Raw genomic sequence first — 56248 nt, 5'->3', positions numbered from 1 at the left:
CAAAATCGTTGATGGCGCAACCGGCAGCTCGCATCATGAATACGCCGAGGGTAAAGACGATAAAGTTGCCAACGCTGGGGAAGCCGTCTGCGGCCAGCCAAAGTGCCCAGTAGGTTGGCCATAGGAGGAGCAGGCTGCCGATGGGGCGATCGACTCGCAGCAGTCGGGCGTATTCTGCAAGGCGGGCCTGGATGTGATCTGGCACGGCATTGGGCAGCATAGGTCTGGTCCGTCCGGGATGATGTTGCTGAGGCTGAGCGGGGATTATAGCCAGCGGTGAGGTTCGGTTAAAAGAGCCGCTGCGTCAGGGGCAGAGCGTGGGCAGGAAATACTCGCCGACCAAGAGGCTATGATGACCGCTGAAAAAACGGGAGCGGCGGGCCGCCATGGGTTGATGGCGGTTAGCCCGATGGCAAAGACCGGTCTCGAACGGCCCCCGTTGCCACTGTGGGTTGCTGAACAGATAGGCGCCGAGAGGGCGGCGCCCCAGGTTGCGCAGGCGGCGTCCACGCCCTGAGAGGGTTGCCAATGGAATGATCGTACGGGCGAGCACCCAGGGGGTGTTGTCGCCGTTCAGGCAAACCTCGCGGATCCACGCATTCTGGCGCACCGGAATACCCAGGGTATGGGCCTCCTCCACAGTGGGGCGGGCAAAACCTTCCTGGAGGATATCCACGTGAAAGTGCTCGCGGCATCGGAGTTGAAGCGCCCGGGTCAGTGAGCCCTCCAGCGTCAGCCAGTGGCTGAGCGGCCCGTGGATGGCCGGGTTCTTCAGCGCAGCTGCTGAAAAAGAGCGGTACCAGTCCGTAGCGGGGGTGGAGATGGCGTTTTCACCCTCAAACATGCTGGGTGCGTACCGGTCAAAGTCCCTTGACGGCATAAATTCCCGGGGCGTTGCGCCAGTAACCTTTGTAATCCATGCCGTAGCCAAACAGGAAACGGTCCTCAACTTCCAGGCCGGTAAAGTCTGCCTTCAGGTTTGGCTTTGCCTTGCGATCGTGTTGTTTGTCGACCAATACGGCCGTCAGAACCTCGCTGGCGCCATGGGCGAGGCAGTAATCTGCAATGGCGCAGAGTGTCGTACCCTCGTCAAGGATGTCGTCAACGATCAGTACCGTGCGGCCATTCATATTGGCTTCCGGCTGCAGTTTCCACTCCAGGATGCCACCGGTGGTTTCCTGGCGGTAGCGAGTGGCGTGAAGGTACTCCGCCTGCACGGGAAACGTCAGCCTTGGCAGTAGGTGGCCGGTGAGGATAAGGCCGCCATTCATCACACAGAACAACAGCGGGTTGGTGTCCTTGAGGCGCCCGGTGATCTCTTCTGCAAGAGACTGGATGGCAGCCTGTACCTGCTGTTCGCTCACCAGGCAGTCGGCTTCGGCCATTACCTGATTCAGTTCGGCGACGGTGTCGGTCATAGCACTGGGGTCCTATCGTAAAACGGCCGATTATACCGGAGGTGGCACGCTGAAGGGAGGGGCGTTTCCCGGTTCGCCTGATGGAAATTCTGGCGATTGGCAGAAAACCCGTTGAATAGCCGTCGGCGACGGCATTGGTCAATGCCGCAGCGGTGGGTATGATGGTTTCCCAGTGTGAATGGTGCCAACTCGGTGCATGAAAGACTTGCGCGCATAATTGTCTGACAATTATCATCGCGCCCCAATGAGTTTCGGAGGAATGACATGAAGAAGTGGCAGTGCGTTGTCTGTGGATTTATTTACGATGAGGCGGAAGGCTGGCCGGAAGACGGTATTGAGCCCGGAACCGCCTGGGAAGACGTACCGGAAGATTGGGAGTGCCCGGACTGCGGCGTGGGTAAGGAAGACTTCGAGATGATTGAAATCGGCTGACACGCCGGTACCGCTGAACAGGTTTGGAGAGCAGTAATGAGCGCAGACGCCCCTATCGTGATTGTGGGTACCGGAATGTCAGGCTATTCGCTGGCTAAGGAAATCCGTAAGCAGGACAAGGACACACCAATCGTCATGGTAACGGCGGACGATGGCTATAGTTACTCCAAGCCCATGCTTTCCACTGGCTTTACCAAGGGCAAAGAGGCCGATGAACTGGCGCAGGCGTCGGCGGAGGCAATGGTGGAGCAACTGAACCTTCAGCTGCGTACTTACACCACCGTGACCGGCATTGATCCGGATGCCCACGAACTTGTGCTGGGGGACGAACGGCTAGGGTACAGCAAACTGGTGTTGGCCTGGGGTGCCGATGTGATTCGCCTGTCCATTGCCGGTGACGGCCATGAGCGTGTCTTTTCCATCAACGACCTGATGGACTACCGTGCTTTTCGCAAAGCTCTGAAGGGCAAGAAGCGGGTGGCCATCATGGGTGCGGGCCTGATCGGTTGTGAGTTTGCCAACGACCTTCGCAACGGCGATGTCGACGTGGATGTGATTGCTCCTTCTGATGCCCTGATGCCGGGACTTTTACCACCGGCCGCTGCGGCAGCGGTGCGCGATGGACTGGAAGGGTTGGGCGTCCGTTTTCATCTGGAAACGGTGGTGGAGCATATTGCCAATAGCGGGGATGGTGTTCGCCTGACCCTGGCCAATGGTGAGGAACTGGAGTCCGACCTGGTTATTTCCGCGGTCGGGCTGCGTCCACGCACGGAGCTGGCTGCAGCAGCGGGCCTGGAGACCCAGCGTGGCATTGTGGTCAACCGCGCCCTGGAGACATCGGTGCCCGACGTCTACGCACTGGGTGACTGCGCTGAAGTCGACGGTCACGTGCTGCTGTATGTGCTGCCGCTGATGGCGTGCGCCCGTGCGTTGGCAAAGACGCTGGTGAGTGAACGCACGGAAGTGAAGTACGGCACCATGCCGGTCATGGTAAAGACCCCCTGTTGCCCAACGGCGGTGTGTCCGCCCCCGGCGAATGCGTCGGGCAGCTGGGAAGTGGATGCGGACGGTCAGGACGTCCGTGCCCTGTTCAAGAGTGAGTCTGGCGAGGTTCTGGGCTTTGCGGTAACCGGTGGTTATGCGATGGAAAAGCAGGCCCTGTCGAAGGAAGTGCCTCCGATTCATGATTGATGGGCGATATCAGGATTGCGAAAATCCCCGGCTTGCGGTAGAAACTCATTCGTGAGCTAACGATATTGACAGGAGCTGGCATGCTTGAAGTAACCAGAAAACTGGTGGATCTGCTGGATCTTTCCCCCATCGGTGACGACCATTTCCAGGGGGACAGTGAAGATCTCGGCTTTCCCAATGTGTTTGGCGGCCAGGTTCTGGGGCAGGCGCTGATGGCCGCCAGCCGCACGGTGGAAGGTCGCCTGCCACACTCGCTCCATGCCTACTTCCTGCGCCCCGGCAATCACAGCATGCCCATTGACTACGAGGTTCAGCGGGTTCGGGACGGGGGCAGCTTTTCTGTCCGGCGTGTGATCGCGCGCCAGGGTGGCAAGGAGATCCTGACCGGCTCCATGTCGTTTCAGGTGGCCGAGGAAGGCTTCGAGCACCAGCTCGACATGCCCTCGGCGCCTGATCCGGAAAGCCTGAAATCCGAGCAGGAGTACGGCGAACTGCTGGCGCCTCATGTTCCTGAACATCTCCGTGATACTCTGACCCGGGATCGCCCCATCGAAATCCGGCCTGTAGACCCGGTCAACCCATTGAAGCCGGAACCGCGTCCGCCATACCGGCAGAGCTGGTTGCGTACCCAGGGGCACCTGCCGGATGACCCGGTGTTGCACCGTTGCCTGCTGACTTACGCATCAGACTTTTCTTTCCTGGGGACGTCACTGAACCCCCATGGCGTGTCGTTTATGAACAGGAAGATGCAGGTCGCAAGCCTGGATCATTCCATCTGGTTTCATCGTGAGTTCCGTATGGACGAGTGGTTGCTCTACGACAAGGACAGCCCCAGCGCTTCTGGCGGCCGCGGCTTTAATCGCGGCAACTTTTTCGACCGCCAGGGCCGGCTGGTGGCATCAACCACCCAGGAAGCCCTCATCCGTGAGCGGGGATAGGTCAGCGGAGATAGTTAGCCAAGCTTGCGGTTTCTTTCATGATGCTTGTAGTCGCCCAGCCAAACGATGATGTCGTCGAACGGCAGTGGTGGCGTCAGAATATAGCCCTGGATCATGTCGCAGCCCATCCTTTCCAACAGTTCCATCGTCTCTGCGCTTTCCACGCCCTCGGCCACAACGGCGTAACCCAGGCTGTGGCACATTTCGATCGTGGTCTGAACGATGACGCGGTCACCAGCCTGGGAAGCCAGGTCTGTAATCAGTGAGCGGTCGATCTTGATCTCGCTGGCGGGCAATCGCTTGATATACGACAGCGAAGAGTAGCCGGAGCCAAAGTCGTCAATGGACAGCGGGATACCTGTGGTGTGAAGGGAGTCGAGAGCGCGCAGTGAGTTGACCGGATCCTGCATCATTGAGGTCTCGGTGACTTCCAGGATGATGGTTCCGCGATGCGTGTGATGACTGCCCATCAGGCGCTGGACGTACAGCGGGAAGTCCGGTTCCCGCAGATTGTTGGGGGAGATGTTCACCGAGATATTGAGCGGGTAGCCGTTCTCCAGCAATTGCCCTCTCAGTGCCAGTGACTGTTCCAGTACCCAGCGTGTCAATGGTTTGATCAGTCCGGTCTGCTCGGCCAGGGCAATCAGCTCGTCGGCGGGTATGGGCTTTTTCCGGCCGGGCCAGCGAATCAGCGCTTCAAGGCCGACCACCTCCCTGGTTCTCAGTGACAGCTTTGGCTGCAGGTATAGGGAGAGTTCACCGTGTTGAAGGGCCTGTTGCAGTTCGGACACCAGGGTAAGGCGGTCCGCGCTGTAGGAGTCCCGCGACGGCTGATAATAGGCCAGCCCACGGTCTCGGGCGTCGTCCGAGCCCTGCGCAATAAAGGCGCGCCGGATCAGGGTATTGGTGTCGGTGGCGTGATCCGGGTAGATCGCCGAGCCAGTGTGGGGGGCCAGCGGCAATTGCATGCCCAGATAGTCCAGCGGTGCACGGATTTCCTCAAGGGCACGAACAATGGCACGGGGTGTTTCCGAAATAACATCTGCTTCCACGATAAACCCGAAGGTGGCCGACTCCAGTGAGGCCAGGTAGAAACTCTTCCGATCATTGGTCTCGACCGCACAGATGCCGGGCAGTTCGCTGACGATGCTGTTGAAACGCCGGGCGGCGAGCTCGAGCAGCCGGTCGGTGTTGCGATGCCCCAGGGTTTTGGTGATGGCTGGAAGGTTGCTTAGGTGGATCACCGCAATGGAGAGGCGCTTTTCCGGCTCTCGGTTGATCAGTTCGTTGATGGTCATTTCCAGGCAGGCGCGATTGGGCAACCCCGTTAGCGGGTTGTGGAGGGCCTGTTCGATCAGTCGCAGCTCTGCCGAGCGCCGTGCCGCCATGGCGGTGATCTCTGCTTCGCGGGCGCGAACCTTGTCTTCGCGTTCCTGGTAGAGCCGGGCGGCCAGGGCGATGGTCAGCAGGACGGCTTCGAGCGCGGAGCCGATTTCGATGCCGTAGGCCGTCACGAAGCTGTTGGGCACGAAGCCGTATTTATTGGCTGCGGTGATGGCGCTGCCCAGGGTGAGCAGGCCCCAGGCTATGGTGTAGTAGCCGGCTTGGGGGTTGCCCCGAATCCATTGTATCGGCCCCATAACGGTCAACAGCAGGCAGCTGGGGATTGCCAGGGCAACCGTGAGCCGGCTGGCAACGCTGTAGTCGGTAACGAACGTTGCCACCGCCACCACGACGTTCACCAACACCATATACCACACCAGCTTGTCCATGCGCGGGCTGGTGACGCGCAGGTTGAGGAAGGCACGTGAGAACAACAGGGTGAATATTAATGCCACCGGCACGGTGAGAACCATGGTCTGGTTGTGCAGCCAGGGCGACTCTGGCCAGAGCAATTGGTAGGTGCTGCCATTCAGGCTGCCAATAAACATCAGATAGCTGAGGGTGGAGAGCACGTACAGCAGGTACATGCGCTCTCTCAGTGCCAGGAAGATAAACAGATTGAAAAAGATCACCATGATCAGGATGCCGTAATAGATCGCGTGCATCTGGTCTTCGATGGACGTGGCTTCGAAGTAGGTTCGAGGGTCCCACAGTCTGATGGGGATCTGCATGGCGCCCTGAGTCCGAACACGCAAAAACACCTGGTAATCGCTTAGCGGATCGGTTTCGAAGGAAAACAGAAAGTTGCGGTGTTGAATCTGGCGCTGCGCAAAGGGAAGGTGGTCGCCCGTTGAGATGCGTTGCCTGACGACGCCATTCTCTATCAGGTAGAAGGTGATATCGTCGAGCTGGGGGTAGCGTATCTCCAGTAGCTTACGGTCACTGGGTATGGCGGATACAGGAACGCGGAGCCACACGGTGTCGCGAATGTAGCCGAAGTTGGGGCTTTCGCCTTCCAGTGACTGCCATCGGTCGGAAGCAAGGGCTTCCCTGAGATCCATCTGTTCCGAAGGTGCCACCCGAATATAGTCCATATCCGGTTCTGCAAAGCCGGGCGAAGCCGCGTTTGCCTGGGTTCCGAAAGCCATCATGATCAATGCGCCCGCCAGGGCGAAAAACTGAGCAATATGGCGCACGTAGTACCGATCTTGTTGTGATTGTCTGGCTCAGTATGGCGTTATCTGCCGGGGGGCTCAAGGCTGATAATGCCGGTTTTCGAACGTCACTTGTGTCAGGTGTTACAGCTGTTCAAGCCACTCCCGTACCCAGGGAACGGCTTCCATCTCCGGCTCGGTGGTTTCCAGGGCATCAATCCTCAAGGTATCCCCCACTTTCCGGGCTGAAGTTTCGTATAAAGCCTCTTCCATCAGCTCACCGGCACCACAAAAGGTGTCACCGTAGGAGCTGTCGCCAAGCACAATTACGCCAAACGGACGCGCGGGTTGTTGGGGCAGTTGCTCGCGCAGCCGCAAATAAAACGGTAGCAGGTTGGGGGGTAGCTCTCCCTGGCCGGTGGTTGATGTACACACCAAAAGCGGTTCGTCGTTCCCGGTGATGTCCTCCAGGTCGGGCTCCTCAAGGATCGTGATCCGATGCCCTTCCGGTTCCAGGGTTTTCTTCAAGGTACGTGCTGTCAGCAGGGCGCCACCATAAACGCTGCCGACCAGAATCCGGATTGAAGCCATGAATGGTCCTGTTGATTCGTAACGACAACCGTCCTTTGACGGCTGTCTGCGTTGGGGCCCGATCATAGCCGGTGATGCGGTAACGCTCAAGATCCGGCTCCGGAAGGGCTGGTTTCCCTGGGGGAGGTTCGTACTCTGGGAGCAACGCGATTGCGCCCGTCTTCCTTGGCGCTGTATAGGTGGACGTCAGCCTGTTTCAGTAATTCATCCACTGAGCCGGTCTTGGCAATGGAGCAGATGCCGGCGCTGATGGTGACGGGCATGCGCTGGCCGGTAAAGGAGAACTCGGCACTGGCGACCTCGGAGCGTAGCCGTTCTGCGAGAGTGAGAGCCTGTAGCAGTGACGTGTCCGGCAACAGGATCAGGAACTCCTCTCCGCCCCAGCGTGCGGCCACATCCGTTTGGCGGATAACGGTTTGCATCAATTCCGAGAAGGCCCGCAGTACGTGGTCACCGGCGTCGTGTCCGTAGTCGTCGTTGATACGCTTGAAGAGATCCAGGTCGATGAGAACGATGGAGAAATGGTGGCCGGAACGCCGGTACCTTGAATACTCCTCGTTCAGCCGATGCTGCATGTCCCTGCGGTTGGACAGGCCCGTCAGTTCGTCAGTACGGGCTGCATGTTGGTGGGTGCGGGCCATATCCATCAACTCATTGCGTGCCTTCAGGCGACTGGCTTCCAGCACGAAACAGAAGATGGATTCGAACGTCAGCGTGGCGAAAAAACGGATCTTGAAGTCTGTGCTGTATTCGGCGGTCACCAACGGTAGTTCAGGGAACTGGAAAACCACAACCGCCAGCAGGCAGCAGAATAACAATACCGCTGTGCCGGTTTTCAGATCGGTCAGGTAAAACAGCAGCGGCGGGAACACGTAGAACCAGAGTGGGCCGGTGTTGCTCTCGCCACCGGTGATGATCAGGTATCCGAACAGCAGGCCGACAATGGAGATCATGCCAGCCTTCTGATGGCGGCGGTTGCGGGAACGGGCAAAGGACAGCATGTTCATTGCCACCAGTCCCGCAAAGAACCAGAGCGAGAAGGCGTGGTGAGTGTGGGTTGCAAACCACGCCTTGGCGCCAATGCCCAGCAGGAAGAGGATGGCCATGGCTGACAGACCGGTCAGCAGGCGGGAGACGCGTTCCTCCTCGCCTTCGTCGGCTACTTGTTGGCTGGTATCGGGGAGTCTGGTCATGACACTTTTTGTTGTTGTCGATTTGTTGTTGGTGCTTTGTCCAGACTGCGTGAGCCGGGATAGTGAATCAGATTAGTCGAAGCGGGAAATCTGTACAGCGACTTTGGTCAAGCAATTACCATTATGACCGTTATGTTTCAATTTCATGGCAAAAAATTTATAGTTGCCGCCGTAAGTACTGTGAAACTGTAGCTTCCCGTATCCTCCCTGTTGCGAGACCTGACGTATTATGGCCGGCAAAAACGGATTCCTCGATACTCTCCTGACCAGCCCATCGACCGAGCGTTATCGCGTTGGCTTCAGCTTCCTGTTCCTGCTCTGCATATTTATAGCCGTGGGACAGATCAGCGACGGCATGCCCAACAACATGCTGCTGATGGCAGCTGCGGTCATCGGTGGCTACATGGCCATCAATATCGGCGCGAATGACGTCGCCAACAACGTCGGCCCGGCGGTGGGGTCCGGGGCGCTGTCGCTGGGTGGCGCGGTTCTGATCGCCGCCGTGTTTGAGGCCGGCGGTGCCATCATCGCCGGTGGTGACGTGGTTTCGACCATTAAAGGGGGCATTATTGCCGCTGAAAGGCTCGATGATGTCAGCGCCTTCGTGTGGCTGATGACAGCCGCACTTCTTGCCGGCGCCCTGTGGCTGAACCTGGCCACCTGGATGGGTGCACCGGTGTCCACTACCCACTCCATTGTCGGGGGCGTTCTTGGGGCCGGAATTGCCGCCGGCGGCTGGGGCATTGCCGACTGGGCCGTCATGGCCAAAATTGTCGCCAGTTGGGTGATTTCCCCCGTAATGGGTGGCGTGCTGGCGGCGCTGTTCCTGTATGCCATCAAGAAGACCGTGCTGTATCGCAAGAACGTGGTGCCGGCGGCAAGAATCTTCGTGCCCTGGCTGGTGGCGATCATGGCCTGGGCCTTTGGCACCTATTTGATGGTGAAGGGGGTCAAGAAGGTCGTTGAAGTAGACTTCCTGGGGGCCTCTCTGGTTGGTCTGGGGCTCGCCGCAGTCATTTTCTTCCTGATGCGGGTTCTGGTCGGCCGCCGTGCCGCAACCATGGAAAACAGCTCTGCCGGAGTGAATACCCTGTTTACCTGGCCGCTTATATTTGCCGCGGCATTACTCAGTTTCGCCCATGGGGCGAACGATGTGGCCAATGCCATCGGCCCGCTGGCGGCCATTAACGATGCACTGTCGGCTGGTGCAGTGGTCACCGCAGCGTCCATTCCTTTGTGGGTAATGCTGGTTGGTGCCCTTGGTCTGGCCGTTGGTCTGATGCTGTTCGGCCCACGCCTGATCAAGACCGTGGGGACTGAGATCACTGAACTGGATAAAACCCGGGCGTTCTGTATCGCCCTGTCGGCGGCGCTTACCGTCATCATCGCCTCCCAGTTGGGGCTCCCGGTCAGTTCCACCCACATTGCCATCGGTGGTGTGTTTGGTGTTGGTTTCCTGAGGGAGTATCTGAAGTCAAACTACGCCACCCAGCTCCACAACATCATGGACAGCCATGAGGAAGAGGAGCGTGAGCGTCTGCGCCCGTTCCTGGAAGATTTCCGTAACGCCTCGGTTGAGCAGATGGAAAACCTGCTCCAACAGGCCAAGAAAAAGAAACAGGTACCGCTCTCCAAGAAGGAGCGCAAACGCCTTAAAAAGATCTACCGCGAGGAGATGGTCAAGCGTTCGCACCTGACTCGTATCGTTGCTGCCTGGATCATTACGGTGCCCGCGTCGGCCTGCATGGCGGCCGTTCTGTTCTTCACCCTGCGCGGGCTGATGCTGTAAGGGATTGTCGCGCTGGTTGTCAGGTGCCTGTTTGGCCCATACTATTCTTCAATACGGGAGGCGTTTGCCTCCCAATAAGTTGCCACTCTGTCCGGGGATTGATTCATGAGTTCAGCAGAAGAAAGCCGTCAGGCGAAGGTCATTGACGAGCTCAGGGTGTTTATCAAGAAGGTCCTCAGTGATCCGACCATTGCGGTGAAATCGGTGGAAATTGCCCGCAAATATCGCAATCAGCCCAATGCCAATGAGTTGATTGCCCGTGAGATCAGCGCCAACACAACGATCCGTATTCCGGAGAGCTGGAGTCGGGCGGATCACATGTTTCTCGATATCCTGGACGAAGTCCTGGATGACGAAGAGGCGCTTTACTGATCTTTGTCAGGCCTGCCGAACGCCGGGCTGATGCTGCTTCAACACGGCATCGGCCATCTGGTCCAGGATGGTGATTTCGTCCTGGATGCCCTCGTCCGATGACAAATCCCGCTGTTCCTTCAGTATGTCCGCGAGGATTTCTTTCGTGGTCAACGGGTTGGCCAATACCACCCGGAACACGATGCAGGGGAAGTGATAATAACGCGACGGTTCGAGCCGGGTACGGGAAACGAAGGCTTTACCCCGTTCACGTTGGGTTTTCTGAATGAACTTGGTGATGCGGTTCAGGCAGGTGTTGAGTCGTTCGGCCTGTAGCGAGTCCGCGATTGCCAGTGCCTGCTGCACTTTCTCCGGGCAATAGCGATAAGTCAGGATATTGAGCTCTGGTTTGGTGATGAGCTCGAAATCCGTTTCTGCGTTGATCATTTCCGCAAAGGTTTGTGCCTTGTCGATGCCCTGGTCGATGAGGATCTCATAGCCTTCCCGCGCCAGGATTCTCAACCCCGACTGGATCAGCATTGACATGCCCGGCCGCGAACCTTCCAGGGTGGTACTACCCAGATCCCGCGAGCCTTTACGGATAATGTACTGGGCGTGATGCTCGACAGCGCTTGCCAGGCCCGGGTCGCGGAACACCACCAGCCCAGCCCCCATGGGAACATAGAGTTGCTTGTGGGCGTCGAAGGTCACCGAGTCGGCCTTTTCGATGCCCCTGAGCAGGTGCCTGTGGGTGCGGGAAAACAGTGTCGGCCCACCCCAGGCCGCGTCCACATGAAAATGGGCGTTGAACTCCCGGGCGATGTCTGCCATGGCGTCCAGCGGGTCGACGTTGCCGGTCTCGGTGGTGCCGGCAATGCCGCAGATGGCCATGACCCGGATTTTCTGGCGGTGCAACTCCAGGCATTTCTCCCGCAGTGCATCGGTGTTGATGCGGTTGTCGTCATCGGTGTCGACAGGCACCAGGAAGTCCCGGCCCAGACCCAGTACATCGGCGGCTTTGCGCAGTGAGTAGTGGCCGCGGCGGGAGACCAGAATGGCGGCACCCTCGCAGCCGTAATAGCGTAGTGCCCGGAACAGGCCTTCCTGATGGATACCGCGGAAGCTGCCTTCGGCGGGGAACGCGTTGTTGCGTGCCACCCAGAGTGCGGTCAGGTTGGCCACGGTGCCGCCGGAGCACATGGCACCGAGGGCGTAGCGGGGATCGTGCATCCACTTGCGGTAGAAGGCACCGTCCTGCTCATACACCAGCCGGTGGATCATGCCCAGTACCTGGCGTTCCATGGGCGTGAAGGCCTTGGAGGTTTCGGTTTTAACCAGGTTCTGGTTGAGGGCAATCATGATCTTGGACAGCGGCAGCATGAAATAGGGCAGTGCCGAGGTCATGTGGCCGATAAAGCTGGGAGACGCCGTGTGTACCGAGTTGGCCACCAGCTTGTCGAGCAGGAATTGGGCCTGTTCGGAGACGAAGATGGGCTTTTCCGGAATGGCGTAGTCCGAGAAGTCTTTCTCGACTTCGGAAAGATCCCGCTCGACCGCAACGATGTGTTCCTGGAGGAATCCGGCAAGGTTGCGGGATATGTTCTGGTCAATCCTGCTCAAGGTGGATTCAGGCGCCTCGGGCACGGTGAATACACGATACATGGCCTCTACCGAGGCCTGGGCGGATTTTTTCTTTCCGGTCATAGGTGCCACACACTATCAGTGGTCATTCGCAAAGCCTGTCCCGGGCGTTCCGTTCTCCCTGAGGGGGCGTAGTATACGGTGTCGTGAAACCATACGCTACAGCATGGGCCCTGCATGGCGGGAGGGTCAAAGTATCTCTCGGTGTACGTCCAGTATGGCAGCGTCGATGCGTTCCTGTATGGCTTTTTCGATCTGGTCGAGGCGCTGGGCGATCTGTTGCGATGAGCCTCCGAGGGCGGCGATGGTCCAGGTGGCGCAGTCGAGGGCGTCCTGGTCGGCGGTTTCGGCGACGGCCAGGTCGGGTTCTTTGCCCCAGACGGCTTTCAGGGCGGTGAAGACTTTGCGTTTGGCTTTGAGGTCTTCGCAGCCGTAGAGCTGGAAGTGCAGGGTCAGGATGCCCACGTGGGGCGTGATGACTGTTTGCTGGGGCGTATTGCCCTCTTTTAGCAGCCTTCTTAGAGCTTCAGACATAGGTGTTCCGATTTTGGTGCTGGAACTGGAGGCGATGGGCTTTCCAAAACACGCTCCTGCGGCACGTCCATGTGACGCTTGGGCTTCGCCATCCATGGCTCCGCACAGTTTTGGAAAGCCCATCGCCTCCAGTCCGCGAACCTTTCAGGTGGAGTCCGCTTCGCCAGACAGTATGTATTGTCCAGCAGTCTGTTTTCTAGCCTACTACAGGCGTCGCCCGTTTGATAATGGCGGCCGGGTCGGTGCCGGAGGGCAGGTTGCCGTAGTTCAGGCCGCCATTGTGTTCCAGGCGGGAGGCGCAGAAGGCGTCGGCGACCGCAGGGTCGGAGTTTCTCAGCAGCAGTGACGACTGCATCAACAGGGCCAGGCGATCCACCAGGTTGCGGGCGCGGTATTCGAAGTCGCTGATGTCGGCGAAGTCGTTCTGCAACTGGGCGAGGAAGCGGTCGAAGCGGGCGTCGGCGCCGCGGGCTTCGGCGGCTTCGCTGAAGAAGGCGTCGAGGGTGTCTGGTTCTTTCTGCAGTGCGCGCAGGGTGTCCAGGCACTGGACGTTGCCGCTGCCTTCCCAGATGGCGTTGACTGGGGATTCCCGCAGCAGTCGGGGCATGATGCAGTCTTCCATCACGCCGCTGCCGCCGATGCATTCCATGGCTTCGTAGGCGTGGTTGGGGGTGCGTTTGCAGATCCAGTACTTGCCAACCGGAGTGGCCAGTCGTGCCAGCAGGCGCTCGTGCTCCAGATGTTGGCTGTCCAGGGATTTGGCGATTCGCATGGTGTAGGCCAGGGCGGCTTCGCTTTCCAGTGCAAGATCGGCGAGGACGTTCTGCATCAGCGGCTGTTCGCTGAGTCGCCCACCGAAGGCGCTGCGGTGGCGGCAATGGTGGGACGCCTGGGCCAGTGCCTGGCGCATGCCGGCGGAGCTGCCGATCATGCAGTCGAAGCGGGTCATGGCGACCATTTCAATGATCGTCGGTACACCTCTGCCTTCCTCGCCCACCATCCACGCCAGGGCGCCGCGCAGTTCCGCTTCGCTGGAGGCGTTGGCGACATTGCCCATCTTGTTTTTCAGGCGCTGGATTTGCCAGGGGTTTTTGCTGCCGTCCGGGCGCCAGCGTGGCATCAGGAAGCAGGACAGGCCGCTTCTGGTCTGGGCCAGCACCAGGAAGGCGTCGCACATGGGGGCAGATACAAACCATTTGTGGCCGACCAGTTCATAGGCCTGCCCCGGGCCTTCTGCACCGATGGCGTAAGCACGAGTCGTGTTGGCCCGGACGTCGCTGCCACCCTGTTTTTCCGTCATTGCCATGCCGATGGTGACGGATTGTTTTTCGCTGTCCGGCAGGTTTCGGGGGTCGTAGCTATTGGCGAGGATTTTGTTTTCCCAGGCCGCGGCCAGTTCCGGTTGTTTGCGGATTGATGGAACGGCGGCAAAGGTCATGGTAATGGGGCAGCAGTGGGCGGCCTCAATTTGGGAGTGCATGTAGTACTTGGCCGTTCTCGCGACATGGGCGCCTGTGCCGGGATTGGTCCACGGGCTGCTGTGGAGGCCGTTTTCCATCGCTGTGGACATCAGTTGGTGGTAGGCGGGGTGGAAGTCCACCTGATCCGTGCGATGGCCAAAGCGATCATGGGTATTGAACGCCGGTTTGTTCTCGTTGGCATGGAAGCCGAGCGCGATGGTGTCCGCCGCGCCGGCGAAAGCACCAAACTGCTTAAGGTCGCTGGTCGCTGCTGCGGCGCCCTCCCGGGCGACCGCCTCCTGCAGGGCCTTGTCCTGTTCGAAGAGGTTGTAATCCTCCAGAGCAGGTGGCTGATTGAAGACCTCGTGGGTAACCGCCAGGTAGCGGTCGTCACTGGAGGGGGTTGCGGTTTCCTGCTGCAGGGGCTGGCGGGCCTTCATGTTTATCTCCTGGTGCCAGTCAACCCCTGCATGCAAAAGCAAATGATGGAGTTGACCAGCGGATCGTGGTCGTTGGTCTCTGCCTGCTCCGTGGTATCAGCCTGTGCCGGGGACAGAGGCCCCACAAGGCTTTCGGCGATGGCACCTACAAGGCAGGTACTGCTTTGCCTGGCATCCTGATCCGGGAGGCAGCCCTCCTTGATGCCGTCCCGGATGGCCTGCTCGAAAAGTTGAGCGTAGGCGCGGCGGAACTTGAGGCGCTCTTCCTCAACTTTCGGGTCTACCGGCTCTGCGATCAGCGACCAGGCCATCACCGGACCTCTCAGGGCTCTCTCCGCAAACTGGCGAAGGGCCACTTCCAGACGGGAAACGGCGTTATCTTCGGCGGCCAGTGCCTCAGCGACTTTGTCGACTTCCCGTTGTGTCGCAATCCTGAAGATCTCTGCAAACAGGTCTTCTTTGGACTCAAAGTGTCGGTAGATGGTTCCCGTAGCAACGCCGGCGCACGCTGCGATGCGCGTTATCTGGGCGCTGCGGAAGCCGCCGTCGGCAACGCATCCGTATGTGCATTCGATAATGCGCTTACGGGCCTCTGCCTTGCGATTGCGCATCTTTTCCGTTTCCCGATATGCCATGCGGGTTCCTTATAAGTAGTGAATCATTATTCATTCTTTGTGTCAATCAATAGACCAGTATAGCTTGGTTCATATTATTCTTTAAAAACAATATCGTGGAGTTGCTTACAAAAATTTACAAAAAAACCGTTGTCAGTAAATAGCGTTGCAACTGAAAGCGGATTATAAAGACGCCAAGGCAGGTAGTAAGACGCATCCGCCGAGATGGGGCGGCCGTGCCATAACAGGCTTGGCGCGCTCGTTGTACTGTTTTCGTTGATGGAGAAAATCATGAGTGAATTCGACGAAAGCAATCTGGAGCAATCCGGTAGCTGGACACATGACAGCGACGATACACATTCCATTGCCGGCCGTGCGCGAATCCGCGCTCAGCTTCAGCAGGATATTGAATCGTTTCTGAGCCAGGGCGGCAGAATTCAGGAAGTGGATACAGCATTCCGTTCGGACCCTTCCCGCAAGGTGGATGTCGGTTTCAATAATCGCTCCCTCTGAATTCATGAAGCCGCAGCCTCTGAGGCTGCGGCCTGTTTGCGTTCGTGGCTTACGGTTGTTTTGACGCCGGTCTCACCGCTGTATCCCGTATTCCTCTATGCTGCGTTCTGCAGGATAGCGTGTTCCGTGCACCATGACCGTTACTCACCCCACATTCGACCCTTAAACAGGCCGCGTTCATGAGAGGATTCCTTCGTTTTGCAACCACGGCGCTCGTCGTCATGGCGCTGATCGCGGCAGGCATGGTCATTTTCTTTGGTGATACCCCGACCCCCGCCCAGGAGACAGTTGATACAACCGCCGATACAGAAAGCAGCGTTGTGCCAATGTTGGATTCCACGTCAGGACGTGGAGTGCCTTCAACACTGGTCGGCGAAACCGCGGTTGCGGTGCCGGATACAATGCCAGCGTCGTTGGCGGGAACCAGCGTGCCCGGTGGCTGGGCCGAAACCGATGCTAATGGCTCCCTGGTCCCCACGCCGCAGTTGCGCCAGTTGTTTGAATATTACCTGGCGGCTCTGGGCGAGGAGACGTTACCCCAACTGGTTGCCCGGATAGAGCAGGCGTTGGCCCGGCTTGAAGAGCCGGCCCGATCGGAAGCTCTCGACACTTTGGGGGACTATCTGGACTACAAGCTGGCGTTGGGCGACCTGGAAGCCACTTATGGTCATGACGCCACGACGAATGCAGAGGACATGCAACGGCGAATGGCAGAAATACGCGCCCTGCGACGCACCTGGATGGATGCGCAAACCGCCGACGCCTTTTTTGCAACGGACGAGGCCGTAGACCAGTTCCAGGTTGAGCAACTGCGTATCCGAACCGATCCGTCTCTGTCTGAAAAGGAGCGGGAGCAGGCGCTGGCAGAAGCCGAGAAGGCGCTCCCGGAACCGCTTCGTCAGGCACGCCGGGAAACCCGCAAATTCGCCGACTATCAGCGTGCGCAGTCGGAATTCGCGGATGATCCCGACGCCTTGCGCGCCTGGAGGGAGGAACGCTTTGGTGCCGAGGCTGCCCGTGAGCTGGAGAAGGTGGAAGCTGAACAAAAGGTATGGGAAGCCAAGTGGCAGGCCTATAGCCAGGACCTGGCGGAGCTTGACGACATGGGGCTTGCCGGCCCGGAGCGCAAAGCCGCCATTGACGCGCTCAGGGATGATTATTTCGAGGGCGCTGAAAAGCTGCGTGCCGAGGCCCTGGATTCCATCCGGTAACAGTCCTTTCATCTGAACGTAGTAGCCTGATGGTGTGGCTCGGCTGTAGGCCCTGCCACCGCCGCTTATGGGCGTGTATGATGGGGCGGTAGCCCCATTTTCCACAGGAGGTATTCCGTGAGCTTTTCGGCCAATCGCATGTTCCCAGCCACTCGTCTGCGTCGTAACCGGGTTGACGGTTTTTCCCGGCGTCTGGTTCGGGAGAATCAGCTCAGTGCCGACAACCTGATTTTTCCGGTGTTCGTACTGGAAGGCGAGGGTCAGCGGGAGGCGGTACCCTCCATGCCCGGCGTCGAGCGCCTGAGCGTTGATCTTCTGGTGGAACAGGCGGCGGAACTGGTGGCGCTTGGGATTCCGGCCGTGGCGCTGTTTCCCGTGGTGCCTGCGGAGCACAAGAACCTGTCCGGATCTGGCGCGTGGGATTCCGATGGTCTGGCCCAGCGTGCGGTGCGTGCGCTGAAGGACGCCTACCCTGAGTTGGGTGTTATTACCGATGTGGCACTGGACCCATTCACCACCCATGGCCAGGACGGCATTATCGACAACGACGGCTATGTGCTGAACGACGTGACCGTGGAAGCGCTGGTTAATCAGGCGTTGTCCCATGCCGACGCGGGTGCGGATATTGTGGCGCCGTCCGACATGATGGACGGCCGGGTCGCTGCCATCCGCGACGCCCTGGAGTCCGCTGGCTATGTGAACACGCGTATTCTGGCCTACTCTGCCAAGTATGCTTCCAGTTATTACGGGCCGTTCCGCGATGCGGTCGGCTCAGCGGGCAACCTGGGCAAGGGCAACAAGGCCACCTATCAGATGGACCCGGCCAATAGTGATGAGGCGCTCCAGGAAGTGGCGATGGACATCGCCGAGGGGGCCGACATGGTGATGATCAAACCCGGCATGCCGTATCTGGATATCGTTCACCGGGTAAAACAGGAACTGCAGGTGCCAACGTTCGTCTATCAGGTCAGTGGCGAGTACGCCATGCACATGGCCGCTGCCGAGAACGGATGGCTGGATGGCGACGCCGTGATGATGGAGAGTCTGATGGCCATGCGCCGTGCCGGTGCAGACGCCATCCTTACCTATTTTGCCGTCAGGGCTGCACGGCTGATGCGTGATAACCGCACCTGACAGGTTACAGTCAACAGCAGGGTGCCTTAAGGCCTCTGATAAATGGAAGCAGTAAGCAATGACTACTGAATCTGCAAACAAGCTAAAGGCTGTCGATGTTCCGGACGTGCCGGCTCCCGTGGAAGCACCATCCCCCGGCGTGGAAGTTGATGTCGCCGCCCAGGAAAATTATTTCAACCGCGAACTGAGCCAGCTTCAGTTCAACTACCGGGTGCTCAAACAGGCTCTGGATACCACGCATCCGTTGATTAACCGGCTGATGTTCTGCTGCATTTTCAGCAGCAACATGGACGAGTTCTTCGAGATCCGGGTGGCGGGCCTGCGCCAGCAGATCAAGTATGGCCGTGAAACCCTGGGCTCCGACGGCATGATGCCGGAGCAGGTGTTGGGCGAAATCAGCCGGGTGGCCCATGAGTACATCCGGGAACAGTACGACATCCTGAACAACGTGCTGATCCCCGAGATGGAGCAGGAAAACATTCACTTCGTCCGGCGTCGTGAATGGACGGAAGCTCAGGCCGACTGGGTGCGCCGTTACTTCGAAGAGGAAATCCTGCCGGTGGTCAGCCCCATCGGGCTGGACCCTTCCCACCCGTTCCCGCGCCTGGTCAACAAAAGCCTGAACTTCATTGTTGAGCTGGACGGTAAGGATGCCTTCGGTCGCGAAACCGGGATGGCCATCGTGCCTGCGCCACGTTCGCTGCCGCGTCTGGTCCGGCTTCCGGATGACGTTTGTAACGGTGGCGACAACCTGGTGTTCCTGTCCTCCATGATTCACGCCCATGCCGATGAGCTCTTCCCAGGCATGGAGGTGAAAGGCTGCTATCAGTTCCGCCTGACCCGCAACGCCGACCTTGAACTGGAAGACGACCTTGAAGATCTGGCCTCCGCCCTGCGCGGCGAGTTGCTGAGCCGGCGCTTCGGTGACGGCGTGCGGCTGGAAGTGGCGGACAACTGCCCGGAAGAACTGGTGCATTTTCTGCTGCGCGAGTTTGGACTGACGGATCGTGACCTTTATCAGGTTCACGGCCCGGTCAACCTGACACGTTTGATGGCCGTCGGTGGGCTGGTGGATCGCCAGGACCTCACCTATTCGGGTTTTTCGCCGTCGATTCCCAGGCAGATCCGTGCCAAGGAATCCATGTTCGATGCCATCCGCAAGCGCCCGCTGCTGTTGCTGCATCCCTATGAAAACTTCAGTCCCGTGACCGACCTGTTGCGGCAGGCTGCAAAAGACCCACAGGTCCTGGCTATCCGTCAGACCCTGTATCGCACCGGTGCCGACTCGGAAATTGTCGAAGCGCTGATGGATGCAGCCCGGCGTGGCAAGGAGGTGACTGCGATCATCGAACTGCGGGCCCGGTTCAGCGAGGCGGAAAACCTGGAGCTGGCCAGCCGGCTGCAGGAAGCGGGTGTGATCGTGGTCTACGGGGTGGTGGGTTACAAGACCCACGCCAAGATGATCCTGATCGTGCGCCGTGAGGAAGGAAAACTGAGGCGTTACGTACACCTGGGTACCGGGAACTACCATGCCGGTAACGCCCGCCTGTATACCGATTACAGCTACATGACCAGCGACGAATCCATCGGTGATGACGTCAACAAGCTGTTCCAACAGCTGACGGGCATGGGCAAGGCCTTGAAAATAAAGAAACTGTTTCACTCACCCTTCACACTCCATACCCGTCTTCTGGGCCTGGTGGACCGTGAAGCGGAACTGGGGCCCAAAGGCCGGATTATTTTCAAGTTTAACGCCCTCACTGAGCGAGAGTTGATCAAGGCGTTGTATCGTGCGTCCCAGGCAGGCGTGAAAATCGACCTGATCATCCGCGGTATCTGCTGCCTGAGGCCGGAAGTGCCGGGGCTGTCGGACAACATCCGGGTGCGCTCCATCATTGGCCGTTTCCTCGAGCACACCCGGGTTTACTATTTCGGCAACAACGGCCGGCCGGAAGTCTATGGGTCCAGCGCCGACGGCATGGAACGGAACCTGCTTAGCCGCGTGGAAACGGCGTTTCCGATTGAGGATCCGGCGTTGATTGCCCGCGTCCGCGAAGACCTGGACACCTATCTGGCGGACAATTGCCAGTCCTGGGTCTTGCAGCCGGACGGTAGTTACATTCAGAATCAGGCAGCCGAGGGCGAGGATCGCCTGGCGTCGCAACTGGTCCTGCTTGAACGCCTGACCGGGAAATAACGATAACCCGCATGCGCCTGCCCCAGTGGAGGCGATGTGGGCGCTGTAATGGAGTAAAGGCTGTTGAAGAAACAATGGATGGTTGCCGGTGCAGCCGTACTGGCGGTTGGTGTGGCTGCGCCCTGGGCCGTTGGATATGTAACCGAACAGCAGTGGCAGAGGGTCACTGCGGACGTTAATCAGGCGCAGCCCCTGTTCAAGCTGCAAACCCGCGATTATAACAGGGGCTACATGGGAGCCGAGTTCGCCGGCACCATCACGATCCAGGATCCGGACACCGGTGACGAGCACTCATTCGACTATCAGGCCCGGGTAAGCCATGGGGTTACCGGCAGCCTGATTGATTTTACCCCGCCTCCTGAGCTTGGCGCTGAAGTTGAGAAGATCTTCCCCGACGAAAAGCCCCGGTTGACCCTGGAGACCCGCCTGTGGGGAACGGCGATCGCCGAGCTTTCCGTGCCGGCTGTGAGTGTGATCGACGAGGAAACCGGCGAGTCCTTTGATATGTCGGAAAGCTTTAGCCGAGCAGAAATCAGTGGCAACGGTTCACAGGCTGATATCCTCATGCTTTGGCCGGGCGCCGTGATTCGGGGGCCAGACCTGCGCATCAGTATCGAGGATTTTCGCCTTGAACAGACCATGGAACACCTGACAGGCGACGTCTGGCTGGGTGACGGGGACATGTCGCTGGCGCGACTTGAAGTGGCGGCACGGGGCGAGCCGACCCTTCGCTTTGATGACTTTTCGATGAGTGGTGAGACTACCACCGACGATGACGGCAAGAGCATTGATTCCGAGGCTGTCGTTACTTTGGAAAAGGTAACGGCGGACGACGAGAGCTTCGGCCCTCACCGTATGGAAATGGTGTTAAGTGGCCTGGACGTGCAAAGCTGGAGTGACCTGACAACGGCAATGACGGACATGCAGGCGGCTGCCCTGAACACCGCAGGCGGCGATTCGAGTGCCATGATGCAGCAGCAGATGGAATCCATGAATCGCATCAATCAGGCCATGCTGGGCCTTGCGGCCAACGGTTTCTCGTTCGGGTTTCCGGAGCTGTCCTTTGCCACGCCTTATGGCCCGGTCAATGGCGAGATCATGGTGCAGCACCCGTCGCTGTCTGACGACGAGAAAGACCAGATGATGATGGTGATGCAGCAGCTGACCGGCAATCTGGATGTCAGCATGCCGCTGGCTCTGGTGGAGCAGCATCCGGAGCTGGGGATGCAGGTTGCGCCTTTGATCAAGCAGGGCATGGTGGTGCAGGAGGGTGACCGGCTGCGAATCCAGGGCACACTGGAAGATCTGGCCCTGGACATCAATGGCAACGTGATCCCGCTGCCACCGATATTCTGATCCGTTGTTCTGTGCTGCCCGGGATGGGCAGCACTTTCCCGTCTGTCAGTCCTTGATGAATTTCTGTTTGAGTGCAGCTTCCACAGCCGGGTCGACAAATTCGGAGACGTCACCGCCCAGTGAGGCGATTTCGCGGATCAGGGTGGAGGAGATGTACGACAGGTGGTTGGAGGGTGTCAGGAACACGCTTTCCACTTCCGGCGCCAGGCGGCGGTTCATGTCGGCTAGCTGGAATTCGTACTCGAAGTCGGAGACAGCTCGCAGTCCGCGGATGATTACGGTGGCGTTCTGTTCCCGGACGAAATCGGCGAGCAGGTTGCTGAAGCCGGTGACGCTGACGTTGGGCAGGTGGGAGGTGGCTTTTTCCACCAGCACGCAGCGTTCTTCCAATGTCAGTAGCGGGGACTTCTTGGGGTTGTAGGCGATGGCGACGACGACTTCGTCGAAGAGCCGGCCTGCGCGCTCGATGAGGTCGGTATGGCCGTTGGTGATCGGGTCAAACGTACCCGGGTAGATGACTTTTGGCATTCGGAGCTCCTTTTCACCGGAAGCGCACAGGATAGCAGCCTTCGTCTTGAACCAAAATGTTCCCTAATCCCTCACTTCTGCGGGCTGCTGACTTTGGATTGCTCGCTTTGGTGCATGTGCCGCATGAGGATGGCCTTCCAGGATACGCTACGAGCACATCCATGTGCGCTTGAGTAAAGCCATCCTTGGCTTTACACAATCCTGGAAGGTCATCCTCACGCGGCACCCCCGGTTTCACACCTGCCTAGTTTCTTCACCGAATCCACCTTTCCGGCGGTCTCTTTTGGGTTTACACCTTGAGTTTCTGAGCCAGCCTAGTGCTATTTCTTGCAGCTAATGCATAAACCGACAATTGCGGATTCGCGCCAATGCTTGTTGGGAAGATCGAGGCGTCGTGGACGCTGAGGTTGGCCACGTGGTGGTGTTCGCTGAAGCCGTTGACGACGGATTCTTCCGGGTTGCGGCCCATGCCGCAGCCGCCCATTTGGTGGGCGGTGAACAGGCGGACGCGGTGGGGTTCCATGGCGAGGTTGTCGATGCCGGCTTTGGCGTCGGCCCACGAGGTGTACCAGGGGGAATCCAGGTGCATGATGCGGACTTTCTGGGCGCCGGCGGCGAACTGGATCTCGGCCATTTTGTAGAAGGCGTCTTTCAGGCCCTTCCAGAGGTAGTCGCTGACGGGGTAGTCCAGGATCGGGCTGCCGTCGTCGCGGAGGCTGACGGTGCCGCCGACGCTGTCGGGATGGAAGCCGTCGCGCAGCAGGGCGATGACGGAGTTCAGCCGGGGCAGTTTCGACAGGTCGCGGATCTGTTGTTCGCCGTGGCCGGGAACCACGCCGGCGGACATGGCCGGGTGCAGGGGCGGTACTTCCAGTTTGAAGCCGGCGGGGCCGTCGACGCCCTGGGAGAAGTTGAATTCGTCGGAATAGATTGACTGAGGTGCACCGTAATAAGGATCGACGGTGTCAGGCATTTCCGCGATGGTGGCATTGACCGGGTGCAGGAAGGTGCGCTTGCCAATGCGGTCGTAGGGGTCGGGAATGTCTGAGCGCAGCAGCAGGCCAGGTGAGCCGATGGCGCTGGCGGCCACCACGAAATGCCGGGCTCGCAGTTCCACGGTGACGCCAGACGGGGTGACACCGTCCGCCGCCATGGCCGAGGCCTGAAGGTGGCTGATTTTGTTCTGCTCCATCACCAGTTTGTCGGCCCGCAGGCCGTGGAACAGTCGGGCATTGTTGTCCAGGGCGCCGGGAATAGTGGTGGTCAGAGCCCCCTGTTTGGCGTTCGTGGGGCAGCCCACGCCGCAGTAACCCAGGTTCCAGCAGCCTTTGACGTTGCGTGGGATCACCTCCCAGGACCAGCCCAGCGCCTCGCAACCCTGGCGCAGGATGTCGTTGTTCACATTAGGCTCGGCCAGCCAGGGCTCAATGTTATGTCGTTGCTCGCGGCCGTCGAACCAGGGCTTCATGGATGCCGGGGTCAGGTCGTCGAGCCCGAAACGGCTGGCCCAGTGATTCAGCGTCGGTGCCGGTGTACGGAAGCTGGACGTCCAGTTCACTGTGGTAGAGCCGCCCACACACCGGCCCTGAAGAATGGCGATTGCTCCGTCTTTGGTGACCCGGCTCATGCCTTCCTGGTAGAGGGAGGCATAGGCGTCCAGCTCGTTCATTTTGAAGTCTTTCTGGTGATACAGACGGCCTTCTTCCACCAGAATCACCGACAGCCCGGCTTTCGCCAGAATCTCCGCCGTGGTGCCGCCCCCGGCGCCGGTGCCGATGATCACCACATCGGCTTCGTGGGTCTGGTTCTGTGTCAGGGTGGCGCCGTCGGTGACCTTCCAGCCAGCCTCAAGCCCACGGGCGATACGATCCGTTAACGACATAATAATGCTCCGGTTGGCTCAGGCGTTGTCTTTGAACTGGGGCAGGGCGTCCACGGCCCAGGCGGGTGGTCCGGGGTAGCCGGAGAGGTGCCAGTGGTCTTCGTGGCCATAGAACGCCACGTTACTGACCTTGGTCAGGGCGATGTAGCCGTTGTTGAACAGCCCAACACCACTGGTGCGCCAGCGCTCAAGGAAGGCATCCACGGACTGCGTGCTGGCGTTCTCCCAACTCGACCAGATCCGGGCAACCGTCACCCGTGTCAGCCCGAAGTTCAGCAGGTCAAACAGACCCCGCAACTCCTTCTGGTTGGCGGGTCCGAACTGATGAATCCCGGCATCAATGCGCTCAATCGTCGCCTGAATCTGCTGGCGGCGAACCACGGGCTCCTCAGTCAGCCCGGGGCCCACCATGGCTGGTAGCAATGCCTGGAACAACACAATGTCGTCGCGGGTCAGGAACTGGAACTCGTAGCTCTGGTCCATCGCCCCCGGCATCGGATAGTCCCGCCCGGCGGGCGCGGTTGCACAGCCGGACAGGCCAGCGGTCACACTCACCGTGCCGAGGAACATGGCTCCACCAAGCCCGGTCCGGAGAAAACTCCGACGGTCCATGGCGGAATCGGAAAGGTCCGTTTGCACGGATCGAGAAAGGCTTTCAGGCATAACGACTCTCTTGTTCTTATTGTCTTTTTTTGGCCGGCGACCAGCACCCAAGTCACCGAATAAACAACTTATATACCATCTTGTGAGCCGTCGTTCCGTGCGGCGCATACACAAACTTGCCACTGTTGAACTTCTGCTTACTGAAAATCGCCCGTTGATGAGAGAACGTCAGGAAACCTTCCTTGCCGTGGTAATGCCCCATCCCCGAATCACCGATACCACCAAATGGCAGGTCATCCTGGGCAACGTGCATCAGTGCATCGTTGATGCACATGCCACCGGAATGTGTCTGGTTGACCACATGCTCCTGCATCGACTTGTCGTAACCGAAGAAATACAGCGCTAGCGGGCGAGGACGGTCATTAATGTAATGGATCGCCTCATCCAGGTTGCCATAGCTGATGATCGGCAGAATCGGCCCGAAAATCTCATCCTGCATGATCTTCATATCCGGCGTGGTCTTCAGCGCCAGCGTAATCGGCATCTTGCGGGTGCCATCCTTCAGGTTCTCATTGGCCGGATTGATCTCAATCAGCTCGGCCCCTTTTTCCCGCGCATCGTCAAGATAGCCTTGCAGGCGGTCATATTGGCGCTCATTGATAATCGCCGTGTAATCCTCGTTATCCCGCAGGCTCGGATACATCGCCGCAAACTGATGGCGATACTCATCCACAAATGCCTGCACACGGTCTGCCGGGCACAACACATAATCCGGTGCCACACAGGTCTGGCCCGCATTAAGTGCCTTGCCGAAAGCGATACGCTGGGCGGCGTCTTCCATCGGAACATCCGGCGATACGACGGCAGGCGACTTGCCGCCCAGTTCCAGAGTCACCGGCGTGAGATTTTCCGCGGCTGCCCGCATCACCAGCTTGCCCACCGACGTGGAGCCGGTGAACAGAAGGTGATCGAAGGGCCGGCTGGAAAAGTCTGCGGCGACATCCGCCTCACCGTTAATCACACAGACCAGGTCCTCCGGAAACGCAGATTCGACAATCTCCTTGAACAAAGCAGAGGTGTGCGGCGTGAACTCCGACATCTTGATCATCGTACGGTTACCCGCAGCCAGTGAGGCCACCAACGGCCCAACGGCCAGATACAGAGGGTAGTTCCAGGGCACGATGACGCCCACAACACCCTTAGGCTGGTAGTGAACGCGGTTGCTGGCGGGCTGGAACAACACGGACACATGCCGCTTGGAGGGCTTCATCCAGCCTTCCAGGTTTTTCAGGGTGTAGTTGATGCCCTGAATGGACGGCATCACTTCCGCAATCAGCGATTCGTCCTTCGAACGACAGCTGAAGTCCCGGTCGATGGCGTCCAGTAACCGATCCTGATTGGACAGCAGTACGCGCTTGAGGCGCTTCAGATTCTCCTGACGCTCGGTTAGCGACGGCATCGGGTTGTTGCGAAACGCCTTCTTCTGGTCCTCAAACACACGGTGGGTGTGCTGGATGTGCTTCTTGCTTTCAGTCAGCTGGACAACGGTGGCTACCATATCGCTCTCTCCTCGCGGCCCCGGCCTGCCGGGTCGCCGCCCTTATTGTTCGTGGAGCCTGTGACAGCTCCTGAATGCGGTGGTGAAAAAGTATTCAGTTTGCGCTTGGGGCTATTATTAGAGTATATACTCTAGGTAGTCAAGCTGGCCCTAATGGCTGATCGGGCCATCCACGGATCGCAGCGCCAAAGCACAGGCACCCACACAACAACACGCATTGCTGAGCCTATGAAAACCCGAGACAAGATTCTTCTTTCGAGCCTTGATCTGTTCAACGAAAGAGGAGAGCGCAACGTAACCACCAACCATATCGCCGCCCACCTGGCGATATCGCCGGGCAACCTGTATTACCACTTCCGTAACAAGTCCGACATCATTTACGAGATCTTTCTCGAGTATGAAAAGCTGGTGGATTTTTACCTGGATATCCCGGAGAACCGGCCCATTACTCTGGATGACCTGACCTTTTATCTCGAATCGGTGTTCGATGGCCTTTGGAGCTATCGGTTTTTTCACCGCGACCTGGAATACCTGCTCGACAGTGATCAACGCCTGCGCCAGGACTACCGCGAGTTCACCAACCGCTGTCTGGCGGCGATCAGCCGGATATTCGAGAAGCTGGCGGAGGCGGGAATTATCGAGCCTCAGCCTGAAGAGCTGCGTTCCGCGATGTCCCTGAACGTATGGTTGGTCATTACCAACTGGATGGCTTTCCTGAAAACCGCCCACGCCTCTGAGGCCTCTGCGAGCCTGACTCTGACCGAGCTGAAGCAGGGCATCTATCAGGTGCTGACCCTGGAGATTCCCTATCTGACGGCGGATTACCGGGAGCAGGTGATGACGTTGCGGGAGAAGTATCGTCCGCGTTTGCCGGATGCGGCTGACGCATCGGTTTCAGGGCAGGGCGAACCCATCTGGAATCATTGAGGAACTTTTGATCAATTGGCGTGTCAATAGTTACGACATCGGGGATTCGGACATTCTCGGTGTCTCCTGAGTGAGTTCTCAGGTTTTAGCACGTCGCAAACCCTGACGTTTCACCGGCCTGTCTTCTGGCAGGTCGGCTTTTTATGCCAGCCCTCCCCTCATAACCCCAAACCGACCTTCCATTGCATCCTTGTCAGAGCGTTTTAAATCCAATAAACTCGTGAATGTTACCGGTAACATGCGCCGGCACAAAAACAATCAGGAGATACCAATATGTTCCCGACAAGACTCGCAGCTGGCCTTCTGTCAGCCACCCTGGCGTGCAATGCCCTTGCCGCCGATTTCACCTTCAAGTTCCAGTCTTCAGATCCTTCCGGCGTCAAGAACTTCGAGATCCAGCAGGCGTGGGCCGACCGGGTAGAAGCGATGACCGGTGGTCGTGTCGAGATTGACCTGCTGCCGGTGGGTAGCGTTGTCAGCCACACCGAAACCCTCGGCGCCATGAAAATGGGCGTGTTGGATGGCCATATTTCCGTGACCGGGTATTTCTCGGGAAAGGATCCTGCATTCGGCCTGATCGGCAACACCGTTGGCGCCTGGTCCAGCCCGGACCAGCTCATTGATTACATCAACCATGGTGGCGGCTATGAGTTGATGAACGAGCTCTACAAGCCCTATGGCGTGAAATTTGTCGGCGGTGGCGGTACCGGCGTGGAGTCGTTTGTGTCGAAGAAACCGCTGGATGGCGTCGAGGATCTCAAGGGGCTGAAGATGCGCGCACCGGAAGGGCTGGTGCAGTCTGTCTTTGCCGCCGCGGGCGCATCCCCCGTGAACCTGCCGGGGTCTGAAGTCTACACGGCGTTGAGCAAGGGTGTGATTGATGCCGCGGACTACACCGTGTTTTCCACCAACCATGAGGCCGGTCTGAACGAGATTGCGCCGCACCCGGTCAACCCTGGTTTCCATTCGCTGCCATTGATTGAAATCGCGATGGACCTCAAGGAGTGGAACAAGCTGCCAGAGGACATTCAGGCCATCATGACGGTATCCGCCCGAGACTTTGCCCAGGATATCAGCACCCAGTTGGCGATGGCCGATCGTGAAGCTGTCAACGAAGCCCGGGCCAACCCGGACATTACCATCCACGACTGGTCCGCCGAAGAGCGTCGGAAGTTCCGCACCATTGCCCGTGACCAGTGGCAGGTCTACGCAGAACAGTCGCCCAATGCCGAGAAGGTCTACCAGTCGGTGACTGAGTACCTGGAGTCCCAGGGCCTCCTCTAAAACAGGTTCCCTCGATATCAGCCTCCGGGCGCCCTAAGGCCCCGGAGCGAGGAGTTCATTATGTCCGTTGAAAACAACACAGATGCCCCGGCGTCCGGTTCTGATCGCGAAGATATCCAGCCTGATAAGGGCGAGGATGTCGGGTTTACCTGGCTGGACAAGGCCATTGTCTGGCTTGGCAAGAGGCTGAGCCTGGTCTTTGCCGCGATTGTCGTGGTGTCGTTTTACGAGATTGTCCGCCGTTATGTGTTTGATTCCCCCACGCTCTGGGTGCACGAAACCGTGACCTTTGCAGGTGCCACACTGTTTGTCATTGGCGGGCTTTATGCCCTGGCTACCGATCGACACGTGCGTATTGTATTGATCTATGACGCCGTCTCTCACCGTGCCCAGCGTTGGTTGCGGGTTGTCCACCATCTGCTGGGACTTGCCTTCTGCGGCATGCTGCTGTTCGCCAGCTGGTCGATGGCGACCGAAGCCGTGCGGGCGCCCTGGGGTGGCTGGCGACTGGAAACCTCCGGCTCTGCCTGGAACCCGCCGTTTCCCGCGCTGCTGAAGGTGGTCATCCTGATTGCGGTGGCGGTCATGACGCTTCAGTTCCTGTTGCACCTTATTCGCGACCTTCGTGGCAAGGGAGATAAATGATGTTTGAACTGGCCTCCCTTGGTATCGGCTATGGCAGCCTGTTGATGCTTGTCATGCTGATTGTATTGCTCCTGACCGGTATGCAGTTGGCGTTTGCCACCGGTCTGGTCGCTCTTGTGTTCGCGCTCGGTTGGTTTGGCCCGGATGCCCTGCCCATTGTCAGCAGCCGTCTGTACAGCTTTATCGGCAACTATGTGTTCCTGGCGGTGCCGATGTTCGTGTTGATGGCCTCGCTGCTGGATCATTCCGGCATTGCCCGGGACCTGTTCGATGCCATGGCCCGCCTGGGTCGCAAACTCCGAGGTGGTGTGGCCATCCAGACGCTGGTGGTGGCGGTGATCCTCGCCTCCATGTCCGGTGTGATCGGTGGCGAGACGGTGTTGCTGGGCATCCTGGCGCTGCCGCAAATGCTGCGCCTGGGGTACGACCGCAAACTCGCCATCGGCACCACCTGTGCCGGTGGGGCACTCGGCACCATGCTGCCTCCCAGTATCGTACTGATTATCTACGGGCTGACCGCCAACGTGTCCATCGGCGACCTCTTCAAAGGGGCTTTCTTGCCCGCACTGATACTGGCGCTGCTCTATATGGGGTATGTGTTGATCCGGGTTTGGCTGAAGCCGGAGATGGCGCCGCTGCCCTCGGATCAGGACACACCTGAAACACCAATGCCGAATTTCTTCAAGGCACTGCTGTTTCCCCTGCTGTCCGTGGTTGTGGTGCTGGGCAGCATCTATGGCGGTGTGGCGTCGGTCACGGAAGCCTCGGCCCTGGGTGTGATGGGTATTGCCATCAGCACCTGGATTCGTGGTGAGCTGTCCCTTGCCATGGTGCGCAAGGCCACCATCAGCACGCTGCGGGTGTGCGGCATGATTATCTGGATTGGTATCGGCGCAACCGCTCTGGTGGGCGTCTACAACCTCATGGGCGGTATCGATTTCGTCCGCGACATGGTTTTCGCCGTCAGCGGTGGCCATGGCCTGACGACGATCCTGTTCATGATGCTGATCCTGCTCATCCTGGGTATGTTCCTGGACTGGGTCGGCGTTGCCTTGCTCACCATGCCGATCTTCGTGCCGATTGTGACGGAACTGGGCTATAGCCCGATCTGGTTCGGGGTGGTGTTCTGCATGAACATGCAGGTGTCCTTCCTGTCACCGCCGTTTGGCCCGGCGGCCTTCTATCTCAAGACCGTGACGCCAAAAGACATCTCCCTGGGGGAGATCTTCCGTGCCCTGCTGCCGTTTATCGCGCTTCAGGTGGTCGCCCTTGGTCTGCTGATTGTGTTCCCTCAATTGGCGCTATGGTGGCAGTGACATGAGTGAAAGGATGACACCAAAGACACCAAAAATCGTGGTGATGGGCGTGTCCGGGTGTGGCAAAAGCCTCACCGGGGCCAGGCTTGCACAGGAACTCGGCGTTCCGTTTTTCGACGCGGACGATTACCACAGCCGTGCCAACGTGGAGAAAATGGCAGCCGGTATTCCGCTGACCGATGAGGATCGTCTCGGTTGGCTGGATGACCTCGCCAAGTTGATCCGGCGGGAAGAGGGTGGCCTGGTGCTGGCCTGTTCCGCCTTGAAGCGCGTCTACCGCAAGCGTTTGCAGGGGGGCAGCCCGGAAACCCGGTTCGTTTATCTCAAGGGGGATTTTGAAACCATCTGGGCGCGCCACTCCAGCCGAACCGATCATTACTTCAATGGTCACGCGATGCTGGAGAGCCAGTTCCATTTGCTGGAGGAGCCGGGGCCGGGTGAAAACGCGGTGGCCGTCGATGTCTCCGGTACGCCGGAGCAAGTGATCCGTCACTGCCTTGTCGGGCTCGGGTATGATAGGCCTCTTTGAACGTTCTGGCTGGAGCCGTAAATGGTAAAGAACAAACGTCCCACATTGCAGGACATTGCGGACCGGGTTGGTGCCACCAAGATGACGGTCAGCCGTTGCCTTCGTGGTGCAGACAATGTCTCCAAGCCTATGCGGGAGCGGATCTTTGCCGAAGCCGAAGCACTGGGGTATATCCCCAATCGCGCGCCGGACCTGTTGTCCAAGTCCACCAGCCACGCCATTGGTGTGTTGCTTCCGTCCCTGACCAACCAGGTCTTTGCGGATGTGATCAAGGGTGTGGAAGCGGTTACCGAGCCCGCCGGTTACCACCTGATGCTGTCTCACTACGGCTACAGCCCCGAGATTGAGGAGCGCAGTCTGTCATCGCTGCTGTCCTACAACGTGGACGGCGTGATTCTCTCCGAGAGTCAGCACACGGGCCGCACGCTGAGGATGCTTCAGACCGCTGGGGTGCCCACCGTGGAAATCATGGACACGCATTCGACCCCGTTCGAGCAGGCTGTCGGGTTTGATAACGTCAGCGCGGCTTATGACATGGTGCGGGAGATGATCCGGCTTGGACGCAGGCGCGTGGTCTATCTCGCCGTGCGGCTGGATGCCCGTACCTTGCAACGTCAGGAAGGGTACAGCCGGGCAATGGAAGAGCAGGGGCTGACGCCAGTCACCCTGCGCAGCGAGCAACGCTCGTCTTTTAGTGTGGGTGCCACCCTGATGGCGCGGATACTGGAGGAGAATCCGGACGTTGATGGCATCTTCTGCACCAACGATGACGTTGCGATTGGTGCGTTTTTCGAGTGTCAGCGCCGGGGTATTCCGGTGCCAGAGCGGATTGCGATCGCCGGTTTCCATGGTCACGACGTTGGCCGTGTGATGGTACCTCCCCTGGCGAGTGTGATCACACCACGAGAGGCCGTGGGCCAGAGGGCGGCCCAGGAGCTGCTGGCCCGCCTGGGCGGTGCCGGCATCACCGAGCCGCGTATCGATCTGGGCTACCGGATAGAGCGTGGAGGCACGCTCTAGTTAGTCCTCGGTTTCCAGCCAGGCGGTCAGTGCCTCCCGGCACTCTTCGACTCCCCGTTTTGACGTTGCCGAGAACATAATCAGGTGCTCCACGCACTGGAACTCTTCCAACTTTTTGGCAATGCCCATCATGGCCGTTTTGGCCTGGCCAAATTTCAGCTTGTCGGCCTTGGTGGCAAGAATCATCAGTGGAAGGTTGTTATGTTCGCACCATTCCACCATCATTTGGTCGAAGTCCGTTAATGGGTGGCGTATATCCATGACCAGTACCAGCCCCCGCAGGCAGCGGCGATCATTCAGGTAGTGGCCCAGATGTTTCTGCCAGTCGTCTTTCATATCCCGGGACACTTTGGCGTAACCGTACCCGGGCAGATCGACCATCCGGCAGTTTTCCCGGTTGAGTGAGAAGAAATTGATCAGCCGGGTGCGCCCGGGGGTCTTACTGGTACGGGCCAGCTTGCCGTTGGTGGTGATGCAATTGATGGCGCTGGATTTGCCCGCGTTCGAGCGGCCGGCGAAGGCCACCTCGGAACCGTGGTCCGGAGGGCATTCCTCCAAGCGTGAGGCACTGATCAGGAACCGGGCGCTGTTGAACGAGAGGCTTTTTTGAGTCAGGTCTGATGACACGGGTGTTGGTATTCCTATTGGATTTCAGTTATCAGGGATTAATGTATAATGCTACACCAAATCCGGGCAGTACGCTGAGCGTTGCTGCTGAACAGCCCCGGTTTGTGCCTTCTTGGCCAGTGCCTGCCGGCTGCATAACGAAGAATACTTTTGGATGAGAGAAGCGGAGCGAGCATGAAAAAACTGATCGCAGGAGTTGTTCTCGGTGTTGGCCTCACAGCGATGGCTCACGGGGCGGGAGATCCTGAAGCAGGCGAAGCAAATGCAGCGGTGTGTGCCGGATGTCATGGCCAGGGTGGTGCCAAGCCGGTCATGGCGGTTTACCCGAAATTGGCGGGCATTGGCGAAGAGTATCTGTACCAGCAATTGGTTGCGATCAAGGAAGGCAAGCGTGAAATTGCCGAAATGACGGGCCTTTTGAGCGACATGTCTGACCAGGATCTGCAGGATCTTGCGGCCTATTTCGACAGTCAGGACATTACCGTGGCCCAGGCCAACCCCGATCTGGTTGAAGAGGGGCAGATGCTTTACCGCGGTGGCAACATGGCTTCTGGCGTGCCGGCGTGTGCCGGATGCCACAATCCTCGAGGCATGGGGAATGGGCCTGCCGGCTACCCCAGGCTCAGTGGTCAGAGCGCCGAGTACGTCGAAAAGCAGCTCAAGGCATATCGAGACGGTGAGCGTGATGCTGGCCAGAACGCATCCATCATGATGGATGTCGCCGCCAAGTTGACCGACTCTGAGATCAAGGCCGTTTCGAGCTACGTGTCCGGTCTTCAGTAACCTCTGACACGCGCTACGGCTGAAAAAAACCCCGCTGATGCGGGGTTTTTTATGAGTTGCTGCTGTTTAATCCATGCCCGGTGGAACTTTTCGTGCCTGCTGGGTCATAATCCTTTCACATCATCCAATCAGATAACCGGAGACCATGAATGATCCGATTAATCCGGAACGCCGCACTATCCATCCTGGCCATGTCGTTTATTGCGCAGGCCAGCGCCGCCAACTGGGAAGAAGGGACGCACTATCAGGTGCTGGATACCCCGGTGAGAACCGCCAGTGAGAGTGGTATCGAGGTGGCTGAGGTCTTCTGGTATGGCTGCCCCCACTGCTACACCTTCAAGCCGCTGGTCGAAAGCTGGGCGGAAGATCTGCCTGAAGACGTCAACTACGTGAAAATTCCTGCGGCCCTCGGCCGCTCCTGGGAGCCCCATGCCAAGGCCTTTTACGCGCTGGAAGCCATGGGAGAACTGGACAAGGTTCATGACGCACTGTTCGATGCGCTTGCGGGAGAGCGTCGCCCGCTGAATTCGGGTGAAGCTCTTGCTGATTTCGTGGCCGGGCACGGTGTCGACGGCGAAGAATTCCTCAAGAATTACAACAGTTTCGGTGTTAATGCCAAAATGCAGCAGGCTCAGGCCAAGATTCGGGGTGCGCGTGTTACCGGCACACCGACTATGCTTGTGAATGGCAAGTACAGGGTTACGGCTTCCATGGCGGGTAGCCATGAAGCGGCATTGGAGGTTGTCGATTACCTGATTGAGCAGGAGCGTGCTGGTCAGGCCGAGTAAATGCATGGGCCCGGTCCGCTGGCCGTGACCGGGCCTTGTCAGGAGTCTGAGCTGCCATCATGTACAACCGTATTCGCAAGCAGCTGAATGGTATCCTCAGGTCGACGAACGGCCCGCGCGGGGCTTGTTCTGGCGATGAGCACGTTCCCGAGTTTGAGGCGCATCGTCACATCCGGCTGCTGACCTTCAATATCCAGGTCGGCATCAACACCTCCTCCTACCGCCACTACTTCACCCGGAGTTGGCAGCACTTTCTGCCTCACCGCAACCGCATCCAGAACCTGGACCGTATCGCCACCCTGCTGAGTAACTACGATGTGGTCGCCCTGCAGGAGTGTGATGGTGGCAGTCTGCGCAGTGGTTACATCAATCAGGTTCAGTATCTGGCCGAGGCTTCAGGCATTCCTTACTGGTACCAGCAGCTCAATCGGAACCTTGGGCAGCTGGCTCAGCACAGCAATGGCCTGCTGAGTCGTTATCGTCCGCTGGATGTGAAGGAGCACCGGTTGCCCGGACTGATTCCGGGGCGGGGTGCCATTATCGCCCGTTACGGGGCAGAGGAAGACCCCCTGGTGTTGGTGATGATGCACCTCTCGCTCAGCAAAGCGGCTCAGCAGCGGCAACTGGCGTATATTCAGGAATTGATTTCCGAGTATCAGCATGTGGTTCTCATGGGGGATCTGAATAACCACGCAGAGCAGTTGTTGAGCAATACGCCGCTGAAGCATTCGAACCTGGTCCCGCTGCCCGAGACGGCCCACAGTTTTCCGAGTTGGCGACCGGAGAGGGCGCTGGATCACATACTGGTCAGCCCAAGCCTGGAGATACGACGGTCAGAGGTGGTCAGCTATCCGGTGTCGGATCATTTGCCGATCGCCATGGACATCAAGTTGCCCAAAGGGTATCTGGAAACATTTTAAGGCCAGGCACAAAAAAACCCGGCCATGGCCGGGTTTCTTGGGTAACGAAAATCTTACTTGATCTTCGCTTCCTTGTACGCAACATGCTTGCGGACAACCGGATCGTACTTTTTGATCTCGATTTTTTCCGGGGTGTTACGCTTGTTCTTCTTGGTCGTGTAGAAGTGACCAGTACCTGCTGATGAAACCAGCTTGATTTTCTCGCGCATGATGCGGCTCCTTAAAATTTCTCGCCGCGGGCACGAAGATCGGCCAGCACAGCGTCAATGCCTTTTTTGTCGATAACACGCATACCCTTGGTGGATACGCGCAGCTTTACGAAGCGCTTCTCTGATTCAACCCAGAAGCGATGGTTCTGCAGGTTGGGCAGAAAACGACGACGTGAGTGGTTCATCGCGTGAGAAACGTTGTTACCGGTGACCGGTCGCTTACCGGTAACCTGACAGACTCTGGACATACTTGCCTCCGACCTGAGCTTTGGTCCTGAAAATGCGTATTTAAATCGTTTAATCGGGTCTCTGGTTGCTACCTGCGCCTCAAAAAATGCACGCTGCTCGCCAGACGCCGCCAGAAAGGGACGCTTTTATACCAGAACTGCCTCCCCAACGCAAAAATTTGTTGGGAATTTGGCCAGTTTTCCGATGAAGCGCCAACAGGTTTACATCAGCCCCTTTACATCAGTCCCCGTTCTGCAAGTGATATTACCTCACCATGGCCGACAACCATATGGTCAAGAACCCTGATATCCACCAACTCCAGTGCCTCTTTCAATCTCCGGGTCAGTGAAATGTCCGACTGGCTGGGCTCTGCGACCCCTGACGGGTGGTTATGGGCGAATATAACCGCCGCTGCGTTAAACTCCAGGGCTTGCCGGACCACCTCCCTCGGGTAGACAGCTGCGCCGTCAATGGTCCCCCGGAACAACTCCTGATAGCGGATCACCCGATGCCGGTTATCCAGAAACAGGCCTGAGAAAACCTCGTGGGGGTAGGTGCCAAGGCGGCTGCACAGGAAACGACGGGTATCCTCCGGCGAGCGCAATGGGTCCCCCTGGCGAAGTGGCTCGTCCATGACCCGTCGGGCCATTTCCATAGCCGCCTGGACCTGGGCGTACTTTGCAGTACCGAGCCCTTTGACGTCGCAGAATTGCCTGCGCGAAGCGGTCATCAATCCTCGCAGGCCACCGAAGGCTTCGGTGAGATGGCGGGCGAGCGCCATCACGGGCATGCCGGCAGTGCCGGTTCGCAAAAAAATGGCCAGCAGTTCCGCGTCCGACAGGCTGTTGGCGCCGTGGGCCAGCAGGCGTTCCCTCGGGCGTTCGTCGGTGGGCCAGTCTGAATGTGACATGGTGGAGTCCTTTCTACCGTTATTGCGCGCATCCTGCGCCTTAAATACCGGGGTGGGGGTCGCCCGGTGAACGGCTGGAATTCTAGCATGGCTGTGAGGCTGCCGGCAGCGCTCTGGCATGCTATCTTATAAGCCTTTCATTTCGTGATGAATACGGAGCCGTTGATGGCCGCTAAACGAATTCTGCTGGGCGTGACCGGTGGCATCGCTGCCTACAAGAGCGCAGAACTGGTTCGCCTGCTAAAAAAATCCGGTCACGAGGTACGGGTTGTGATGACCCGTGGTGCCGAGGCCTTCGTGACACCACTGACGTTTCAGGCGCTTAGCGCTGAGCCGGTCAGAACCTCTTTGCTGGATCCGGAAGCAGAGTCCGGAATGGGGCATATCGAACTGGCAAAATGGGCCGATCAGGTAGTGATTGCGCCCGCCTCCGCGGATTTCATAGCCCGCCTGGCCCAGGGCATGGCTGACGATCTTCTGACCACGCTTTGTTGTGCCACAGAGGCCCCCATTGCAGTGGCTCCGGCGATGAATCAAGCCATGTGGGGTAATCGCCGAACCCAGAGAAACATTGAGCTGCTGGCGGCGGATGCCCAGGTGACCCTCCTGGGGCCCGACCAGGGCGCGCAGGCCTGCGGTGATGTCGGGCCGGGCCGAATGCTGGAGCCCACTGTGTTGTTTGACCTGATTTCCGGTGCCACCAAAGGCCCGCTGGCGGGCCGGCGTGTGGTTATAACCGCGGGCCCTACGCGGGAGCCGATTGACCCGGTGCGCTATATCAGCAATTACAGCTCTGGCAAAATGGGGTATGCGTTGGCCTCAGCCGCAAGAATGGCCGGTGCGGACGTCGTCCTTGTCAGTGGTCCGGTGTCCATCGAAGCGCCGGCGGGTGTTGAGGTTCGCGGTGTGACAACCGCGCAAGACATGCTGGAGTGTGCCAGTGGCGCTGTGGATGAAGGCTGCGACCTGTTTATTGCGACGGCGGCGGTGGCGGATTATCGCCCCGACAGCTGTGCTGGCGACAAGATCAAGAAAACGGATGAAGGCATGAGTCTGTCGCTGGTGCGTAATCCCGATACCCTTGCTGCCATAGCTGCGCGTGCCGATGCGCCCTTTACCGTGGGTTTTGCGGCAGAAACCCGGGACGTAGAGCATTATGCCCTCGACAAACTGACACGCAAAAAGCTGAATATGATTGTGGCCAACGACGTGTCTACGCCAGGGCTGGGTTTCAACAGTGACAGTAACGCAGTGATTGCTTTCTGGGCCCAGGGCCAGGAGGCGATCGGGCCTGACACCAAGGTGGCCATCGCTCAGCGACTGATGGCACTGATTGGCGAACACCTCAAATCAAAGGCTGGCGCAGCCGGCGCTCTGTAACAAGGAAACTCAATGACCCGCAAAACCTTTCAGGTACGCATTCTGGATGACCGGATCGGTCGTTCAGTCCCTTTTCCCGAGTATGCGACGGATGGCTCTGCAGGGCTGGACCTGCGCGCCTGTCTGGACGCACCGCTCACACTGAAGCCGGGGCAGACCGAACTGATAAAGACCGGACTCTCGATTCACATCGCGGATACTTCGTTGGCAGCGATGATTCTTCCCCGCAGCGGTCTCGGCCACAAACATGGCATTGTGTTGGGCAATCTGGTGGGCCTGATCGATTCCGACTATCAGGGCGAGTTAATGGTTTCCTGCTGGAATCGGGGGCAAAGCGAGTTCACCATCGATGTGGGTGAGCGTATTGCGCAGCTGGTGCTGGTGCCAGTGGTACAGGCAGACTTCGAAGTGGTGTCTTCCTTTGACGCCAGCGTGCGAGGTGACGGCGGCTTTGGTTCCACGGGAACGCGATGAGGCGTCAGGCGCAGATCGCTGCTCAGGGTCTATACTTCCCTGATAATTGAAGAATTCGGGCGAATAACACCTGCAGGATGGACTATGAAGCTTGGTAAAAAGAAGAACTCTGAGGACGCTGCACCCGATGCCAAACCGGACGGGAAGCAGACAAAAAAACAGAGCAAGGAGAAAAAATCAGCCACCGGCCCACGGCATAAACGGCTGACGTCCGTTGCCGTTTCCCAGGCTGTCGTGGTGGTGCTTGCCGGCGTGGCTTCGGCAGCATTGCTGTATTTTCTGTTGGCGGTTCCGGCAGAGTCCCGTCGTTACGACAGTCAGGCTGCCCTGGAGGCAGACGCCGTGGCCGTGCGCGTCAATCAGCAGCTTGCCTTGCTGCAGTCCACGGTTGAGGGTGTCGCCGATCAGGATTATGTGCGCGCCGCCCTGAGAGGGGAGGCTTCTCTGAGTGCCGCCGCAGCAAATCTTGCCAAGGTGTTGCCGGATATTGAGGCCGTCTACCTTTTCCCCTACGGAGACATTCCCCGTACCTCCTCCGAACCCACACTGGGTTTTTCCGGCCTGGACCTTGCTCGTCGCGCCGAGACGGGGCAAAGGCTTTTCCCGGATGCGTTTCCGCGCAACGGCCAGTGGTATCTGCAGATGTCGACCCCGGTTCGCAACCCCCAGAGTCGAGCCGTCACTGGCAGTGTCCTGGTGGTGTTTGATGCCGCACGGCTGCAACCCCTGATGACCGGTGTTAACTCGGCATTGGGCGGAGAGTTTTCCCTTGTTCAGTCGGTAAATGGTTCAACCCGCAACATCGTCAGCCGCGGTAGTGGCAATGGCCCGACGTACGAGCGGGATCTTGTCAACCCTGACTGGAAGCTCCGATACAAACCTGCCACTGCCCCCGCGCCGCTTTTCAGTGGCACGATGGCTATTGTGTTTGCGCTTGTTCCGGCCCTGGTCGCCGCAATCATTGTCTGGGTCTTGCTCGGCAATGCCCAGAAAGGGCTGCGACAGGACGTAACGGCCGTTATCCAGTGGGCCCATAAGGTCTTTGGTGGTGAGCGGGTGAAGCCACCGACGTTGAAGTGGGACATGGTGGCGTCGACGGCTGAAGTGCTGCACCGGCTCGCCCAGATGGTGGAAAAACGGGTTGCCAAGGCCGGTGAATCGGCGCGGCCGAAACCGGGCAGTCGGCAGCCATCCCCATCAACCGCCGATGAGCCGTTGTTCCAGGACAAGGACGTACTGGACATAGATATGCTTGATGGCGATGACGATGTGCTGGGCTTTGGCGGGTCCGATGGCCTTGACGATACGCCAGACGTCGAAGAGGTCAGCCTGCCTGAGGCCGAGGTCTCAGACACCATATTCCGGGCCTACGACATTCGTGGCATTGTTGGCGATACCCTGACGGCGGATATTGTCACCGTCATCGGCCGTGCCATCGGCAGTGAGGCTATTGAGCGGGGAGTGGACAGTCTGTGCATCGGGTACGATGGCCGGCATTCCAGCCCCGACCTGGCCGATGCGCTGGCGCGGGGCGTCATGGCCACTGGATGCAACGTCATCCATGTGGGGGCCGTGCCCACCCCGGTACTCTACTTTGCGACCCACGAGCTGGATAACGGTTCCGGTGTTATGGTGACCGGCAGCCACAACCCGGCCAACTATAACGGTCTGAAGATCATGCTGGGTGGCGAAACCCTGTCCGGCGAGGCAATCCAGAAACTGCTGCAGCGAATCCGTACGGGTGACTTTGCCAGTGGCCATGGTGCCCAGTCTTCAGAGGATGTGCGCCGCGCTTATCTGGATCGTATCGTGGGTGACATTGCGGTTGCGGCGCCCTTGAAGGTGGTGCTGGATGCTGGAAATGGCATCGCCGGAGAGCTTGCACCGCTACTGATCGAAGAGTTGGGCTGCGAAGTGATACCGCTTTACTGTGAGGTGGATGGTAATTTCCCCAATCATCACCCCGATCCTGGCAAGCCGGAAAATCTGGCGGACCTTATCGAGCGCGTGAAGGTCGAAGGCGCCGATATCGGCCTGGCTTTCGATGGCGACGGCGACCGCCTGGGCGTTGTGACCAACACCGGGAAAATCATCTGGCCGGACCGCCTGCTGATGCTTTTTGCCCGGGATGTGGTGTCGCGCAACCCCGGTGCCGATGTGCTGTACGACGTAAAGTGCAGCCGTCGCCTTGCGGGTGTGATCTCCGAGGCTGGTGGCCGGCCAATCATGTGGAAAACCGGTCACTCGTTGATGAAGGCCAAGATGAAGGAATCCGGTGCCTTGCTGGCGGGTGAAATGAGCGGGCATATCTTCTTCGGCGAACGCTGGATGGGCTTTGATGACGGCTTGTACTCCGCTGCCAGATTGCTGGAAATCCTTGGCATCGAAGACCGGCACTGCGATGAGGTCTTTGAGGATTTCCCCGAAGATATCAGCACCCCGGAGCTGAACGTGGAGGTCTCCGACGAGACCAAGTTCCCATTGATGGAAAAGCTGGGCCGCGAAGGGGACTTCGGTGACGGAAACATCAGCACCATTGACGGTATCCGCGTTGAATTTACCGATGGCTGGGGCCTGTGCCGTGCTTCCAACACCACACCGGTGTTGGTACTCCGCTTCGAGGCTGAAACCGAAGAGGCGCTCGAGCGTATCAAGGCGGTATTCCGTGAGCAGCTTCAAAAGGCGGCTCCGGACCTTGTCGCGGATTTCTGACAGCTCTGAAATAATGAACCGACTTTTCTGACTAACAAGGCAAGATGAATGGCTCTGGATCGTGAAACAGCAATGCAGGTGGCGGCCGTACTGAGTAAGGGGCTGCCCTATATCCAGCGGTTTACCGGAAAAACGGTGGTGATCAAATACGGCGGCAACGCCATGGAAAATGAGGAGCTGAAAAGCAGCTTCGCCCGTGATGTCGTTCTGATGAAGCTGGTGGGTATCAACCCCATTGTGGTCCACGGTGGCGGCCCCCAGATCGGTGAATTGCTCGAGCGCCTCAACATCAAATCCAATTTTGTGAACGGTATGCGCGTTACCGATAGCCAGACCATGGACGTGGTGGAAATGGTGCTGGGCGGCCAGGTTAACAAGCAGATTGTCTCGCTAATCAACTCCCATGGCGGTACAGCAGTTGGCCTGACCGGAAAGGACGCCAATCTGATCCGCGCCCGCAAGCTGGAAGTCATGAACCGTTCCGCGGAGCTGCAGCGTCCGGAAATCATTGATATCGGTCACGTGGGCGAAGTTGCCAGCGTGAACGTGGAAGTGATCGACATGCTCACCCGTAGCAATGTTATTCCGGTGATCGCTCCGATTGGTGTTGGTCCCGATGGTGCGTCCTACAACATCAACGCCGATCTGGTAGCGGGCAAGGTGGCGGAAGCCATGAAGGCAGAAAAGCTGATCCTGCTAACCAATGTGTCCGGCCTCAAGAGCAAGGAAGACAAAGTGCTGACCGGATTGACCGCAAAACAGGTCAACGAGCTGATAGACGATGGCACCATCCACGGCGGTATGCTGCCCAAGATCCGCTGCGCCCTGAGCGCTGTGGAGAATGGTGTTCGAACCTCCCACATCATTGATGGCCGCGTAGCCCATGCAACGCTGCTGGAAATCTTCACGGATGAAGGTGTCGGCACCCTGATCTCCCGTAACTGACCAATGCCGCCTGTTGCCTCGCAATGCGAGGTAACATCCTGGCGTCACGCCCCAAGAGGACCACATCATGAAGCGCCTGCTGACCTTTCTGGTTATCCTGGCCCTGATAGGCTACCTGTCGTTCAAAGGGGCGGTCTGGTGGCTGGCTGACCAGCGGCTGGCCGATGCCCAGCAGGCGATTGAGGAACTGGGCGTTATTGATCGGGGTCATATTCGCTCGGACCTCGTCGGCCGACTGGTGCTGGGTGATGGCAGCTACCAGGATTTCCGGCTTACCCGCCCGGTGGCGTTCGACCGGTTGATGTTCAATGCAGGCTCTCCGGTCGCCCTCGTGCGTGCGCTCCTGGACCCTGCGGACCTGCCCCCGCATTGGTCATTGGTGGCGGAGAACCTGAGCCTGGGTCTCGACACCAACATGTTCCGTAACTGGGTGACGGCAGCAGGCGACGCAACCCCGGCGTTGTTCTCACCGGTCTGCGGTCCTGATCATCGCCAGCAGTTGGGTAGCGGTGATCTGATGCGTCTTGGTGTCGATGGTGTGTCCGGGGAGGCTATGGTCATTCAGAGTGGCGATGGTCTCTACGCGGAGCTGACGACCGCCAACGCCGGCAGCGTGGAATTGGACTGGCCCGGCGCTCGCCTGAATCCGCTGTCATTGCCGGCCCTGCCGGAATCCACGCAGTCGCCGGTTACTGTGACATTGCGGGATGGTGGCCTGATGCGTCGTGTTGCGGCCTACTGTGCCAGGGAATCGGGTGTGGAAACCGGGGAATGGGCCGGTATCGTCATGGCAGCGTTTCGCGACTCGCTGGCGGCTCGTGGCTTTGGCGCCAGTGACCAGTTGCTGGCCCTCTACCGACAGTGGCTGACAGAAGGCGGAGAACTGACCCTGGAATTGAATCCTTCGGCACCGGTATGGGGCGTGCCTGTTCGCAGCGATGAATCCGCAGACGCCAGCCTGGCCGTCCGCTACAACCGTTCGGTGGTGCCCGATGTCTATCTTGAGCGCATCGAGCCCGCGGTGCCGGATGTGCCTCAGGAAGTGCTTGAACCGGTAGTGCCGGGAGAGGGTGCCCCGGTCGTCGATGGCTGGAACCTGGCCGACACGGAGAATGCTGAAACCTGGGTTGGGCGCACGGTGAGAGTTACGCTGGACAATGGTAATGTTGTGGAAGGCCGCCTGGTCAGCGTGGGTGACGAACGACTGGAAGTCGCACGGCTGATTGATGGCGGGGAAGTGGCGTATCCGATCGCCATCAGACTGATTGCAACGTTTGAGGTCTGGCGCCAAGGCCAGGCCCGCTAGCCCCACACCGGGGCGGAGAGTGTTCTATGTCCGGATCCATCCAACACCTGCCTGGCATTCGCGAGATGCTCACCAGGCTGATTTCACAGCCGTCGATCAGCAGTGCGTCTGCCGAGTGGGATCACAGCAACGAACCGGTGGTGCGTACCCTGGCCGAATGGCTGGAGCCCATGGGGTTCAAGGTCGAGATACTGGAAGTGCCCGGATTGCCCGGAAAGTACAACCTGATCGCGACACTGGGCAGCGGCCCTGGCGGTCTGGTGCTCTCGGGCCATACCGATACCGTCCCGTTTGACGACAAGCGCTGGCAAAGCGACCCGTTTACCCTGACCGAACGGGACGACCGCTGGTATGGCCTTGGCACCTGCGACATGAAAGGCTTTTTCCCGCTGGCCATTGAAGCGGCCAAAGCCTTTGTGGACCAGGACCTGAAGCAGCCACTGATCATTCTCGCCACCGCCGACGAGGAAAGCTCCATGGATGGTGCCCGGGCGCTGGCCGAGGCCGGTCGTCCCAAGGCCCGCTATGCGGTCATCGGTGAGCCTACCGGCTTGAAGCCTGTGCGCATGCACAAGGGCATCATGATGGAGCGCCTCGTGTTCGAGGGCCAGTCCGGCCATTCCTCTGACCCGTCCCTTGGCCGCAACGCGATGGAAGGCATGCACGAAGCGCTGGGTGAACTGCTCGCGCTGCGGTCGGGGTGGCAGGCGAAATACAGCAACCCCAATTTCAAGGTTCAGTTACCCACCATGAACCTGGGTTGCATCCACGGCGGTGATAATCCTAATCGCATTTGCGCCCGCTGCGAGTTGCATTTTGATCTGCGCCCCTTGCCCGGCATGGACATGAAGGCACTGCGCCAGGAGATACTCGACACCCTGCAGCCGGTCGCCAAAAGCCGTGAGTTGTCGCTGACATTTGAGCCGTTGTTCGATGGTGTGCCGCCATTTGAAACCCCGGCCGAAGCCGAGCTGGTCCGCGCCTGTGAGAAACTGACAGGCCATACTGCGGAAGCGGTAGCCTTTGCCACGGAAGCACCGTGGTTGCAGAAATTGGGTATGGAAACCCTGGTTATGGGCCCCGGCTACATCGATCAGGCACACCAACCCGATGAATTCCTGGAGTTGTCGCAGTTGGACCCGGCGGTAAAAATCCTCAAAGGATTGATCACAAGGTTCTGCCTTTGATCGTTTGGAAGGCAGCTCAGTGGTATAACGAGGGTATTGGCGGGAGACTCTCCCAAAACCGTGGAGCGCCAGGGATGGCGCGACCGAGCCCTACAGGGACGTATTCACGGGCGTGTTTTGGGAGAGTCTCCCGCCAATACCCGGAACGCTCCATAAGCTGAAAACTCGCAGGAGAAGAGTTTGAAATCGAACGAATGGCTGCACGGATTCCGCCACTCATCGCCCTATATCAATGCACACCGTGGTCGCACTGTGGTGTTGACGATTGGGGGGGATGCGATTGCCCATGACAACCTGATCAACATCATTCATGACATTGCTTTGCTAAGCAGTTTGGGTATCCGGCTCGTGGTGGCCTTCGGTGCAAGGCCCCAGATTCAGTCGCGTCTGGACGCGGCAAACGAAGAATCCACTTTCCACCGAGGCTTGCGGGTAACGCCGGAACAACAATTGACGCCGGTGCTGGAAGCCATTGGTGGGCTGCGGGCGTATCTGGAAAGCCAGTTGTCCATGGGACTGGTGAACTCACCCATGCATAACGCACGAATCAGGGTAAGCAGCGGCAACTATGTCACCGCGAGGCCGGTAGGCGTTCTGGACGGCATCGATTTTGGCTATACCGGGCAGGTTCGTCGGGTAGACGTGGCCGGAATCGAGAAATTGCTGGAGTTGGGCCATATCGTACTGCTGCCGCCGCTTGGGTATTCGCCGACCGGAGATGCCTTTAACCTGTCTTATGAAGATGTGGGTAGCCAGGTGGCCGCTGCGCTACAGGCTGAGAAGCTCATCATGTTTGCCGAGAATCAGGGGTTGCTGGATGAAAATGCCGGACTGATCCGTGAACTGTCCGCTCGTCAGGCATCTGATCGTCTGGCGGCAGGTATGGTGCAGGGGCATGATGGCGATCTGCTGCGGGCAGCCTGTGACGCCTGCGTGAAAGGTGTGCGTCGGGCTCATATTATCAGTTACGTCGATGATGGCGCGTTGCTGGAAGAGCTGTTTACCCGTGACGGTGCGGGCACGCTGGTCAGTGGTGACAACTACGAGCAGATCCGCCAGGCCCGGGTGGAGGACATTGGCGGTATTCTCGGCTTGATCCAGCCGCTGGAAGAGCAGGGCATTCTGGTGCGCCGTTCCCGGGAAATGCTGGAAACCGAAATCAGTCGGTTCGTGGTGGCTGAGCGGGACGGCACGATTGTGGGATGCGCTGCGCTTTACCATTACCCCGATGAAGGTGCGGGCGAGCTTTCATGTTTCGCCGTGGACCAGGCCTATCGCCGTGCCGGTCGCGGTGATGACATCCTGGCGATGGTTGAAAAGCTGGCCCGGGGCCAGGGCATCCAACGGTTGTTCGTGCTGACCACCCAGACCGAACACTGGTTCCGGGAACGGGGGTTCCAACCTTCCACGGTGCGTGAATTGCCGGGGCCGAAGCTGGCGTCCTACAACACCCAGCGTAACTCAAAGGTCTTCGTGAAAGCGTTGTCCTAGATCGGATAGCCGGCGCTGTCGAATGTCTTGGGACTGATCTGCCAGGGTCTCCACCGCTTTATAGAAGTCGCTGAAGTCGCCAGCATGGTCCCGGAGTAACTGTCGGAAGGCGGGCACATGCTGGTTGTACTGGCTGAACAGGGCGAGGTTGGCGTTGTTCAGTCCGGTCGGATTTTCTCCAAACGGTCCTGGCTGCTCCCAGGTTGCTGACAGGGCCAGGTAATCGTCCTGGAGGGCCTGGAACAGCTGCGCTTTCTGATGTCGGAGTTCCGTCTTGGGCAGGGTGCCCTGTCGGGCGTAGAGTGCTTCAAGCTGCCGTGATACGTCCTCGACCAGGGCGAGGGTCTGGTTGCGTTGACGTAGACGCGCCAGCGCCCTCTGGAACCCCGAACCATCGCCCTCTGTTTCTAGCCACAGCCGGAGGCCCTCCAACTCCACGGCAGTTGCGAAGCTCTCATTAAAGGCCGTATCGTCGCTTATATAGACCACGCGATGCGCCAGTTCATGGAACATCAGCGCTACCATGCGGTTGTCTGGCAACGACGTGAAGCCGGTGTGTAGAGGGTCGTCGAACCAGCCCAGGGTTGAATAGGCGGTGACACCACCAATGAACGTGTCGTAGTTGTCCGCCATGAATAATTGCTGCTCGTTCCGGGCGTTCTCCAGCTCGTAGTAGCCCCGGTAGGCCTGGCAGCCAACCACTGGATAGCACCACCGATGGGCCTGAAGGGAAAACTCCGGAACGGCCACCAGATTGACAACCACCCAGGGCCGCCCGAGCTCAGCGTACTTTGCAAAGGCGTCTCCCACCGGCAGTGCCAGACGATGCGCGGCAAACTGACGGGCTTCGTTCGCCACCAGGAGTTTCTGCTTCAACGCCGGCGGTGTTGATGGTGTGTCGATCAGTCCGGACACGGATTGCGTGGACATCATCAGTGACAGGTGGCCACTGACCGCCTGGCTGTAATAACCTAAAGTCGTACACCCTGAAAGTGTCGTTATCAGTAGCATAACGAAGTAGATCTGACTAAGCTGTTTCATAGTCCAGGCTGTTATTTTGTGGCTGGCTGGCATAGCTGCCAGACGCTATATTACAGCCATGTTCCCCCAAGTAGCAGGTAGCTACCGCTGCCTTTCAGGGATACCGGCCGGTGACAGAAACAGTTTACCCTATCGGGTCACTCGGCTTTACCAGATATCAGGTAGTTCATGGATCCGAAAGAACGTCGTTCTAGTCCCCGCCAACCGATTAAACTCGCTGCTCAGCTGGATGTTGGCAGTGGTGACAATCTACCGTGCCAGATCGCCGACTTTTGCGCGGAAGGCCTGTTTGTACGTTATTCCGGGGAAACGTCCAGAAAACTGGATCAGGTGCTCTCGCGGGGTGCCGAGGAACTGGTGGTACGCTTTCGCAGCCCTGATGGCCGTAAGCGCCATGAGCTTCATGTAAATATCAGGCGGCGGATAGAGGGCGCCATGGGCGTGAGTTTTACCCGCTCCAACCCGGAAGCCGTCAGCGCCATGCTGGAGCAATGTGGTGCCAACCGTCATCAGGACCGTGCGTCACTACGGGCACCCAGTGACAAGGTCCAGTTTGTTCTGCATCAATCCGCGAAGGCGGTGATTCAGTATATTGAGCCGTTGATGGATGCCTGCCTTGTGCAGATGACAACCGCCTTGCGGGATGCTGCCCAGAAGGCTGGCAATGACCAGCAGGCGAATGAGTACATGGATGCCTCTGGCCAACTTCAGGCCCGTCAGCGGGTCATCTGGCATCAGATGGCGCGTAGCCTGGAATCGCCACTAAAGCCTGCTCCGAAGGGGTTTCCAGGGTCTGAATTGTCGGTTGTCGACAAGGGCGAGTTCGAAGACTGGCTGACGATTCGGGTGATGGTCACGAAGGCGGATACCCAATATCGGGGTGAATTGCTTCAGCTGAAGTTGCGGCTCGATAAACTGGGCATCGCCAATTCCACGGGGCATCATAATCCGTTAGGGCCTTCGCTGATCTGTGAGTCTTTCCATGTTGGCTTGAGCCAGCTCAAGGCGGATCGCGAGGTAGAAAAAGTCTGCCTGCGTGTCTTCGAAAAATCGGTGCTGATGCACCTTGGGCCGCTGTACCGGGAGTTGAACAGCATCCTGATCCGCCATGGTGTGCTGCCGGACCTGGATCTCAGCAAGTATCTCAGTGAGCAGGCGCCAAAGACATCCGAACAGAGCGAGAAAAAACCAGCTCCGCCGACGGAAGCACGGCAACCGGACGACTCTGGAGCGGCGGTACAGCAGGCCCCGGCGCAAAAGAGCAGCCAGCAGTCATCCCGTAAGTCGGTGACCGAGTTTCGGGGCTATGCCAGCGCCGCCCAGAACGCTTTTGCCACGGTAAAAAACCTCCTCGGTACCCTGTCTGCCAGCCGCCTGGCAAGGGGCGACGTTGCTCCTGCTGATTTTTCCCCCGGTGCGAGGGAGCTGTCTGCCGGAGAGTTACAGAAGCAATTGCAGGAGCTCCAGGTACAGGCTGCGACGGTGGCTCCGGACCAGCCCTCCCTCCGCGAACGTGTCGTGGAAAGAGTGAAGGAAAGCGGTGAACATGCCCTGGGCGAAGAGCAACAGGGCACGCTGGACGTGGTGGACCGCTTCTTCAACAGTGTGGTGGAAAGCCCGAAACTCAGTGAATACGCCCAGTCGCGGATGCGCCAGCTGGAAGTGCCAGTGCTGAAAGTGGTGATGCGCGACCCGGAATTCTTCGACGACCAGGAAAGCCCGGTGCGCGGTGTGATGAATCGCCTGGCCCAGTTGGGTGTGAAAGGCGGCCGCATCAATCCGGTTGTTCAGCGGCGTATTGATGAGCTGATCCAGCGGATAGCCACCGATTTTGAGCAGGATACCAGCGTGTTCGAGAACGCGGTGCAGGAGTTGGACTCGCTGATTGATCGCCAGAACCTGGTCTACCGCCGCAACGTGGAAAGGGTAACGGCAGCAGCGGAGGGCGCCCAGAAGGTTTCTGAATCCAAGAAGGCGGTTGCCCGGGTGCTGGAGCTTAAACTGGCCGGGAAAAAAGTGCCGAAAGCCGTGGTCAGTCTGCTGGATGGCGGCTGGCGAGACCTGCTGTCGCTGACCTGGATACGCCAGGGAGAGGACAGCCCTCTGTGGCAGGATTACCTCTCGGTGATCGATTCGCTGATGACCTTCGCGGAGGATCCGCAAAGCAATATCAATCTGCCCGAGCTGCTGCGGGTGATCCAGGATGGACTGGCGTCCATTTCCAGCAACCACATGCCGTCCTCCCAGATACGCGACGAGCTCAAGCAGTTTCTGGTGCGCAGCCCTGAAAACCCGCCCGAGATGGTGGAGATTCCACCGTCGAAAAGCGAGGACGACAAGCGTCAGGCAATGTCCGAGCGTGATCAGCGCAGCCTGCAGCGGTGGATCAACCGGGCACAGCAATTGCGTACCGGCGACTGGTTGCGGGATCAGGAAAAACCGGATGAGCCCCAGTATATCCGCCTGGTATGGGTAGCCCGAGGCTTCAGTCGATTTGTATTCGTCAATCATCAGGGTATGCGCGTGGTCGAGCTGGCGCTGGAGGCTTTGGCCCAACACATGCGCAAAGGCATTATCGTTCCGGACAACCAGTACGACCGGCCCCTGGTGGATGAGAGCATCGACCGGATGGTGCGTAAGGTCTATGACCAGTTGTCGTGGGCGTCCACCCATGACGAGCTGACCGGCTTGCTGGGGCGCCGCGAATTTGAACGTATGTTGGATCAGCAACTGGCCAGGCGCGAGGACCAGCGGGCTCTTGTGTTGCTGGACCTGCGGCAGTTCCGTCTGCTCAACGATACGGCCGGCTATCAGGCCGGTGATGAAGCATTGCGCAGGGTGGCTGATGTGCTTCGCAGCCATGTTGGTGATGGCATGCCGCTGGCCCGGTTCTCGGGGAACGAGTTCGCGTTTATGTTGCCGGCGGAAAACGCCCTGGACGCGTCTCGTGGGATAGTCTCAGCCATAGAAGCCATGGAATTTGTTTTCGACAGTGGCAGTTACCATCTCTCTGCCAGTGTTGGCCTGGCACCTGAGTTGCCGGCGCTGGCAAATGCCGAACGTTGGCTGAAGGCGGCGGAGGAAGCCATGAAGTCGGCCAAGAAACGCGGCCATGGCAAGGTGATGGAATACACCCTGGATGCGCATGACCATGCCCGTCAGGAGCAGATTGCAGCGAAGGTGGCCAACCTTGGGGATCTCAACGAGGAGCGTATGTTGCTGCGTTGCCAGAAGATCATCCCGCTGCACGCGCGTACGTCCATGGCAGCGCAGTATGAGGTTCTCATCAGTATGTATGGTGATGACGGCAACCTTATCACCGGCAAGGATTTTGTCCGCATGGCGGAGCGTTATGATCGCATGCAGGCGGTGGACCGCTGGGTGGTGGGGCATATGCTGGACTGGCTGCGCGACCACGCACCGGATCCGAAGCACATGGGTGGGATTTGCATCAACCTTTCTGGCCACTCGTTGAATGATCAGCAGTTGATGGAGTTTATTTACGACAAGCTGAGCCAGAAGGACGCACCCATTGAACGACTGTGGTTCGAAATAACCGAGGCCTCCGCGATCAACGACATTCAGGGCATTTCAGAATTCATTGAGGAAATGAAGGAGCTGGGATGCCGTTTCTGCCTGGGGGATTTTGGCAGTGGGCCAACGTCGTTCCAGTTCATGCGCAGCCTGCCGGTGGACATGATCAAGCTGGACAGCGCCTTCACCAGCCAACTGGACACCAGTGAAACCGATCAGGCCATGGTGAAGTCCATGGTGGATATGGCGCACTACATGAAACGGGAAGTGATTGCTTCACGGGTTGAAACCCGCGCGGTTCTCGATATGCTGACCAGTCTGGGTGTGGATTACGCTCAGGGTTTCACCATCGAAAAGCCGCGGCTGCTGACCAGCCTGGACTGACTTTCCGGACCTCCTGCTTATGTCTAAACGCCATCCGATCATCGCGGTTACCGGCTCCTCCGGCGCTGGAACCACCACTACGGGTGAGATATTCAGCCGCCTGTTTGCCAGCGAAGGGCTGCGGGCCGCCATGGTCAGTGGTGACAGCTTCCACCGCTACAACCGTGAGCAGATGGCCCGCCTCGCGGCGAAGGGGCAGTTCGGTGAACGCAATCATTTTGCCCTGGCGGCGAACCATGTCGACAAGCTGGAAGCCCTGTTCTATGACTATGGGCACACCGGCAACGGCCAGTTCCGCCAGTATGTGCATGACGAAGACCGGCGGTTGATTGAGGCCGGCCACAAACCGGGTACCTTCACCCCCTGGGGACCGCTGGCGGCGGAAACCGATCTTCTGTTCTACGAGGGGCTGCATGGGGGCGTGGTCAGCGATGCCTACAACATTGCCCAGTACGTGGATCTGTTGGTGGGAGTGGTACCGATCGTCAACCTGGAATGGATCCAGAAAATTCACCGCGACACCAACAAGCGAGGGTACTCACAGGACGCCGTCGTTCAGACCATCGTCAACCGTATGGACGATTACGTGCACGATATTGTCCCTCAGTTTGCGCACACCCATGTGAACTTCCAACGCATTCCGCTGGTGGATACCTCCAATCCTTTTGTGGTCCGCGATGTGCCGACAGAAGACGAGAGCCTGATCGTCATCCGGTTCCGAGACCCATCGGAGGTGGATTTCCCCTATCTGTTGCAAATGATTGGCGGCAGCAGCCTGTCCCGGTACGACACGCTGGTCATCCCGGGAACCAAGCTATCGCTGGCCATGGATCTGACCATGCGCCCGCTGGTGCAGGAACTGATCGCCCATAAGCCCTTTGCCTGAAGGCCTTCAGGCCGTCAGACGGCCGTCCCTGTAGTCCCGCAGAGTCTGCTCGATCTCTTCACGACTGTTCATCACGAACGGGCCATACTGCACCACAGGCTCGCCAATCGGTTTGCCGGCAATCAGCAGCACTCGGGCTCCGTTCTTACCGGCGCCAACGCGGACGCTGTCACCTTCGGAAAGAATGCTTGCCGCTGAGCGTTTCAGGGGCTGGGGGCCTGTCGCTGAATGCAGGGACGCTTCTCCGGCGTACAGATAGAGCAGGCCTTCCAGTTCCGGATCGATCGGCAGCAGGGTTTCCTGTCCCGGTTCCAGGTGGATATCCGCATACAAAGGCCGTGTGCTACCTCCGGTGACGGCGCCCTGGTGTATCTGGCCGTCAACGGTCAGCTCTCCAGCCACCAGCTTGATAACTCCACCATCGAAGGTAATGGCTGGTATTTCATCAGGCTGGATATCGCGGTAACCCGCCGGTTTCATTTTGTCCGCAGCCGGCAGATTGAGCCACAGCTGGAAACCGCGCATTTGCCCCGATTCCTGCTGGGGCATTTCAGAGTGGACAATGCCCCGCCCGGCGGTCATCCATTGCACGCCGCCATTCTTCAGGTTGCCCTGGTTACCGAGATGATCCTCATGCAGCATGTGCCCTTCGATCATGTAGGTAACCGTTTCAAATCCGCGATGCGGATGTGACGGGAAGCCGGCCATGTAATCCTGCGGTTGGTCGGAACCGAATTCGTCCAGCATCAGGAAGGGATCGAGACGGACGTTCTGCTGCTGTCCGAGGGAGCGCTTGATACGAACGCCGGCGCCATCGGACGTTTCGGTACCGGGAATAACCTGTCTGAGGGTTCGTTCTGTCATGACGGATCTCCTTCCAATGCCAAAAATCGCCGGGTTCAGGCGGTCAGGGTTTCAATGGCTCGTCCGGCCTCTTGCAGGGAATTCTCTTTTTTATCATCCCCCATATTCAGGCCCTCGGCGTAGACAAAGTGAACGTCCTTGAGGCCGATAAAACCAAGGAAGGATCGAATGAACGGCGTCTGGGAGTCGTTCGGCGTGCCGGCGTATAGGCCGCCGCGCGCCGCCAGGATGTACACCGGCCGATCTTCCAGAAGGCCAACAGGGCCGCTCGCCGTGTATCGGAAAGTGATGCCGGCCCGGGCAATGTGGTCGAAATAGGCTTTCAGCACCGACGGTACACCGAAGTTGTACATCGGCACACCCATAACAATGACGTCTGCGTCGACAACTTCACTGATCAGCAAATCTGAATAATCGACGACGCCTTGCTGTGAGCCATCGCGGTCGTCCGCGTTGGTCAGGAAGGCACCGAACCGTTCGGCGTCCAGATGCGGTACCGGCTCTGCGGAGAGATCCCGATAGGTGGCCTGGATGTCGCCGTAGGTCTGCCGGAGCTGGTCCAGTGTCTGACTGACGAGTCTGGATGACTGGCCGTCCTGACCAAAAATGCTTGCGGTAATAATGAGAATATTCTTCATGTTCAGAGCCTCTTGGTTGATTAGAACGCTATGAGGCTATTGAACTGCGTGACGGGAGAAGATGAAATCGGAGAATCTTGGAATGGTTGTTCAGTTAAATTGAACAAGTTGGCCCGCGCCCCGGTAAGGCGCAGGCTCAATCTTTCTGTGCGTGTTACTACTCTACGTTGCGGGAGTAGAAAATCTCCAGCATTTCCCGGCGCAGACGATCCTCGATGGACTGTGCTTCCTGGGGGTCAAGATCGCTGGCATTGACTCCGAACACATAGTTATCCAGATCGAAATTCTTGAGCATCATCTTGGTGTGGAACAGGTTTTCCTGATACACGTTGACGTCAATCATCTGGTAGGCGTTCTGGGTATCTTCGGTCAGGTAGTTCTGGATCGAGTTGATGTCGTGGTCGATGTAGTGCTTGGTGCCGTCCACGTCGCGGGTAAAGCCGCGCACACGATAGTCCACCGTGACCACATCGGAGTCGAAGCTGTGGATCAGGTAGTTCAGTACTTTCAACGGCGAGATCAAACCGCAGGTCGACACGTCGATATCCGCCCGGAAGGTGCTGATGCCTTCGTAGGGGTGGCTCTCCGGGTAGGTATGTACTGTTACGTGGCTTTTATCCAGGTGGGCCACGATGGCATCCGGCAGGGGGCCGGGTGACTCTTCGTTGTCCGGTTCACCGTTGCTGAGTTCGTGTTCGGCAATCAGCATGGTGACAGAGGCGCCGTGGGGCTCATAGTCCTGACGGGCAATATTGAGCACGTTGGCACCGATGATCTTGACCACGTCGGTGAGGATCTGGGTCAGGCGTTCGGCATTGTACATCTCATCGATGTAGTCAATGTAAGCTTCACGTTGCTCTTCGGTCTGCGCATAACAGATGTCGTAGATGTTGAAGCTCAGTGATTTGGTCAGGTTATTGAAACCATGTAACTGTAGTTTGGTTTCCATGTTCAGCCCCCCCAATTGTCTGGAGATGAATGTCAGTGGTCATGTCTGTCTGATGCATGCCACCAAGGCCGCCACCGATAACTGACCGGATTGTTTACCTTTTGCGCAGACCGGCGGAGAAGGGTGCGTATTATGCACATCGACCTTCAATTTGGGTAGAGTACGGGGCAACATTCTAGCATCCGTAATAACCGCCGGTTTGCCACAGACTGGCAGGCCGCTGTGACCGCGTTGTGGGAACCTGTTGTTTGCCGGTTCAGGCGGTGTCGCGTATCTCATGGCTGTGGGTGATGGCAACGCCCGCCTTTTCCAGCATGATAGACGCAGAGCAGTACTTCTCGGCCGACAGGCTGACGGCCCGCTTCACCAGGTTTTCCTTGAGGTTGTTTCCGGTGACCACGAAATGCAGATGGATGCGGGTGAACACTGCCGGAACGGCGTCGGCCCGCTCCGCTTCGAGTTCGGCATGGCAGGCGGTGACGTCCTGACGGCTTTTCTGCAGAATGCTCATGACGTCGAAGGACGAGCAGCCGCCCAGCCCCATCAGCATCATTTCCATGGGGCGTGGCCCCAGGTCCTTGCCGCCATGGTCGGGTGGCCCGTCCATTTGCACCGAGTGGCCGCTGCCGCTGGTTGCCCGAAAGCTGGCGTCGCCGGTCCAGTCAATGGTTGCTTTCATCTGATTTCGCGCTCCGAGTGGGATATAACGTACGATTGGCAGCGATGCTAGCACATCCCGTCAGCACCAGCAGCCCGCTGAAAAGCAGCCCCGCTGATGTGGTCTATAATGTTTCAGGTTGCCGAAACCGAGCCATCTTGTTATAAGTTGCGCTCATAATGAATAAACCCGCAGGGAAAGCAGGGTGAATAAAAACATTGGGATCCCGCCAGTACAAAGGAGGCATGACTCGCACTATGGCCACTATCGTCAAGCCGGTTGAGCAGAAAACCAAGCATCTGGACTATTTTCTTTCGCAATGCCATCGCCGGCGTTACCCTGCCAAGAGCACCATTATTTATGCAGGGGACAAAAGCGATTCCCTGTTTTACATCGTCAAGGGCTCCGTTACCGTCATTATTGAAGACGACGATGGCCGCGAGATGATCATGGCTTACCTGAACGCTGGGGATTTCTTCGGTGAAATGGGGCTGTTCGACAACATGGATTCGCGCAGCGCCTGGGTAAAGGCGAAGACGGAGTGCGAAGTTGCCGAGATCAGCTATACCAAGTTTCGTGAAATCGCCCAGCAGGACCCCAGGGTTCTGTACTTCATCGGCGAGCAGATGGCCTCACGTCTGCGCCAGACCACCCGCAAGGTGGGTGATTTGGCTTTCCTGGACGTGACTGGACGGGTTGCCCGCACCCTGCTGGACCTGTGCAAGGAACCGGACGCCATGACCCACCCTGATGGCATGCAGATCAAGATCACCCGCCAGGAGATCGGTCGGATCGTGGGTTGCTCCCGGGAGATGGTCGGGCGGGTTCTGAAAACCCTTGAAGACCAGGGCCTGGTGCGAGTCAAGGGCAAGACCATGGTGGTGTACGGTACCCGCTAAAACCGATTACCACCCTGTCCCGAAAGGCCGCTGGAACCAGCGGCCTTTTTCGTTGTATGGGGCAGCTCAGGGGTGTGCAGCCACGAATGTGCGGACGGCACGAGATACGGCTTCGGGTTCCGTCAGTGGCGCCCAATGGGTTGTATCCAGCGTTTGCAGGGTTAATTTTCCGGTCCAGCGAACCAGATGCTCGTTCAGTTGAGGGCGCACATATGCGTCCCTGGTCGGGATGATTACCTGGACCGGACAGCGCGCCACCCGGGTTCGTGGCCGCAGCAACCGGGTCAGGAAGTTCGCCCGGTAAAGCTTGACCCCATACAGCCCGTCGGACTTCTGGGAGGCGCTGAACCTGGCATCGGCAACCTGCTCATGATGCTTCAGGTACCCTGGCCAGAGCCTGTCGAGGCCGGCTTTCCAGATCATTTCCGGGATCACAGGCACTTGGAACAGGAACACGTACCAGGAGCTTGTGAGTTGCTGGAGTACCTTCGCTGCCCCTGCCAGCCCGGGTGTTTCCAGCTGTTTCCGGAGCCAGAAGCCGATGTGGTCCAGACAGGGGCCGGAAATGGAGGTGTAGGAGCGAATGCGATTCTGCAAGGGCTC

53 protein-coding genes (2 of these 53 running past the window's edge) are annotated in these 56248 nt (G+C 58.5%); 29 read left to right on the top strand and 24 right to left on the bottom strand.

Annotated elements, in window-relative coordinates; genetic code table 11:
• The 3 genes from ubiA to B3M52_RS14575 form a co-directional block, all read right to left on the bottom strand.
• On the bottom strand, positions 1–220 hold the start of the coding sequence (gene ubiA, locus B3M52_RS14585; RefSeq protein ID WP_075194195.1) for a 4-hydroxybenzoate octaprenyltransferase. Its footprint begins 668 nt before the window's first position; 220 of the gene's 888 nt are visible here — the first part of the coding sequence; its start codon is at positions 218–220; the stop codon falls past the left edge of the window.
• Between the two features lie 84 nt (positions 221–304).
• Positions 305–844, bottom strand: a complete 540-nt coding sequence (locus B3M52_RS14580; RefSeq protein WP_036210785.1) for a chorismate--pyruvate lyase family protein — start codon at positions 842–844, stop codon at positions 305–307.
• A 16-nt stretch (positions 845–860) separates the two neighbouring features.
• Entirely contained in the window at positions 861–1418 is a 558-nt protein-coding gene (locus B3M52_RS14575; RefSeq protein WP_036210787.1) for a hypoxanthine-guanine phosphoribosyltransferase, read from the bottom strand.
• 264 nt (positions 1419–1682) lie between these two features.
• Between B3M52_RS14575 and B3M52_RS14570 the strand changes: the two genes are divergently transcribed.
• The 3 genes from B3M52_RS14570 (at position 1683) to tesB (ending at position 3979) form a co-directional block, all read left to right on the top strand.
• Complete coding sequence (locus B3M52_RS14570; protein ID WP_007154989.1) at positions 1683–1850, top strand: rubredoxin; 168 nt, start codon at positions 1683–1685, stop codon at positions 1848–1850.
• A gap of 36 nt (positions 1851–1886) precedes the next feature.
• Entirely contained in the window at positions 1887–3041 is a 1155-nt protein-coding gene (locus B3M52_RS14565; protein WP_075194196.1) for an NAD(P)/FAD-dependent oxidoreductase, read from the top strand.
• 80 nt (positions 3042–3121) lie between these two features.
• Positions 3122–3979 (top strand): acyl-CoA thioesterase II, encoded by an 858-nt coding sequence (tesB, locus tag B3M52_RS14560; RefSeq protein WP_075194197.1) that lies wholly within the window; start codon positions 3122–3124, stop codon positions 3977–3979.
• A 14-nt stretch (positions 3980–3993) separates the two neighbouring features.
• Here the strand turns inward: tesB and B3M52_RS14555 are convergent, their stop codons facing one another.
• The 3 genes from B3M52_RS14555 to B3M52_RS14545 form a co-directional block, all read right to left on the bottom strand.
• On the bottom strand, positions 3994–6558 hold the full coding sequence (locus B3M52_RS14555; protein WP_075194198.1) for an EAL domain-containing protein: 2565 nt from the start codon (positions 6556–6558) through the stop codon (positions 3994–3996).
• 102 nt (positions 6559–6660) lie between these two features.
• Positions 6661–7107, bottom strand: coding sequence for a flavodoxin (locus B3M52_RS14550; protein ID WP_075194199.1), 447 nt, complete (start codon positions 7105–7107; stop codon positions 6661–6663).
• A gap of 86 nt (positions 7108–7193) precedes the next feature.
• Entirely contained in the window at positions 7194–8300 is a 1107-nt protein-coding gene (locus B3M52_RS14545; protein ID WP_075194200.1) for a GGDEF domain-containing protein, read from the bottom strand.
• Positions 8301–8529: 229 nt separating this feature from the next.
• On the opposite strand from B3M52_RS14545, the gene B3M52_RS14540 reads away from it, so the two are divergent.
• Both B3M52_RS14540 and B3M52_RS14535 read left to right on the top strand, forming a co-directional pair.
• On the top strand, positions 8530–10089 hold the full coding sequence (locus B3M52_RS14540; RefSeq protein ID WP_075194201.1) for an inorganic phosphate transporter: 1560 nt from the start codon (positions 8530–8532) through the stop codon (positions 10087–10089).
• Positions 10090–10194: 105 nt separating this feature from the next.
• Positions 10195–10461: a hypothetical protein gene (locus tag B3M52_RS14535; protein ID WP_007154996.1), complete on the top strand. Its 267-nt coding sequence runs from the start codon at positions 10195–10197 to the stop codon at positions 10459–10461.
• A gap of 6 nt (positions 10462–10467) precedes the next feature.
• On the opposite strand, the gene panP is transcribed toward B3M52_RS14535, so the two are convergent.
• The 4 genes from panP to B3M52_RS14515 form a co-directional block, all read right to left on the bottom strand.
• Positions 10468–12144, bottom strand: a complete 1677-nt coding sequence (gene panP / locus B3M52_RS14530) for a pyridoxal-dependent aspartate 1-decarboxylase PanP (RefSeq protein WP_036210812.1) — start codon at positions 12142–12144, stop codon at positions 10468–10470.
• A 126-nt stretch (positions 12145–12270) separates the two neighbouring features.
• Positions 12271–12615, bottom strand: a complete 345-nt coding sequence (locus B3M52_RS14525; RefSeq protein WP_040474714.1) for a DUF503 domain-containing protein — start codon at positions 12613–12615, stop codon at positions 12271–12273.
• A 196-nt stretch (positions 12616–12811) separates the two neighbouring features.
• Positions 12812–14515 (bottom strand): acyl-CoA dehydrogenase family protein, encoded by a 1704-nt coding sequence (locus B3M52_RS14520; protein WP_075194202.1) that lies wholly within the window; start codon positions 14513–14515, stop codon positions 12812–12814.
• A 2-nt stretch (positions 14516–14517) separates the two neighbouring features.
• Complete coding sequence (locus B3M52_RS14515) at positions 14518–15150, bottom strand: TetR/AcrR family transcriptional regulator (RefSeq protein ID WP_041332505.1); 633 nt, start codon at positions 15148–15150, stop codon at positions 14518–14520.
• Positions 15151–15420: 270 nt separating this feature from the next.
• Here B3M52_RS14515 and B3M52_RS14510 point away from each other — a divergent pair, with 270 nt between their 5' ends.
• The 5 genes from B3M52_RS14510 (at position 15421) to B3M52_RS14490 (ending at position 21540) form a co-directional block, all read left to right on the top strand.
• Positions 15421–15642, top strand: coding sequence for a hypothetical protein (locus B3M52_RS14510; RefSeq protein ID WP_075194203.1), 222 nt, complete (start codon positions 15421–15423; stop codon positions 15640–15642).
• 179 nt (positions 15643–15821) lie between these two features.
• Positions 15822–16853, top strand: coding sequence for a lipase secretion chaperone (locus B3M52_RS14505; protein WP_075194204.1), 1032 nt, complete (start codon positions 15822–15824; stop codon positions 16851–16853).
• A gap of 138 nt (positions 16854–16991) precedes the next feature.
• Positions 16992–17987 (top strand): porphobilinogen synthase, encoded by a 996-nt coding sequence (hemB, locus tag B3M52_RS14500; RefSeq protein WP_036211905.1) that lies wholly within the window; start codon positions 16992–16994, stop codon positions 17985–17987.
• Positions 17988–18045: 58 nt separating this feature from the next.
• Complete coding sequence (gene ppk1, locus B3M52_RS14495; protein ID WP_036210827.1) at positions 18046–20184, top strand: polyphosphate kinase 1; 2139 nt, start codon at positions 18046–18048, stop codon at positions 20182–20184.
• Positions 20185–20247: 63 nt separating this feature from the next.
• Entirely contained in the window at positions 20248–21540 is a 1293-nt protein-coding gene (locus tag B3M52_RS14490; RefSeq protein ID WP_226909981.1) for a DUF945 family protein, read from the top strand.
• Positions 21541–21585: 45 nt separating this feature from the next.
• Here B3M52_RS14490 and coaD read toward each other — a convergent pair whose 3' ends face one another.
• The 4 genes from coaD to B3M52_RS14470 form a co-directional block, all read right to left on the bottom strand.
• Positions 21586–22068 (bottom strand): pantetheine-phosphate adenylyltransferase, encoded by a 483-nt coding sequence (gene coaD / locus B3M52_RS14485; RefSeq protein WP_075194207.1) that lies wholly within the window; start codon positions 22066–22068, stop codon positions 21586–21588.
• Positions 22069–22357: 289 nt separating this feature from the next.
• Positions 22358–23950: a GMC family oxidoreductase gene (locus B3M52_RS14480; protein WP_075194208.1), complete on the bottom strand. Its 1593-nt coding sequence runs from the start codon at positions 23948–23950 to the stop codon at positions 22358–22360.
• An 18-nt stretch (positions 23951–23968) separates the two neighbouring features.
• Positions 23969–24613, bottom strand: a complete 645-nt coding sequence (locus tag B3M52_RS14475; protein WP_051947069.1) for a hypothetical protein — start codon at positions 24611–24613, stop codon at positions 23969–23971.
• A 52-nt stretch (positions 24614–24665) separates the two neighbouring features.
• Positions 24666–26111: a coniferyl aldehyde dehydrogenase gene (locus tag B3M52_RS14470; RefSeq protein WP_036210839.1), complete on the bottom strand. Its 1446-nt coding sequence runs from the start codon at positions 26109–26111 to the stop codon at positions 24666–24668.
• A gap of 228 nt (positions 26112–26339) precedes the next feature.
• Between B3M52_RS14470 and B3M52_RS14465 the strand changes: the two genes are divergently transcribed.
• The 6 genes from B3M52_RS14465 (at position 26340) to B3M52_RS14440 (ending at position 31832) form a co-directional block, all read left to right on the top strand.
• On the top strand, positions 26340–27038 hold the full coding sequence (locus B3M52_RS14465) for a TetR/AcrR family transcriptional regulator (protein WP_075194209.1): 699 nt from the start codon (positions 26340–26342) through the stop codon (positions 27036–27038).
• A gap of 273 nt (positions 27039–27311) precedes the next feature.
• Entirely contained in the window at positions 27312–28322 is a 1011-nt protein-coding gene (locus B3M52_RS14460; RefSeq protein WP_075194210.1) for a TRAP transporter substrate-binding protein, read from the top strand.
• A gap of 60 nt (positions 28323–28382) precedes the next feature.
• Positions 28383–28967 (top strand): TRAP transporter small permease subunit, encoded by a 585-nt coding sequence (locus B3M52_RS14455; RefSeq protein ID WP_075194211.1) that lies wholly within the window; start codon positions 28383–28385, stop codon positions 28965–28967.
• Positions 28967–30283: a TRAP transporter large permease gene (locus tag B3M52_RS14450; RefSeq protein WP_036210847.1), complete on the top strand. Its 1317-nt coding sequence runs from the start codon at positions 28967–28969 to the stop codon at positions 30281–30283. Before B3M52_RS14455 ends, B3M52_RS14450 begins: the two co-directional genes overlap by 1 nt.
• Position 30284: 1 nt before the next feature.
• Positions 30285–30812, top strand: coding sequence for a gluconokinase (locus tag B3M52_RS14445; RefSeq protein WP_226909980.1), 528 nt, complete (start codon positions 30285–30287; stop codon positions 30810–30812).
• Positions 30813–30833: 21 nt separating this feature from the next.
• Positions 30834–31832 carry a substrate-binding domain-containing protein gene (locus tag B3M52_RS14440; protein WP_075194212.1) on the top strand — a complete coding sequence of 333 codons (999 nt, stop codon included), beginning with the start codon at positions 30834–30836 and terminating at the stop codon, positions 31830–31832.
• Here the strand turns inward: B3M52_RS14440 and yihA are convergent, their stop codons facing one another.
• The gene (yihA, locus tag B3M52_RS14435) at positions 31833–32459 is read right to left on the bottom strand and encodes a ribosome biogenesis GTP-binding protein YihA/YsxC (RefSeq protein ID WP_036210853.1); all 627 of its coding nucleotides are present in this window, start codon (positions 32457–32459) and stop codon (positions 31833–31835) included.
• 174 nt (positions 32460–32633) lie between these two features.
• Between yihA and B3M52_RS14430 the strand changes: the two genes are divergently transcribed.
• The 3 genes from B3M52_RS14430 (at position 32634) to B3M52_RS14420 (ending at position 34950) form a co-directional block, all read left to right on the top strand.
• Entirely contained in the window at positions 32634–33242 is a 609-nt protein-coding gene (locus B3M52_RS14430; protein WP_036210856.1) for a c-type cytochrome, read from the top strand.
• 149 nt (positions 33243–33391) lie between these two features.
• Positions 33392–34030, top strand: coding sequence for a thiol:disulfide interchange protein DsbA/DsbL (locus B3M52_RS14425; protein WP_036210859.1), 639 nt, complete (start codon positions 33392–33394; stop codon positions 34028–34030).
• Positions 34031–34089: 59 nt separating this feature from the next.
• Positions 34090–34950, top strand: coding sequence for an endonuclease/exonuclease/phosphatase family protein (locus tag B3M52_RS14420; RefSeq protein WP_036210862.1), 861 nt, complete (start codon positions 34090–34092; stop codon positions 34948–34950).
• A 53-nt stretch (positions 34951–35003) separates the two neighbouring features.
• Here B3M52_RS14420 and rpmG read toward each other — a convergent pair whose 3' ends face one another.
• From rpmG to radC, 3 genes are all read right to left on the bottom strand, one after another.
• On the bottom strand, positions 35004–35159 hold the full coding sequence (gene rpmG, locus B3M52_RS14415) for a 50S ribosomal protein L33 (RefSeq protein WP_008173465.1): 156 nt from the start codon (positions 35157–35159) through the stop codon (positions 35004–35006).
• An 11-nt stretch (positions 35160–35170) separates the two neighbouring features.
• Positions 35171–35407 carry a 50S ribosomal protein L28 gene (gene rpmB, locus B3M52_RS14410; RefSeq protein WP_027829915.1) on the bottom strand — a complete coding sequence of 79 codons (237 nt, stop codon included), beginning with the start codon at positions 35405–35407 and terminating at the stop codon, positions 35171–35173.
• Positions 35408–35622: 215 nt separating this feature from the next.
• The gene (gene radC, locus B3M52_RS14405) at positions 35623–36297 is read right to left on the bottom strand and encodes a RadC family protein (RefSeq protein ID WP_036210865.1); all 675 of its coding nucleotides are present in this window, start codon (positions 36295–36297) and stop codon (positions 35623–35625) included.
• Between the two features lie 165 nt (positions 36298–36462).
• Here radC and coaBC point away from each other — a divergent pair, with 165 nt between their 5' ends.
• The 7 genes from coaBC (at position 36463) to argA (ending at position 45792) form a co-directional block, all read left to right on the top strand.
• On the top strand, positions 36463–37677 hold the full coding sequence (gene coaBC, locus B3M52_RS14400; RefSeq protein WP_075194213.1) for a bifunctional phosphopantothenoylcysteine decarboxylase/phosphopantothenate--cysteine ligase CoaBC: 1215 nt from the start codon (positions 36463–36465) through the stop codon (positions 37675–37677).
• Between the two features lie 12 nt (positions 37678–37689).
• The gene (dut, locus tag B3M52_RS14395; RefSeq protein ID WP_007153743.1) at positions 37690–38151 is read left to right on the top strand and encodes a dUTP diphosphatase; all 462 of its coding nucleotides are present in this window, start codon (positions 37690–37692) and stop codon (positions 38149–38151) included.
• 84 nt (positions 38152–38235) lie between these two features.
• Complete coding sequence (locus B3M52_RS14390) at positions 38236–40863, top strand: phosphomannomutase/phosphoglucomutase (protein WP_075194214.1); 2628 nt, start codon at positions 38236–38238, stop codon at positions 40861–40863.
• 48 nt (positions 40864–40911) lie between these two features.
• Entirely contained in the window at positions 40912–41808 is an 897-nt protein-coding gene (gene argB / locus B3M52_RS14385; RefSeq protein ID WP_007153745.1) for an acetylglutamate kinase, read from the top strand.
• Between the two features lie 67 nt (positions 41809–41875).
• Entirely contained in the window at positions 41876–43114 is a 1239-nt protein-coding gene (locus tag B3M52_RS14380) for an acetylornithine deacetylase (RefSeq protein WP_075194215.1), read from the top strand.
• A gap of 26 nt (positions 43115–43140) precedes the next feature.
• Complete coding sequence (argE, locus tag B3M52_RS14375) at positions 43141–44301, top strand: acetylornithine deacetylase (RefSeq protein WP_036210875.1); 1161 nt, start codon at positions 43141–43143, stop codon at positions 44299–44301.
• Between the two features lie 180 nt (positions 44302–44481).
• Positions 44482–45792 carry an amino-acid N-acetyltransferase gene (gene argA, locus B3M52_RS14370; RefSeq protein ID WP_036210878.1) on the top strand — a complete coding sequence of 437 codons (1311 nt, stop codon included), beginning with the start codon at positions 44482–44484 and terminating at the stop codon, positions 45790–45792.
• Here the strand turns inward: argA and B3M52_RS14365 are convergent.
• Positions 45763–46833 carry an aminopeptidase gene (locus B3M52_RS14365; RefSeq protein ID WP_036210881.1) on the bottom strand — a complete coding sequence of 357 codons (1071 nt, stop codon included), beginning with the start codon at positions 46831–46833 and terminating at the stop codon, positions 45763–45765. The two genes, argA and B3M52_RS14365, sit on opposite strands and share 30 nt — an antisense overlap.
• 168 nt (positions 46834–47001) lie before the next feature.
• On the opposite strand from B3M52_RS14365, the gene B3M52_RS14360 reads away from it, so the two are divergent.
• Positions 47002–50751: a DUF1631 family protein gene (locus B3M52_RS14360; protein ID WP_036210884.1), complete on the top strand. Its 3750-nt coding sequence runs from the start codon at positions 47002–47004 to the stop codon at positions 50749–50751.
• 19 nt (positions 50752–50770) lie between these two features.
• Positions 50771–51637, top strand: a complete 867-nt coding sequence (locus tag B3M52_RS14355) for a phosphoribulokinase (protein WP_075194216.1) — start codon at positions 50771–50773, stop codon at positions 51635–51637.
• A gap of 6 nt (positions 51638–51643) precedes the next feature.
• Here B3M52_RS14355 and B3M52_RS14350 read toward each other — a convergent pair whose 3' ends face one another.
• The 4 genes from B3M52_RS14350 to B3M52_RS14335 form a co-directional block, all read right to left on the bottom strand.
• Positions 51644–52501, bottom strand: a complete 858-nt coding sequence (locus B3M52_RS14350) for a pirin family protein (RefSeq protein WP_075194217.1) — start codon at positions 52499–52501, stop codon at positions 51644–51646.
• 35 nt (positions 52502–52536) lie between these two features.
• On the bottom strand, positions 52537–53139 hold the full coding sequence (locus tag B3M52_RS14345; protein ID WP_036210893.1) for an FMN-dependent NADH-azoreductase: 603 nt from the start codon (positions 53137–53139) through the stop codon (positions 52537–52539).
• 157 nt (positions 53140–53296) lie between these two features.
• Positions 53297–54088, bottom strand: a complete 792-nt coding sequence (gene speD / locus B3M52_RS14340) for an adenosylmethionine decarboxylase (protein ID WP_036210896.1) — start codon at positions 54086–54088, stop codon at positions 53297–53299.
• Positions 54089–54344: 256 nt separating this feature from the next.
• Entirely contained in the window at positions 54345–54767 is a 423-nt protein-coding gene (locus B3M52_RS14335; RefSeq protein WP_036210899.1) for an OsmC family protein, read from the bottom strand.
• Positions 54768–55003: 236 nt separating this feature from the next.
• Between B3M52_RS14335 and crp the strand changes: the two genes are divergently transcribed.
• A complete protein-coding gene (crp, locus tag B3M52_RS14330) occupies positions 55004–55645 on the top strand; it encodes a cAMP-activated global transcriptional regulator CRP (RefSeq protein ID WP_007153756.1) in 642 nt (213 codons plus the stop codon).
• Between the two features lie 66 nt (positions 55646–55711).
• Here the strand turns inward: crp and B3M52_RS14325 are convergent, their stop codons facing one another.
• Positions 55712–56248, bottom strand: the 3' portion of a protein-coding gene (locus B3M52_RS14325; protein ID WP_075194218.1) for an alpha/beta fold hydrolase. 345 nt of this gene lie beyond the right edge of the window; only the last 537 of its 882 coding nucleotides appear in the window; its start codon lies off the right edge, out of view; the stop codon is at positions 55712–55714.

Origin of the sequence: Marinobacter sp. UBA2688 (genome assembly GCF_002352785.1) — a bacterium.
GTDB classification, from domain to species: domain Bacteria; phylum Pseudomonadota; class Gammaproteobacteria; order Pseudomonadales; family Oleiphilaceae; genus Marinobacter; species Marinobacter salarius.
Note: the sequence above shows the minus strand (reverse complement) of the source record. Positions and strands in the feature narration are given on the sequence as shown.

What these genes read in the sequence shown, in the direction of transcription:
- B3M52_RS14545 (WP_075194200.1), bottom strand. Translation starts at nt 8,300, where the DNA reads ATGACCAGACTCCCCGATACCAGCCAACAAGTAGCCGACGAAGGCGAG.
- ppk1 (WP_036210827.1), top strand. Translation starts at nt 18,046, where the DNA reads ATGACTACTGAATCTGCAAACAAGCTAAAGGCTGTCGATGTTCCGGAC.
- B3M52_RS14380 (WP_075194215.1), top strand. Translation starts at nt 41,876, where the DNA reads ATGAAGCGCCTGCTGACCTTTCTGGTTATCCTGGCCCTGATAGGCTAC.
- B3M52_RS14335 (WP_036210899.1), bottom strand. Translation starts at nt 54,767, where the DNA reads ATGAAAGCAACCATTGACTGGACCGGCGACGCCAGCTTTCGGGCAACC.
- hemB (WP_036211905.1), top strand. Translation starts at nt 16,992, where the DNA reads ATGTTCCCAGCCACTCGTCTGCGTCGTAACCGGGTTGACGGTTTTTCC.
- B3M52_RS14575 (WP_036210787.1), bottom strand. Translation starts at nt 1,418, where the DNA reads ATGACCGACACCGTCGCCGAACTGAATCAGGTAATGGCCGAAGCCGAC.
- B3M52_RS14535 (WP_007154996.1), top strand. Translation starts at nt 10,195, where the DNA reads ATGAGTTCAGCAGAAGAAAGCCGTCAGGCGAAGGTCATTGACGAGCTC.
- rpmG (WP_008173465.1), bottom strand. Translation starts at nt 35,159, where the DNA reads ATGCGCGAGAAAATCAAGCTGGTTTCATCAGCAGGTACTGGTCACTTC.
- B3M52_RS14515 (WP_041332505.1), bottom strand. Translation starts at nt 15,150, where the DNA reads ATGGCATATCGGGAAACGGAAAAGATGCGCAATCGCAAGGCAGAGGCC.
- B3M52_RS14455 (WP_075194211.1), top strand. Translation starts at nt 28,383, where the DNA reads ATGTCCGTTGAAAACAACACAGATGCCCCGGCGTCCGGTTCTGATCGC.
- speD (WP_036210896.1), bottom strand. Translation starts at nt 54,088, where the DNA reads ATGGAAACCAAACTACAGTTACATGGTTTCAATAACCTGACCAAATCA.
- argE (WP_036210875.1), top strand. Translation starts at nt 43,141, where the DNA reads ATGTCCGGATCCATCCAACACCTGCCTGGCATTCGCGAGATGCTCACC.
- B3M52_RS14365 (WP_036210881.1), bottom strand. Translation starts at nt 46,833, where the DNA reads ATGAAACAGCTTAGTCAGATCTACTTCGTTATGCTACTGATAACGACA.
- B3M52_RS14565 (WP_075194196.1), top strand. Translation starts at nt 1,887, where the DNA reads ATGAGCGCAGACGCCCCTATCGTGATTGTGGGTACCGGAATGTCAGGC.
- B3M52_RS14540 (WP_075194201.1), top strand. Translation starts at nt 8,530, where the DNA reads ATGGCCGGCAAAAACGGATTCCTCGATACTCTCCTGACCAGCCCATCG.
- B3M52_RS14460 (WP_075194210.1), top strand. Translation starts at nt 27,312, where the DNA reads ATGTTCCCGACAAGACTCGCAGCTGGCCTTCTGTCAGCCACCCTGGCG.
- dut (WP_007153743.1), top strand. Translation starts at nt 37,690, where the DNA reads ATGACCCGCAAAACCTTTCAGGTACGCATTCTGGATGACCGGATCGGT.
- radC (WP_036210865.1), bottom strand. Translation starts at nt 36,297, where the DNA reads ATGTCACATTCAGACTGGCCCACCGACGAACGCCCGAGGGAACGCCTG.
- B3M52_RS14445 (WP_226909980.1), top strand. Translation starts at nt 30,285, where the DNA reads ATGAGTGAAAGGATGACACCAAAGACACCAAAAATCGTGGTGATGGGC.
- crp (WP_007153756.1), top strand. Translation starts at nt 55,004, where the DNA reads ATGGCCACTATCGTCAAGCCGGTTGAGCAGAAAACCAAGCATCTGGAC.
- argB (WP_007153745.1), top strand. Translation starts at nt 40,912, where the DNA reads ATGGCTCTGGATCGTGAAACAGCAATGCAGGTGGCGGCCGTACTGAGT.
- B3M52_RS14345 (WP_036210893.1), bottom strand. Translation starts at nt 53,139, where the DNA reads ATGAAGAATATTCTCATTATTACCGCAAGCATTTTTGGTCAGGACGGC.
- B3M52_RS14525 (WP_040474714.1), bottom strand. Translation starts at nt 12,615, where the DNA reads ATGTCTGAAGCTCTAAGAAGGCTGCTAAAAGAGGGCAATACGCCCCAG.
- B3M52_RS14430 (WP_036210856.1), top strand. Translation starts at nt 32,634, where the DNA reads ATGAAAAAACTGATCGCAGGAGTTGTTCTCGGTGTTGGCCTCACAGCG.
- coaD (WP_075194207.1), bottom strand. Translation starts at nt 22,068, where the DNA reads ATGCCAAAAGTCATCTACCCGGGTACGTTTGACCCGATCACCAACGGC.
- B3M52_RS14480 (WP_075194208.1), bottom strand. Translation starts at nt 23,950, where the DNA reads ATGTCGTTAACGGATCGTATCGCCCGTGGGCTTGAGGCTGGCTGGAAG.
- B3M52_RS14425 (WP_036210859.1), top strand. Translation starts at nt 33,392, where the DNA reads ATGATCCGATTAATCCGGAACGCCGCACTATCCATCCTGGCCATGTCG.
- B3M52_RS14580 (WP_036210785.1), bottom strand. Translation starts at nt 844, where the DNA reads ATGTTTGAGGGTGAAAACGCCATCTCCACCCCCGCTACGGACTGGTAC.
- B3M52_RS14550 (WP_075194199.1), bottom strand. Translation starts at nt 7,107, where the DNA reads ATGGCTTCAATCCGGATTCTGGTCGGCAGCGTTTATGGTGGCGCCCTG.
- B3M52_RS14355 (WP_075194216.1), top strand. Translation starts at nt 50,771, where the DNA reads ATGTCTAAACGCCATCCGATCATCGCGGTTACCGGCTCCTCCGGCGCT.
- B3M52_RS14420 (WP_036210862.1), top strand. Translation starts at nt 34,090, where the DNA reads ATGTACAACCGTATTCGCAAGCAGCTGAATGGTATCCTCAGGTCGACG.
- B3M52_RS14390 (WP_075194214.1), top strand. Translation starts at nt 38,236, where the DNA reads ATGAAGCTTGGTAAAAAGAAGAACTCTGAGGACGCTGCACCCGATGCC.
- B3M52_RS14350 (WP_075194217.1), bottom strand. Translation starts at nt 52,501, where the DNA reads ATGACAGAACGAACCCTCAGACAGGTTATTCCCGGTACCGAAACGTCC.
- B3M52_RS14450 (WP_036210847.1), top strand. Translation starts at nt 28,967, where the DNA reads ATGTTTGAACTGGCCTCCCTTGGTATCGGCTATGGCAGCCTGTTGATG.
- B3M52_RS14505 (WP_075194204.1), top strand. Translation starts at nt 15,822, where the DNA reads ATGAGAGGATTCCTTCGTTTTGCAACCACGGCGCTCGTCGTCATGGCG.
- panP (WP_036210812.1), bottom strand. Translation starts at nt 12,144, where the DNA reads ATGACCGGAAAGAAAAAATCCGCCCAGGCCTCGGTAGAGGCCATGTAT.
- B3M52_RS14360 (WP_036210884.1), top strand. Translation starts at nt 47,002, where the DNA reads ATGGATCCGAAAGAACGTCGTTCTAGTCCCCGCCAACCGATTAAACTC.
- B3M52_RS14510 (WP_075194203.1), top strand. Translation starts at nt 15,421, where the DNA reads ATGAGTGAATTCGACGAAAGCAATCTGGAGCAATCCGGTAGCTGGACA.
- B3M52_RS14465 (WP_075194209.1), top strand. Translation starts at nt 26,340, where the DNA reads ATGAAAACCCGAGACAAGATTCTTCTTTCGAGCCTTGATCTGTTCAAC.
- coaBC (WP_075194213.1), top strand. Translation starts at nt 36,463, where the DNA reads ATGGCCGCTAAACGAATTCTGCTGGGCGTGACCGGTGGCATCGCTGCC.
- B3M52_RS14570 (WP_007154989.1), top strand. Translation starts at nt 1,683, where the DNA reads ATGAAGAAGTGGCAGTGCGTTGTCTGTGGATTTATTTACGATGAGGCG.
- tesB (WP_075194197.1), top strand. Translation starts at nt 3,122, where the DNA reads ATGCTTGAAGTAACCAGAAAACTGGTGGATCTGCTGGATCTTTCCCCC.
- B3M52_RS14475 (WP_051947069.1), bottom strand. Translation starts at nt 24,613, where the DNA reads ATGCCTGAAAGCCTTTCTCGATCCGTGCAAACGGACCTTTCCGATTCC.
- B3M52_RS14470 (WP_036210839.1), bottom strand. Translation starts at nt 26,111, where the DNA reads ATGGTAGCCACCGTTGTCCAGCTGACTGAAAGCAAGAAGCACATCCAG.
- rpmB (WP_027829915.1), bottom strand. Translation starts at nt 35,407, where the DNA reads ATGTCCAGAGTCTGTCAGGTTACCGGTAAGCGACCGGTCACCGGTAAC.
- B3M52_RS14520 (WP_075194202.1), bottom strand. Translation starts at nt 14,515, where the DNA reads ATGAAGGCCCGCCAGCCCCTGCAGCAGGAAACCGCAACCCCCTCCAGT.
- B3M52_RS14440 (WP_075194212.1), top strand. Translation starts at nt 30,834, where the DNA reads ATGGTAAAGAACAAACGTCCCACATTGCAGGACATTGCGGACCGGGTT.